The organism is Pseudomonas sp. MG-9, from assembly GCF_018729515.1.
GTDB classification, from domain to species: domain Bacteria; phylum Pseudomonadota; class Gammaproteobacteria; order Pseudomonadales; family Pseudomonadaceae; genus Aquipseudomonas; species Aquipseudomonas serboccidentalis.
This window is the reverse complement of the sequence record NZ_JAHHZH010000016.1, coordinates 1-48,259: the sequence shown is the minus strand read 5'-3', so window position 1 is coordinate 48,259 and position 48,259 is coordinate 1. Positions and strand designations below refer to the sequence as shown.

The 48,259-nt window shown below is 61.2% G+C and carries 46 protein-coding genes, 4 tRNA genes and 1 riboswitch; of the genes, 35 read left to right on the top strand and 15 right to left on the bottom strand.

What is annotated here, in order from left to right; translation table 11 throughout:
- Positions 1–178 precede the first annotated feature (178 nt).
- The 3 genes from KKQ10_RS28225 to purM are packed head-to-tail and all read right to left on the bottom strand — an operon-like array spanning position 179 to position 2,609.
- Entirely contained in the window at positions 179–892 is a 714-nt protein-coding gene (locus KKQ10_RS28225) for a DUF3108 domain-containing protein (protein WP_127651549.1), read from the bottom strand.
- Positions 893–900: 8 nt separating this feature from the next.
- Positions 901–1,551 carry a phosphoribosylglycinamide formyltransferase gene (gene purN / locus KKQ10_RS28220; RefSeq protein WP_215502976.1) on the bottom strand — a complete coding sequence of 217 codons (651 nt, stop codon included), beginning with the start codon at positions 1,549–1,551 and terminating at the stop codon, positions 901–903.
- A complete protein-coding gene (purM, locus tag KKQ10_RS28215; protein WP_003223039.1) occupies positions 1,551–2,609 on the bottom strand; it encodes a phosphoribosylformylglycinamidine cyclo-ligase in 1,059 nt (352 codons plus the stop codon). The genes purN and purM overlap by 1 nt, the downstream gene beginning before the upstream one ends.
- 375 nt (positions 2,610–2,984) lie before the next feature.
- Between purM and KKQ10_RS28210 the strand changes: the two genes are divergently transcribed.
- The 5 genes from KKQ10_RS28210 to KKQ10_RS28190 all read left to right on the top strand — a co-directional run bounded on the left by KKQ10_RS28210 (position 2,985) and on the right by KKQ10_RS28190 (position 7,675).
- Positions 2,985–4,043: a DUF2066 domain-containing protein gene (locus tag KKQ10_RS28210; RefSeq protein WP_215502975.1), complete on the top strand. Its 1,059-nt coding sequence runs from the start codon at positions 2,985–2,987 to the stop codon at positions 4,041–4,043.
- Between the two features lie 34 nt (positions 4,044–4,077).
- A complete protein-coding gene (locus tag KKQ10_RS28205) occupies positions 4,078–5,151 on the top strand; it encodes an AI-2E family transporter (protein ID WP_127651546.1) in 1,074 nt (357 codons plus the stop codon).
- A 219-nt stretch (positions 5,152–5,370) separates the two neighbouring features.
- Positions 5,371–6,075 carry a DnaA regulatory inactivator Hda gene (gene hda / locus KKQ10_RS28200; protein ID WP_127651545.1) on the top strand — a complete coding sequence of 235 codons (705 nt, stop codon included), beginning with the start codon at positions 5,371–5,373 and terminating at the stop codon, positions 6,073–6,075.
- A 225-nt stretch (positions 6,076–6,300) separates the two neighbouring features.
- Complete coding sequence (locus KKQ10_RS28195) at positions 6,301–6,918, top strand: C40 family peptidase (protein ID WP_127651544.1); 618 nt, start codon at positions 6,301–6,303, stop codon at positions 6,916–6,918.
- A gap of 220 nt (positions 6,919–7,138) precedes the next feature.
- Entirely contained in the window at positions 7,139–7,675 is a 537-nt protein-coding gene (locus KKQ10_RS28190) for a C40 family peptidase (protein ID WP_127651543.1), read from the top strand.
- Positions 7,676–7,808: 133 nt separating this feature from the next.
- Here KKQ10_RS28190 and KKQ10_RS28185 read toward each other — a convergent pair whose 3' ends face one another.
- Both KKQ10_RS28185 and KKQ10_RS28180 read right to left on the bottom strand, forming a co-directional pair.
- Positions 7,809–9,122: a PQQ-dependent sugar dehydrogenase gene (locus KKQ10_RS28185; RefSeq protein ID WP_215502974.1), complete on the bottom strand. Its 1,314-nt coding sequence runs from the start codon at positions 9,120–9,122 to the stop codon at positions 7,809–7,811.
- A gap of 64 nt (positions 9,123–9,186) precedes the next feature.
- Positions 9,187–9,771: a hypothetical protein gene (locus KKQ10_RS28180; protein ID WP_215502973.1), complete on the bottom strand. Its 585-nt coding sequence runs from the start codon at positions 9,769–9,771 to the stop codon at positions 9,187–9,189.
- A gap of 163 nt (positions 9,772–9,934) precedes the next feature.
- A riboswitch (cobalamin riboswitch) is annotated at positions 9,935–10,165 on the top strand.
- An 81-nt stretch (positions 10,166–10,246) separates the two neighbouring features.
- Here KKQ10_RS28180 and cobO point away from each other — a divergent pair.
- The 14 genes from cobO (at position 10,247) to KKQ10_RS28115 (ending at position 21,812) form a co-directional block, all read left to right on the top strand.
- Positions 10,247–10,858, top strand: coding sequence for a cob(I)yrinic acid a,c-diamide adenosyltransferase (gene cobO, locus KKQ10_RS28175; protein ID WP_003223053.1), 612 nt, complete (start codon positions 10,247–10,249; stop codon positions 10,856–10,858).
- The gene (locus KKQ10_RS28170; RefSeq protein WP_215502972.1) at positions 10,855–12,204 is read left to right on the top strand and encodes a cobyrinic acid a,c-diamide synthase CobB; all 1,350 of its coding nucleotides are present in this window, start codon (positions 10,855–10,857) and stop codon (positions 12,202–12,204) included. The genes cobO and KKQ10_RS28170 overlap by 4 nt, the downstream gene beginning before the upstream one ends.
- Positions 12,205–12,251: 47 nt before the next feature.
- Complete coding sequence (gene bluB / locus KKQ10_RS28165; protein WP_215502971.1) at positions 12,252–12,902, top strand: 5,6-dimethylbenzimidazole synthase; 651 nt, start codon at positions 12,252–12,254, stop codon at positions 12,900–12,902.
- A complete protein-coding gene (gene cbiB / locus KKQ10_RS28160; protein WP_127651538.1) occupies positions 12,899–13,807 on the top strand; it encodes an adenosylcobinamide-phosphate synthase CbiB in 909 nt (302 codons plus the stop codon). The genes bluB and cbiB overlap by 4 nt, the downstream gene beginning before the upstream one ends.
- The gene (cobD, locus tag KKQ10_RS28155; RefSeq protein WP_127651537.1) at positions 13,800–14,792 is read left to right on the top strand and encodes a threonine-phosphate decarboxylase CobD; all 993 of its coding nucleotides are present in this window, start codon (positions 13,800–13,802) and stop codon (positions 14,790–14,792) included. The genes cbiB and cobD overlap by 8 nt, the downstream gene beginning before the upstream one ends.
- A complete protein-coding gene (locus tag KKQ10_RS28150) occupies positions 14,789–16,240 on the top strand; it encodes a cobyric acid synthase (RefSeq protein WP_215502970.1) in 1,452 nt (483 codons plus the stop codon). Before cobD ends, KKQ10_RS28150 begins: the two co-directional genes overlap by 4 nt.
- Positions 16,241–16,356: 116 nt before the next feature.
- Positions 16,357–16,878 (top strand): bifunctional adenosylcobinamide kinase/adenosylcobinamide-phosphate guanylyltransferase, encoded by a 522-nt coding sequence (gene cobU / locus KKQ10_RS28145; RefSeq protein ID WP_215502969.1) that lies wholly within the window; start codon positions 16,357–16,359, stop codon positions 16,876–16,878.
- Positions 16,875–17,930: a nicotinate-nucleotide--dimethylbenzimidazole phosphoribosyltransferase gene (cobT, locus tag KKQ10_RS28140; protein ID WP_215502968.1), complete on the top strand. Its 1,056-nt coding sequence runs from the start codon at positions 16,875–16,877 to the stop codon at positions 17,928–17,930. Before cobU ends, cobT begins: the two co-directional genes overlap by 4 nt.
- Positions 17,927–18,502 carry an alpha-ribazole phosphatase family protein gene (gene cobC / locus KKQ10_RS28135; protein WP_215502967.1) on the top strand — a complete coding sequence of 192 codons (576 nt, stop codon included), beginning with the start codon at positions 17,927–17,929 and terminating at the stop codon, positions 18,500–18,502. Before cobT ends, cobC begins: the two co-directional genes overlap by 4 nt.
- Position 18,503: 1 nt before the next feature.
- Positions 18,504–19,235: an adenosylcobinamide-GDP ribazoletransferase gene (locus tag KKQ10_RS28130; protein ID WP_215502966.1), complete on the top strand. Its 732-nt coding sequence runs from the start codon at positions 18,504–18,506 to the stop codon at positions 19,233–19,235.
- 174 nt (positions 19,236–19,409) lie between these two features.
- The gene (locus KKQ10_RS28125) at positions 19,410–19,814 is read left to right on the top strand and encodes a MarR family winged helix-turn-helix transcriptional regulator (RefSeq protein ID WP_025111987.1); all 405 of its coding nucleotides are present in this window, start codon (positions 19,410–19,412) and stop codon (positions 19,812–19,814) included.
- A gap of 53 nt (positions 19,815–19,867) precedes the next feature.
- Positions 19,868–21,076: an MFS transporter gene (locus tag KKQ10_RS28120; protein ID WP_127651531.1), complete on the top strand. Its 1,209-nt coding sequence runs from the start codon at positions 19,868–19,870 to the stop codon at positions 21,074–21,076.
- Positions 21,073–21,198, top strand: coding sequence for a hypothetical protein (locus KKQ10_RS28595; RefSeq protein ID WP_274657630.1), 126 nt, complete (start codon positions 21,073–21,075; stop codon positions 21,196–21,198). The genes KKQ10_RS28120 and KKQ10_RS28595 overlap by 4 nt, the downstream gene beginning before the upstream one ends.
- A gap of 53 nt (positions 21,199–21,251) precedes the next feature.
- Positions 21,252–21,812: a glutathione peroxidase gene (locus KKQ10_RS28115; protein WP_215502965.1), complete on the top strand. Its 561-nt coding sequence runs from the start codon at positions 21,252–21,254 to the stop codon at positions 21,810–21,812.
- Between the two features lie 109 nt (positions 21,813–21,921).
- On the opposite strand, the gene KKQ10_RS28110 is transcribed toward KKQ10_RS28115, so the two are convergent.
- The 3 genes from KKQ10_RS28110 to KKQ10_RS28100 all read right to left on the bottom strand — a co-directional run bounded on the left by KKQ10_RS28110 (position 21,922) and on the right by KKQ10_RS28100 (position 24,320).
- Positions 21,922–23,193 (bottom strand): OmpP1/FadL family transporter, encoded by a 1,272-nt coding sequence (locus KKQ10_RS28110; RefSeq protein ID WP_215502964.1) that lies wholly within the window; start codon positions 23,191–23,193, stop codon positions 21,922–21,924.
- Between the two features lie 146 nt (positions 23,194–23,339).
- Positions 23,340–23,822, bottom strand: a complete 483-nt coding sequence (locus KKQ10_RS28105; protein WP_127652641.1) for a hypothetical protein — start codon at positions 23,820–23,822, stop codon at positions 23,340–23,342.
- A gap of 273 nt (positions 23,823–24,095) precedes the next feature.
- Positions 24,096–24,320, bottom strand: coding sequence for a hypothetical protein (locus KKQ10_RS28100; protein WP_108589715.1), 225 nt, complete (start codon positions 24,318–24,320; stop codon positions 24,096–24,098).
- Positions 24,321–25,330: 1,010 nt separating this feature from the next.
- Here KKQ10_RS28100 and KKQ10_RS28095 point away from each other — a divergent pair.
- Both KKQ10_RS28095 and KKQ10_RS28090 read left to right on the top strand, forming a co-directional pair.
- Positions 25,331–25,654 carry an SEL1-like repeat protein gene (locus KKQ10_RS28095; protein ID WP_215502963.1) on the top strand — a complete coding sequence of 108 codons (324 nt, stop codon included), beginning with the start codon at positions 25,331–25,333 and terminating at the stop codon, positions 25,652–25,654.
- A gap of 175 nt (positions 25,655–25,829) precedes the next feature.
- The gene (locus KKQ10_RS28090; RefSeq protein ID WP_215502977.1) at positions 25,830–27,194 is read left to right on the top strand and encodes a DNA recombination protein RmuC; all 1,365 of its coding nucleotides are present in this window, start codon (positions 25,830–25,832) and stop codon (positions 27,192–27,194) included.
- Positions 27,195–27,276: 82 nt separating this feature from the next.
- Here the strand turns inward: KKQ10_RS28090 and KKQ10_RS28085 are convergent, their stop codons facing one another.
- Both KKQ10_RS28085 and KKQ10_RS28080 read right to left on the bottom strand, forming a co-directional pair.
- The gene (locus KKQ10_RS28085; RefSeq protein ID WP_215502962.1) at positions 27,277–30,747 is read right to left on the bottom strand and encodes a hybrid sensor histidine kinase/response regulator; all 3,471 of its coding nucleotides are present in this window, start codon (positions 30,745–30,747) and stop codon (positions 27,277–27,279) included.
- Positions 30,748–31,005: 258 nt separating this feature from the next.
- Positions 31,006–31,548, bottom strand: a complete 543-nt coding sequence (locus KKQ10_RS28080; RefSeq protein ID WP_215502961.1) for a TetR/AcrR family transcriptional regulator — start codon at positions 31,546–31,548, stop codon at positions 31,006–31,008.
- 91 nt (positions 31,549–31,639) lie between these two features.
- Here KKQ10_RS28080 and KKQ10_RS28075 point away from each other — a divergent pair, with 91 nt between their 5' ends.
- From KKQ10_RS28075 to KKQ10_RS28060, 4 genes are all read left to right on the top strand, one after another.
- On the top strand, positions 31,640–32,827 hold the full coding sequence (locus KKQ10_RS28075) for an MFS transporter (protein WP_215502960.1): 1,188 nt from the start codon (positions 31,640–31,642) through the stop codon (positions 32,825–32,827).
- Between the two features lie 52 nt (positions 32,828–32,879).
- Positions 32,880–33,191: a cupin domain-containing protein gene (locus KKQ10_RS28070; protein ID WP_027614074.1), complete on the top strand. Its 312-nt coding sequence runs from the start codon at positions 32,880–32,882 to the stop codon at positions 33,189–33,191.
- Positions 33,192–33,296: 105 nt separating this feature from the next.
- Positions 33,297–34,448, top strand: coding sequence for a TDT family transporter (locus tag KKQ10_RS28065; protein ID WP_127652646.1), 1,152 nt, complete (start codon positions 33,297–33,299; stop codon positions 34,446–34,448).
- Positions 34,449–34,545: 97 nt separating this feature from the next.
- Positions 34,546–36,420 carry an MFS transporter gene (locus tag KKQ10_RS28060; RefSeq protein ID WP_215502959.1) on the top strand — a complete coding sequence of 625 codons (1,875 nt, stop codon included), beginning with the start codon at positions 34,546–34,548 and terminating at the stop codon, positions 36,418–36,420.
- A 97-nt stretch (positions 36,421–36,517) separates the two neighbouring features.
- On the opposite strand, the gene sugE is transcribed toward KKQ10_RS28060, so the two are convergent.
- From sugE to rdgC, 3 genes are all read right to left on the bottom strand, one after another.
- A complete protein-coding gene (sugE, locus tag KKQ10_RS28055) occupies positions 36,518–36,832 on the bottom strand; it encodes a quaternary ammonium compound efflux SMR transporter SugE (RefSeq protein ID WP_215502958.1) in 315 nt (104 codons plus the stop codon).
- A 129-nt stretch (positions 36,833–36,961) separates the two neighbouring features.
- The gene (locus KKQ10_RS28050; protein ID WP_215502957.1) at positions 36,962–37,927 is read right to left on the bottom strand and encodes a bile acid:sodium symporter family protein; all 966 of its coding nucleotides are present in this window, start codon (positions 37,925–37,927) and stop codon (positions 36,962–36,964) included.
- A 150-nt stretch (positions 37,928–38,077) separates the two neighbouring features.
- Positions 38,078–38,998 carry a recombination-associated protein RdgC gene (rdgC, locus tag KKQ10_RS28045; RefSeq protein ID WP_003223096.1) on the bottom strand — a complete coding sequence of 307 codons (921 nt, stop codon included), beginning with the start codon at positions 38,996–38,998 and terminating at the stop codon, positions 38,078–38,080.
- Between the two features lie 159 nt (positions 38,999–39,157).
- Here rdgC and KKQ10_RS28040 point away from each other — a divergent pair.
- The 4 genes from KKQ10_RS28040 (at position 39,158) to KKQ10_RS28025 (ending at position 39,700) form a co-directional block, all read left to right on the top strand.
- Positions 39,158–39,233, top strand: a tRNA-Val gene (locus tag KKQ10_RS28040).
- A gap of 19 nt (positions 39,234–39,252) precedes the next feature.
- Positions 39,253–39,329 (top strand) — tRNA-Asp (locus tag KKQ10_RS28035).
- Positions 39,330–39,528: 199 nt separating this feature from the next.
- Positions 39,529–39,604: transfer RNA gene (locus KKQ10_RS28030), tRNA-Val, on the top strand.
- 19 nt (positions 39,605–39,623) lie between these two features.
- Positions 39,624–39,700: transfer RNA gene (locus KKQ10_RS28025), tRNA-Asp, on the top strand.
- A gap of 210 nt (positions 39,701–39,910) precedes the next feature.
- On the opposite strand, the gene KKQ10_RS28020 is transcribed toward KKQ10_RS28025, so the two are convergent.
- Together KKQ10_RS28020 and KKQ10_RS28015 are read right to left on the bottom strand one after the other, a co-directional pair.
- Complete coding sequence (locus KKQ10_RS28020) at positions 39,911–41,047, bottom strand: catalase family protein (protein ID WP_215502956.1); 1,137 nt, start codon at positions 41,045–41,047, stop codon at positions 39,911–39,913.
- Between the two features lie 26 nt (positions 41,048–41,073).
- Positions 41,074–42,882 carry a di-heme-cytochrome C peroxidase gene (locus KKQ10_RS28015; RefSeq protein ID WP_215502955.1) on the bottom strand — a complete coding sequence of 603 codons (1,809 nt, stop codon included), beginning with the start codon at positions 42,880–42,882 and terminating at the stop codon, positions 41,074–41,076.
- A gap of 270 nt (positions 42,883–43,152) precedes the next feature.
- Here KKQ10_RS28015 and bamJ point away from each other — a divergent pair, with 270 nt between their 5' ends.
- From bamJ to KKQ10_RS27985, 6 genes are all read left to right on the top strand, one after another.
- Positions 43,153–43,869 (top strand): BamJ family beta-barrel-assembly machinery protein, encoded by a 717-nt coding sequence (gene bamJ / locus KKQ10_RS28010; RefSeq protein WP_127652611.1) that lies wholly within the window; start codon positions 43,153–43,155, stop codon positions 43,867–43,869.
- 295 nt (positions 43,870–44,164) lie between these two features.
- Entirely contained in the window at positions 44,165–44,620 is a 456-nt protein-coding gene (locus tag KKQ10_RS28005; RefSeq protein WP_127652610.1) for a YkvA family protein, read from the top strand.
- Positions 44,621–44,732: 112 nt separating this feature from the next.
- On the top strand, positions 44,733–45,074 hold the full coding sequence (locus KKQ10_RS28000; protein ID WP_127652609.1) for a helix-turn-helix domain-containing protein: 342 nt from the start codon (positions 44,733–44,735) through the stop codon (positions 45,072–45,074).
- Positions 45,071–45,442, top strand: a complete 372-nt coding sequence (locus KKQ10_RS27995; RefSeq protein WP_003223109.1) for a hypothetical protein — start codon at positions 45,071–45,073, stop codon at positions 45,440–45,442. The genes KKQ10_RS28000 and KKQ10_RS27995 overlap by 4 nt, the downstream gene beginning before the upstream one ends.
- Positions 45,443–45,850, top strand: a complete 408-nt coding sequence (locus KKQ10_RS27990; protein ID WP_215502954.1) for an SEL1-like repeat protein — start codon at positions 45,443–45,445, stop codon at positions 45,848–45,850.
- Positions 45,851–46,089: 239 nt separating this feature from the next.
- On the top strand, positions 46,090–48,259 hold a 2,170-nt coding region (locus tag KKQ10_RS27985), incomplete at its 3' end, for a DUF6531 domain-containing protein (RefSeq protein WP_252191796.1).

Genomic DNA, 48,259 nt, shown 5'->3' with positions numbered 1-48,259 from the left:
TCGACCTGGTCGACAACCGATAATTTAAAAGCCAGTGTGTAATCACGCTGACTGCGCTTCGTGCCCGTATCCATTGCACCTTCCTGAAAAGAAGTCAGAAGGTGTAAACCTTATTCAGGACGGGACATCAGGCACAAAAAAGCCCCGCATTGGCGGGGCTCTTCTTTGTAACGGCGAATCAGCTGCCTTTAACGGTTTTACCGTTGACCGTGCCGTCCTGGAGCATGATGTTGTACTCCTTGCCGTCGGTTTCAACCTGTTGCAGGCGGACCAGCAGGTAATCCCAGTCCTTGGCGAACCACAGGACAGTGATGCGCTTGCTTTGCGTCGGATCGCGCACACGCTCGACTTTGATCGCATCGATCTGGCCGGCCTTGGTGTCGACTTTCTCCGACCCCAGTACGCGGAAGTCATAAGTGTCGACTTCACCGTCATCGACCACCTGGTAGCTCATGGTCTTTTTGCCAGCGGCGACGTCATGCTGCAGCGCCAGTTGATAGGTGGACTTGTCGACCATGCCCCGGTTCAGCGGAACCTTGACCGGATCGCCGCGATCCGTGCCGGTGACCATTTTGCTGTTCCAGTCGAAGTCCAGATCAGCCTTTTTCGCCTTGCCCAGACCACCGCGTTCGAAGTGGTAGGACTGTGGCAGCAGGGTGTCTTTGTCCAGGGTCAGGGTGCTTTCTTCAGTCAGGCTGGCGATCATCATCGATGCCTTGAAGCTGAGTTTCCAGACGCCGTTGGCTTCCTTGGTCAGACTGCGTTCGGCGGTGCCGCTCATGGGCAACTGCTTCCAGTCGGCGGTGTAGCTGGCGGAGAACGGTTGAAGGTCTGCCGCCTGCGCGAAGGGCAGGGCGAGCAAGGCGCAAGCGAAGAGCAGGGCGCGACGCATAAAATCTCCTAGTGTCGAATCAAGTGGCCGCTGGCCGCGAGTAACTGGCCGTCCAGTAAAGCACCTTGTTCGCCGAGTGCCAGTCGGCCTTCGGCAAACCAGCGTACAGCCATCGGGTAGATCAGGTGTTCCTGGACATGAACTCGCTGCGCCAGACTGTGCGGCGTGTCGTGCAACTCTACCGGTATTACTGCCTGTACGACCAGTGGTCCACCATCGAGTTCCTCGGTGACGAAGTGCACGGAGCAGCCGTGTTCGGCGTCGCCGGCCTCCAGCGCGCGCTGATGAGTGTGTAGCCCTTTGTATTTGGGCAGCAGCGACGGGTGGATATTGAGCAGGCGACCCTGATAGTGACGCACGAAATCAGCGCTGAGAATGCGCATGAAGCCGGCCAGCACCACGAGTTTCGGTTGGAATTCGTCGATCAGTTCGATCAGGGCAGCATCGAAGGCCTCGCGACCTTCGAAGGCCTTGTGATCCAGCGAGCGGGTGGCAATACCCGCGTCACTGGCGCGTTGCAGGCCGTAGGCGTCGGCGCGGTTGGAAATCACCGCAGCGATGCGGACCGGGCTGTCGCCGGTCCGCGTGCTGTCGATCAGAGCCTGCAAGTTACTGCCGGTGCCGGACAACAGCACCACGACATCACAGGTATTAGGCATTAGTGAGCCTTGAGGTTTTTCAGCTCGACCTGTGCAGCGCCTTCGGCAGCGGCAGCGATCTGGCCGATGACCCAAGGCTGCTCGCCGGCGTCGCGCAGTGTGTTCAGGGCCACTTCGACGTGCTCCTGAGCCACGCAGATCACCATGCCCACGCCGCAGTTCAGCACGCGGTGCATCTCGGTCTCGTCGACGTTGCCTTTCTCTTGCAGCCAGTCGAAGACGGCCGGGCGAGTCCAGCTGGCGACGTCAACCACGGCCTGAGCGCCTTTTGGCAGAACGCGCGGGATGTTGTCGAGCAGGCCGCCACCGGTGATGTGGGCCATGGCTTTGACTGCGCCGGTGTCTTTGATCAGCTTGAGCAGCGGCTTCACGTAGATGCGGGTTGGGGCCATCAGCAGGTCGGTGAGCGGTTTGCCGTCGAGCTGGATGTTTTCGATGTCGGCGCCGGACACTTCGATAATCTTGCGGATCAGCGAGTAGCCGTTGGAGTGCGGGCCGGACGATGGCAGGGCGATCAGGGCGTCACCGGTGGCGACTTTCGAGCCGTCGATGATTTCAGCCTTTTCCACCACGCCGACGCAGAAACCGGCCAGGTCGTAGTCTTCGCCTTCGTACATGCCAGGCATCTCAGCGGTTTCACCGCCTACCAGCGAGCAACCGGACAGTTCGCAGCCGGCGCCGATGCCGGTTACAACCTGGGCAGCGGTGTCGACATTCAGTTTGCCGGTGGCGTAGTAGTCGAGGAAGAACAGTGGCTCTGCGCCGCAAACGACCAGGTCGTTGACGCACATGGCAACCAGGTCGATGCCGATGCTGTCGTGCTTGTTCAGGTTCAGCGCCAGGCGCAGCTTGGTGCCGACGCCGTCGGTGCCGGAAACCAGGACAGGCTGCTTGTAGCCGGCCGGGATTTCGCAGAGGGCGCCGAAACCGCCCAGGCCGCCCATGACTTCCGGGCGCGCAGTGCGCTTGGCGACGCTCTTGATGCGTTCGACCAATGCTTCACCGGCGTCGATGTCTACACCGGCGTCCTTGTAGCTCAGGGAGGGTTGCTTGCTCATGATCCAGGCCTTTAGGGGAGGGGATTCAGGGGTAACGACCGAGTTCAGCGGGAACGCCAAAACCGGTGGGGCGATAGCCTCACGCGAATTTCGGGGTGCCCGGCTGTTGCCGGTCTGCGAAGGCGCGCGATTTTATCAGGCTTGAGGGGCAGCGGCCATCCTCGCGCCGACGGGCAGGGGCATAATCGACTGAAATTTTTTGCAATTGTGCCGGGTGAGTGCCTGTATAAGGTGTGCCGATTAACCGTCTATCGTTATCACTGTGCAAAAACTTACCGCTACCGTGTGAATGTTTTGCGATGGCAGATTGTCACAAGCCTTGCTTAATCGGTTCACGCGGCCTGTTCCAGCCGCTCCTGTCGACGGGAATTTTCCATGCGTTTTTGTAAATTGTTGGTTGTGGGTTGTTTGTCTATGGTCAGCCTGGCGAGTCATGCCGAAAACCTCAAAGGTCTCTATCAAGTACGCCAGCCGGTCAGCAGCCAGGCACCGGAAGAGCGTGATCGTGCCACTCAGGCGGCACTGGATACGCTGGTGTTGCGTCTGACCGGCGACCCGAAGGCCCCGCAGAATCCGGGGCTGGCGGCGATTCGCAAGGATCCGCAACAGATCATCAGCCAGTTCGGATTCGATGCCGGGCCGCCGGAAGTGCTGAAAGTCGATTTCGACCCGGCCACCACCGAGCAGGCGCTGCGTCGCGCGGGGCTATCGGTGTGGGGGGCGAGCCGGCCGTCGATTCTGAGCTGGTGGCTGAACGATTCGACTGAAGGTTCGAGTCTGGTCGGTGACGGCCAGGGCGCTGCTGCACCGTTGCGTGTGGCGGCCCAGCATCGTGGCTTGCCATTGCGCTTGCCGCTGGCGGATCTGAGTGAGCAACTGGTGGCCACTGCGCCGGTACTGGATGGCACCGACCCTGCGCCGTTGCGCGGTGCTTCGGAGCGTTACGGCGCCGATGCCTTGCTGGCGGTGCATGCGCACGAAGAGGGCGGGCAGTGGCAGGCCAAATGGCATCTGTGGCTGGGCGAACAGAAAGAAGCCGGCAGCGTGCAAGGCGCCGATCAGGCCGCCGTCGCTGATGCGGTGATGCTGGCGGTGGCCGAGCGTCTGGCGCCAAGGTTTGTTGCCAAACCGGGTGCTTCGGGTCAACAGACACTGGAAGTGCGGGGCATGAATCTGGAGCATTACGCCGCGCTGTTGCGGTTACTCGAGCCGTTCGGTGTGCGTCTGCAAAGTGTCGATGGCGATCGCATCGTGTATCGGGTCAGCGGCAGTGCCGATCAGTTACGCGCGCAATTGTCGCTGGCGAAGTTGCAGGAGGTGCCGGCTGAAGTACCGGCGCCGGTGCCTGCGCCACAACCGGCCGTTGCCGGCGTGGCGCCTGTTGCAGCCCCGGCCCCAAGCCCTGTTGCACCGTCGTTGCGGTTTCGCTGGTAAGTCTTTCCTTATATAGAAGAAGCAGGAGTGGTACATGGCCGATACGCGGCGTTGGTTCTGGCTCGGTGGGGTAGTCCTGCTTTGCGCGTTTGTCTGGTTGCTGCATCCGATCCTCACGCCGTTTCTGGTGGCGTTGCTGCTGGCCTATCTGTTCGATCCGTTGGTGGATCGTCTGGAGCGGCTTGGCCTGTCGCGCACCTGGGGCGTGATTGCGGTGTTTGCCTTGTTTACGTTGATCGTCACCACGTTGTTGCTGGTGTTGGTGCCGATGCTCGCCAAGCAGTTGCTGCGCCTGTACGAACTGGCGCCACAGATGCTCGATTGGCTGCAGCACACGGCACTGCCGTGGGCGCAGTCGAAGTTGGGCTTGTCGGACGGCTTCTGGAAGTTCGACAAGGTCAAGGCTGCGATCAGCGAGCACATGGGCCAGACCACGGACATCGTCAGTGTGGTGCTGAGTCAGGCGACGGCTTCAAGCCTGGCGCTGATTGGCTGGCTGGCGAACCTGGTGCTGATTCCCGTGGTGAGCTTTTATCTACTGCGTGACTGGGACGTGATGATGGCGAAGATCCGCAGCCTGTTGCCGCGTGATCGTGAAGAAACCATCGTTTCGCTGGCCGGTGAATGCCATGAGGTGCTCGGTGCGTTCGTGCGCGGGCAACTGCTGGTCATGCTGGCACTGGGTGTGATCTACGCGGCGGGCCTGATGATCGTGGGTCTGGAGCTGGGGCTGTTGATCGGCCTGATTGCCGGTCTGGCGGCGATCGTGCCGTACATGGGCTTTGTGATCGGAATTGGCGCGGCACTGATTGCCGGGTTGTTCCAGTTCGGTGGCGATCTGTATCCGATGATCGGGATTGTCGCGGTGTTCATGGTGGGGCAGGCGCTGGAAGGCATGGTGCTGACACCACTGCTGGTGGGTGACCGGATCGGCCTGCACCCGGTGGCGGTGATTTTCGCGATTCTGGCCGGCGGCGAGCTGTTCGGGTTTACCGGAGTCTTACTGGCATTGCCGGTGGCGGCGGTGATCATGGTGCTGGTGCGCCATGTGCACGACTTGTACAAGGACTCCGACATTTACAGCGGGGTCGACGAACCCGAGTTGTAACGTCGTCGCGGGCGGCCCGGCATTGCGCCGGGTTGGCCCGTGTTTTGCGGTGGGTTTGTTCAGCGCCGCGTCAGAGAAACTGTCATAAAACCAGCGTGTTAACGCAAACCTTTGATTTTGCTTGGGGTCTGTCGCATTGTGCGCTCAGCTTCACGGGTATAAACTTCGCAAACTTTACACAGAGGCCACTAACGGTTCCTTGAGAACTGTTCAGTCAGCATGAAACCGATTCAGCTGCCCCTAGGTGTGCGTCTGCGTGACGACGCCACCTTCATCAACTACTACCCAGGCGCCAATGCCGCTGCACTCGGCTATGTCGAGCGCCTATGCGAAGCCGACGCCGGCTGGACCGAAAGCCTGATCTACCTGTGGGGCAAGCACGGCGTAGGGCGTACGCATCTGTTGCAGGCCGCTTGCCTGCGTTTTGAACAGATGGGCGAACCGGCGGTGTACCTGCCGCTGGCCGAGTTGATGGATCGCGGCATCGACATTCTCGACAACCTTGAACAGTACGAACTGGTCTGCCTGGATGACTTGCAGGTGATTGCCGGCAAGCCGGACTGGGAAGAGGCGATGTTTCATCTGTTCAACCGTCTGCGTGACAGCGGTCGGCGCTTGCTGATCGCCGCGTCTACTTCGCCACGGGAGCTGCCGGTCAAGCTGGCCGACCTTAAATCGCGCCTGACCCTGGCGCTGATCTTCCAGATGCGTCCGCTCTCCGATGAAGACAAACTGCGCGCTCTGCAATTGCGCGCTTCGCGTCGCGGTCTGCACCTGACCGACGAAGTCGGGCATTTTATTTTGACCCGCGGCACCCGCAGCATGAGTGCATTGTTCGACCTGCTCGAACAGCTGGATCAGGCCTCGCTGCAGGCGCAGCGCAAGCTGACAATTCCGTTCCTGAAAGAAACCCTCGGTTGGTAGTCAGCCCTTGAAATACGGGGCTTGCAGCCGCCTTTGACATATTTCAGGCGCCAGAAAATCCGCTTTTCCGCACAGTGTGCAGACCGCGTATCGATTCAAATGGGCTTAAGCGCTTAGATGTAAACGAGAAACCGGGAAGTCACAAAAAGATCGATTGAATTTGCAAATGAGGCCGATAGCGGGCATAGTCTCGGCTTCTTTACAACTTCAGCCACGGTCGTGCCCATGCTAAATCGCTTCGCACCCCTCGTGCCTCTCGCACTTGTCACCCTGTTGTTCGGTTGTGCTGCTCATTCTCCAGTTCAAGAGCAGCCTCAACAGGTTAAAAATTCTGCCACTGCCCAGTCTTCCGTTATTTATCAGGAAGAGCTGGCCACCGAAAAAGAACTCGCCGATTTCAACGGCAAGAAGCCTTACGAGCTTCCGGTTCTGGCCGACAGCATTCTCGAACGCGGCATGTCCCTGATCGGTACCCGTTACCGTTTCGGCGGTACCTCTGAGGCCGGTTTCGACTGCAGCGGTTTCATCGGTTACCTGTTCCGCGAAGAAGCCGGCATGAATCTGCCGCGCTCCACCCGCGAAATGATCAACGTGGATGCCCCTCTGGTCTCACGCGGCAACCTTGAGCCAGGTGATCTGCTGTTCTTCGCCACCAATGGTCGTCGCGGTCGTGTGAGTCACGCCGGGATCTACCTGGGTGACAACCAGTTCATTCACTCCAGCAGTCGTCGCAGCGGCGGTGTTCGCATCGACAGCCTGGGTGACAGCTACTGGAGCAAGACCTTCATCGAAGCCAAGCGCGCCCTCGCGATGGCCCCGACCATGGTCACTGCTCGCAAGTAATTCCCCGTTGTCGCCACGTCCGTGGCGACAAAAACGGCCCTCGGCAACGGAGTAGACCTAGACTTTACAAGGTGAAGTTAAAGTCTTACTTGAAGTTTGTCGTATAGCCGCTAGAATCCTGTATCTATATTGATGGCAAACCGCCTGCGTGCTCCGCAGGCGGTTTTGTTTTCTGTCCATCCGGCAGAGAAAGCCGCAGCCAGATCAGGATGTTCTGCTTATGACGATGTCGGCCCGCCTTGCTTTGATCTTCTTCGCAGCGCTGCTCAGCGCCTGCGCCAGTCGTACACCGCCGCCTGCGCCAGTGGTACGGGCCCCGGTGGTGTTCGGACCTTCTCAATCATTCTCGCCCGCGGCTGAAGACGTGTTGTTTCGCGCACTCGGCCTGGTCGGTACGCCTTATCGCTGGGGCGGCAACACGCCAGACTCGGGGTTTGATTGCAGTGGCCTGATCGGTTTCGTCTACCGCGATGCGGCGGGTATCAGCCTGCCGCGCTCGACTCGCGAGATGATCGTGATGCAGGCGCCGAATGTCGGCAAGGAAGGCTTGCAGACCGGTGACCTGATTTTCTTCGCCACCAATGGCGGCTCGCAGGTCAGTCATGCGGGGATCTATGTCGGTGAAGGGCGCTTCGTGCATGCGCCGGCAACTGGCGGCACGGTGAAGCTGGACAGCCTGTCGAAGGCTTATTGGCAGAAAGCGTATCTGAGTGCCAAGCGGGTACTGCAGCCGGAACATCTGGCGCATAACCCGTAATTCAAATTGCTCACAATCCAATGTAGGAGTGAGCCTGCTCGCGATGACAGTGTCACATTCAACATCAATGTTGATTGATCGACCGTCATCGCGAGCAGGCTCACTCCTACAGTTGTTTAGGGGCAGGCAAAAGTTACTTGGCGGACGAAACCCGCCACACCTTGTTCCCCACATCATCAGCCACCAGCAAGCCACCTTGCTGGTCGATCACCACGCCTACCGGGCGGCCCAGGGCGTTCTCGTCCTTGTCGAGGAAGCCGGTCAGCACATCCACCGGCGTTCCGTTCGGTTTGCCGGCGGCGAACGGTACGAAAATCACTTTATAGCCACTGTGCGGTTTGCGGTTCCATGAACCGTGCTGGCCGATGAACGCGCCTTCCTTGAATTGCGCCGGCAGGCTGTTGCCTTCGGCGAAAGTCAGGCCCAGCGAGGCGGTGTGCGGGCCTACGGCGTAGTCCGGCGCGATGGCCTTGGCCACCAGGTCGGGATTTTGTGGCTTCACACGCACATCCACGTGCTGGCCGTAATAGCTGAATGGCCAGCCATAGAAGCCGCCGTCCTTGACCGAGGTGATGTAGTCCGGCACCAGGTCGCTGCCGATTTCGTCACGCTCGTTGACCGCCGTCCATAGCGAGCCCGTGGTGGGTTCCCATGCCAGGCCGTTGGGGTTACGGATGCCTGAGGCGAAGATCCGGTGATTGCCGGTGGCCCGCTCCACTTCCCAGATCGCGGCGCGACCTTCCTCTTTATCCAGACCGTTTTCGCCGACGTTGCTGTTCGAGCCGACGGTGACATACAGCTTGCTGCCGTCCTTGCTGGCAATGACGTTCTTGGTCCAGTGATGGTTCAGCGTGCCGCCCGGCAGGTCGGTGACTTTGATCGGTTGTGTCTTGATCTCGGTAGCGCCTGGCTCGTAGTGGAAGCGCAGCAGGCGGTCGGTGTCGGCGACGTACAGGTCATTGCCGACCAAGGTCATGCCGAACGGCGAATTGAGATTCTGCAGAAACACTGTGCGGGTTTCGGCCACGCCGTCGTGATCGGCATCGCGCAGCAGGGTGATGCGATTCGGGCTCGGCACGCCCGCGCCGGCCTTGCTCATGACTTTCTTCGACACCCAGCCGCGAATGCCGCTGTTGTCGTCGGGTTTGGGCGGGGCGTTGGTCTCCGCCACCAGCACGTCACCGTTGGGCAGCACGTAGAGCCAGCGCGGATGGTCGAGGCCTTCGGCAAATGCGGTCACTTGCGTACCCGTTGCCGCAGTCGGTTTGCCGCCGGCGGGCCAACCGACCGCCGGGGCGATGTTAACCGTCGGGATCAGGGTTTTGTTCGGTTCAGGCAGCTTAGGCGACGGGCCGGTGCCGTCGGAAACCTGCAGGCTGGAGGATTCACCGCAGGCGGTGAGCCCTCCGGCGAGGGCGATGACGAAAGCGAGTTGGGTTTTGCGCATTACTGATCTCCCTATGAATGCATGCTCATCATAGAGGAGTTTGCGCCCCCGATGGTTCAACCGCTCAGCCACGGGCCTCTTTGAACAGCACGGCGATGCCGGGATGGTAGTTGCCGGCTTCGCTGCGCAACTTGCGGTAGGCGTAGGGGAAATACCAGGCGACAGCGCAGGTGTGTTCCTTTTGCAGGTCGTCGACCATGTCTTGCAGCTCTTCGGGGCTGGCGCTGTGCTGAGCCTTTTGCGGCGCGACGAACAGGCAGCCGAGCTTGAGATCGCTGGCAAAGCTGATGCGTTTGGCGTCACTGGTAATGTCCAGCAGGGCCTGGGTCAGGTTCAGGTTGCTGACCCGCGGCCAGCGCTGGGTAGCCTGAATATAGGCGCGGTCTTCGGCCCCGGCGAGGAACAGATCGGCGCGGGCATTGCGCTCGCCGTCCTCGTTCTGTTTGCGAGTAGCGGTGTCGCAAAGGGTCACCAGTTCGGCCATCCATGCCGCAGCGGAGAGCAATCCGAGATTGGCTTTCTCGTCATGCCAGTAAGGCGTGTCGTTGTCGCCGCGCACGGCGTTGTAGCGGTCGATACAGTCAAACCAGCGCTCAAGCACCGGGCGCAGGAATTCCAGGCGCGGGTTGCTGATGATCATGCCTTGCATCGTCATCATCCTTATTGTTGTGATGTGCTTTTCAATCAAAAGCATGGCTCTTTGATATCACTTGTTCCAGTGTGGCACAAGATTGGCGTCAGATAATTGATCGACGGCAGTTATTCGCCCGATGGCCCCCTCTTTAATTGACGCTCCACCCCCAACCCTCTAACCTTCGCGGCTTGTTTCAGGTGCTCTGTGACGTGTGTCGACAGAGTGAAACAGGGAAGCCGGTGAGGGTTGTCTTCAGGTGAAGAACGATCACGATCCCGGCGCTGCCCCCGCAACGGTAAATGAGTAAAAGCTGCGCCTTGAGCCACTGCCTCGCAAGAAGCGGGAAGGCGCGCAGCCAGGCGATTCGCTGCTCATGAGCCCGGAGACCGGCCTGATCCATCCAGCGGCATCACGGTGGGCGATGCCAGGCTTTTTGCCGTCTATTCTTGTGCCTGCCCGCCGTTATCCAGCCTCAACGGAGAGCTCCCCCATGACCGATTCCCCCGAGCGTGACGAACGCCATCTGGCGCGTATGCAGCGCAAAAAAGCCGTGATTGACGAACGCATTGCCAATTCGCCTGACGAGTGCGGCCTGGTGCTGGTGTTGACCGGCAATGGCAAAGGCAAAAGCAGCTCGGCGTTCGGCATGCTCGCCCGGGCCATGGGCCACGGCATGCAGTGCGGTGTGGTGCAGTTCATCAAGGGCCGCAACAGCACCGGCGAAGAACTGTTCTTTCGCCGCTTCCCGGAGCAAGTGCGTTTTCACGTGATGGGCGAGGGCTTCACCTGGGAAACCCAGGACCGCCAGCGTGACATCGCTGCTGCCGAAGCCGCGTGGGCAGTGTCCCGCGAACTGCTGCGCGATCCGTCGATCGGCCTGGTAGTGCTGGATGAACTGAACATCGCCCTCAAGCACGGCTACCTCGATCTGGACCAGGTGCTCAGTGACCTGCAGGCGCGTCCACCGATGCAGCATGTGATCGTCACCGGTCGTGCGGCCAAGCCGGAAATGATCGAAATGGGTGACACCGTCACCGAAATGGGCATGCTCAAACACGCCTTCCAGGCCGGCATCAAAGCGCAGAAAGGCGTCGAACTTTGAATCAACCACGTCACTGCCCGGCGGTGCTGATCGCCGCGCCGGCCTCCGGTCAGGGCAAGACCACCGTTACCGCGGCGCTGGCTCGTTTGCATCGCAATCAAGGGCGCAAGGTGCGCGTCTTCAAGTGCGGCCCGGACTTCCTCGACCCGATGATTCTCGAGCGCGCCAGCGGTGCGCCGGTGTATCAACTGGACATGTGGATGGTCGGCGAACAGGAAAGTCGGCGCCTGCTGTGGGAAGCCGCCGCCGAGGCGGATCTGATCCTGATCGAAGGCGTGATGGGCTTGTTCGACGGCACGCCGTCGAGCGCCGATCTGGCGCGTCATTTTGGTGTGCCGGTGCTGGGTGTGATCGACGGCACCGCCATGGCCCAGACCTTTGGCGCGTTGGCGTTGGGGCTGGCGCGCTATCAGCCGGACCTGCCATTCGCCGGCGTGCTGGCCAACCGCGTCGGCACCTTGCGCCATGCGCAATTGCTCGAAGGCAGCCTCACCGAAGGCTTGCGCTGGTACGGCGCGCTGTCCCGCGAAACCGGGATCGAGTTGCCGAGCCGGCACCTCGGTCTGGTGCAGGCCAGTGAACTCAATGATCTGGATCTGCGTCTCGACGCGGCCGCCGAAGCGCTGGCCAGCAGTTGCGAGGTCGCGCTGCCACCGGCCGTGGAATTTGCCGCGCCTGAAGTGATCAGTGCCGAACCGTTGCTCGAAGGTGTGCGCATTGCCGTCGCCCGCGATGAAGCCTTTGCTTTCACCTACGGCGCCAGCCTTGACCTGCTGCGGGCGATGGGCGCCGAGTTGAGTTTTTTCTCGCCGATCCGCGATAGACAATTGCCCGAGGCCGACAGTCTGTATCTGCCCGGCGGTTACCCGGAATTGCACCACGTCGCGTTGGCGCAAAACACCGCGATGCTCGACGCGATCCGTGCGCACCACGCGGCCGGCAAACCGCTGCTCGCCGAGTGTGGCGGCATGCTGTATCTGCTCGACTCGTTGACCGATGTCGAGGGCACCCGCGCCGAACTGGTCGGGCTGCTGCGCGGTGATGCGGTGATGCAAAAACGTCTGGCGGCACTGGCGCTGCAAGCAGTGGATCTGCCGGAAGGCGCGCTGCGCGGCCACACCTATCACCACTCCCTGACCACCACCGAACTGACGCCGATTGCCCGGGGCCTGAGCCCGAACGGCGGGCGCGGGGCGGAGGCGGTTTATCGTGAAGGGCGGATGACGGCTTCCTACGTGCATTTTTATTTTCCGTCGAATCCTGCGGCTATCGCAGCACTGTTTGCGCCAGACCGTGACGCCGCTTTCGCGAGCAAGCTCGCTCCCACAGGGGATCGCGTTTCTTGAGCAAGCACCCCGTCCAATGTGGGAGCGAGCGTGCTCGCGAAGAGGCCATGACAGACAACGCATTTACCGAGGCCGAGCGCCAAGCCGTCTACCGAGCCATCGCCGAACGCCGCGACATGCGTCACTTCACCGGTGGCACGGTCGAGCCGCAGCTGCTGCGCCGCCTGCTCGAAGCCGCGCATCAGGCACCCAGCGTCGGCCTGATGCAGCCCTGGCGTTTCATCCGTATCAGCGATCGCGCTCTGCGTGGGCAGATCCAGAACCTTGTCGAAGAAGAACGCGTCCGCACTGCCGAAGCCCTTGGCGAGCGCAGCGATGAGTTCATGAAACTCAAGGTTGAAGGCATCAACGACTGCGCCGAAGTGCTGGTTGCGGCGCTGATGGATGATCGCGAGAAACACATATTCGGCCGTCGCACATTGCCGGAAATGGACATGGCGTCGTTGTCTTGCGCGATCCAGAACCTGTGGCTGGCGTCCCGTGCCGAAGGACTGGGTATGGGCTGGGTGTCGCTGTTCGAGCCGCAGGCGCTAGCCGATCTGCTGCGACTGCCGGCCGGGGCCAAGCCGCTGGCGGTGTTGTGCCTGGGTCCGGTCAAGGAATTCTATCCGGCGCCGATGCTGGTGCTCGAAGGGTGGACGCAGGCGCGCCCGCTCAATGAGTTGCTGTATGAAAATTATTGGGGAGTGAGTCAATGAGTGTGGCGTTATTGAGTGTCGCTGCGGTCGCGCTGGATGCGCTGCTGGGTGAACCGAAACGCTGGCATCCGCTGGTGGCGTTCGGCAATTTTGCCGGGCGCATCGAGCGACGTTTCAATGCGGGCGGGCGCGGCTGGCGCAGTCATGGGGTTACCGCCTGGGTGATCGCGGTGCTGCCGCTGACCTTGCTCGCCACGGCGTTTTCCTGGGCGCCGTACGTGGGCTGGATCGTCGAGATTCTCGCGTTGTATTGCGCTCTCGGCATGCGCAGCCTTGGCGAACACGTCGAACCCGTGGCCAAAGCCCTGCGCAGCGATGATCTGGAAGAGGCGCGCCAGCGCGTCGGTTATCTGGTCAGCCGCCAGACCAGCGAACTGGACAGCACCGCCGTCGCCCGTGCCGCCACCGAATCGGTGCTGGAAAACGGCAGTGATGCGGTGTTCGCCGCGCTGTTCTGGTTTGTCGTGGCCGGTGCGCCGGGTGTGGTGCTCTATCGCTTGAGTAATACGCTCGATGCGATGTGGGGCTATCGCAACGAACGCTTCGAGCGCTTCGGCTGGTGCGCGGCAAAAATCGACGACGTACTCAATTACATTCCGGCACGGCTGGTGGCGCTGACCTACGCGCTGCTGGGCAACACCCGGCTCGCCTGGAAATGCTGGCGCACCCAGGCGCCGAAATGGGACAGCCCCAATGCAGGTCCAGTGATGGCTGCTGGCGCCGGGGCGTTGAATGTCGAGTTGGGCGGCCCGGCGATCTATCACGGCGAACTGCACGAGCGTCCGCAACTGGGCGAAGGTGCGCCGGCGGATGCCGAATCGATTGATCGCGGCTGGCAATTGGTCCAGCGCGGGGTATGGTTATGGCTGCTGATTCTCTGCGTGGGGGCTGAATTCTATGCTTGAGCACGGTGGCCGGCTGCGCAAGGCGGCACTCGAATACGGGATTGCCGAGGCCGACTGGCTCGACCTGTCCAGCGGCCTCGCGCCGTGGCCGTTTGCGGTCCCGGAGATTCCGTTGCGCGCCTGGGCGCGGTTGCCGGAAACCGACGACGGGCTGGAGCGGGCCGCGTGTGATTACTACGGTGCCTCCCAAGTGCTGCCGGTGGCCGGTTCGCAAATGGCGATCCAGTTGCTGCCGCGTCTGCGCCGCGCTGGCAAGGTCGGCGTGTTGTCGCCGTGTTATGCCGAGCACGCTGAAGCCTGGCGCCGCAGCGGTTACATCGTGCGCGAAGTGCTGGAGCAGGAAGTCGAGTTCTTTCTCGACAGCCTCGACGTGCTGGTGGTGGTCAATCCGAACAACCCTACGGGCCTGAGCCTGACGCCGGCGCGGCTGCTCGACTGGCACGCGCGGCTGGTCCAGCGTGGCGGCTGGCTGGTGGTCGATGAGGCGTTCATGGACAACACGCCGCACCTGAGTCTGGCGTCGCACACCCATCAAGTCGGCCTGGTCGTGTTGCGCTCGTTCGGCAAATTCTTCGGTCTGGCCGGCGTGCGGCTGGGCTTTGTGCTGGCCGAGCGCAAGCTGCTCAGGTTGCTCGCCGAACAGGTCGGGCCATGGGCGGTGAGCGGGCCGACGCGGGTGCTCGGGCAGGCCTGTCTGCAAGACACCGAGGCGCACACCCGCCAGCGCATTCGCAGCGAAGCGGCCAGCGAGCGTCTGGCGCTGCTGCTGGAACGCTACGGCTTCAAACCCCAGGGCGGCTGCGCACTGTTTCAGTGGCTGATCACCGAGCACGCGCCTGCGCTGCACGAATTCATGGCCCGACGGGGCATCCTCCTGCGCATCTTCACCCACAACAGCAGTCTGCGTTTCGGCTTGCCGGCCAACGCGGCTGAAGAAGCGCGCCTCGAACAGGCGCTGCAAGCCTTTGCCAAGGAATCGCAATGACCACCCTGATGGTGCAGGGCACCACTTCCGACGCCGGTAAAAGCACGCTGGTGACGGCGCTGTGCCGCTGGGCCACCCGTCAGGGCGTGGCGGTGGTGCCGTTCAAGCCGCAGAACATGGCGCTCAACAGCGCGGTGACTGCCGACGGCGGCGAGATCGGCCGGGCGCAAGCAGTGCAGGCGCAAGCGGCGAATCTTGAGCCGCACACCGACATGAACCCGGTGCTGCTCAAGCCCAACAGCGACACGGGCGCCCAAGTCATCATCCACGGCCGTGCGGTCACCAGCATGAACGCCGTGGCCTATCACGACTACAAAGCCATCGCCATGCAAGCGGTGCTGGCTTCGCACGAGCGACTCAGCGCGGCGTATCCGCTGGTGATGGTCGAAGGCGCAGGTTCGCCAGCGGAGATCAATCTGCGTGCCGGGGATATCGCCAACATGGGCTTTGCTGAAGCGGTGGATTGCCCGGTGCTGCTGATCGCCGACATCAATCGCGGCGGGGTGTTTGCGCATCTGGTCGGCACGCTGGAGCTGCTGTCGCCGAGTGAACAGGCGCGGGTCAAAGGCTTCGTCATCAATCGTTTTCGCGGCGACATCGCCTTGCTGCAGCCGGGCCTCGACTGGCTGGAACAGCGCACCGGCAAACCGGTGGTCGGCGTGTTGCCCTACGTGATGGATCTGCACCTGGAGGCCGAGGACGGCATCGACCAGCGCCAGACCGACAAGGCCGAGCAGGTGCTGAAAGTGGTGGTGCCGGTGCTGCCGCGCATCAGCAACCACACAGATTTCGATCCGCTGCGTCTGCATCCGCAGGTCGATCTGCAGTTCATCGGCCCGGGGCAGGCGATTCCTGCTGCCGACTTGATCATTCTGCCCGGCTCGAAAAGCGTGCGCAGCGATCTGGCGTATCTGCGCGGCAACGGCTGGGACGCGGCGATCAATCGTCACCTGCGTTACGGCGGCAAACTGCTGGGGATCTGTGGCGGTCTGCAGATGCTCGGCGAACAGGTGCATGACCCGCTGGGGCTGGAAGGCGCGCCGGGTTCGAGTGCCGGTCTGGGCTTGCTGGCGTTCGAAACGACGCTGGAAGCCGAGAAGCAATTGCGCAACGTGCGCGGGCGTCTGGCGCTGGAAGAGGCCGAGGTCAGTGGCTATGAAATCCATGCGGGCGTGACGGTGGGCCCGGCGCTGGAGAACGCGGCGGTGCATCTGGATGACGGCCGTTGCGATGGCGCACAAAGTTTCGACGGGCAAGTGTTCGGCACTTATCTGCACGGCCTGTTCGAATCGCCGCAAGCCAGTGCCGCGTTGCTGCGTTGGGCCGGGTTGAGCGATGTGCAGGAGGTGGACTACCACGGCTTGCGCGAGCGCGATATCGAGCGGCTGGCGGATCTGGTGGAGAAGCATCTGGATACCGGGCTATTGCGTCAGCTTTGTGGAATTTGAGGTGGGTTCATCGCGAGCAGGCTCACTCCTACAGTGGCTTATTCGCGATCTCCTGCAGGAGTGAGCCTGCTCGCGATGACTTAAGTCGGTACACCGCCAATTTGAAGGAATGAACCATGCTCCAACTGATCCTCGGCGGCGCCCGCTCCGGCAAAAGTCGCCTGGCGGAAAAACTCGCCAGCGACAGCCAACTGGCCGTCACCTACATCGCCACCAGCCAGCCGCTGGACGGCGAAATGAACGAGCGTGTCGCCCATCACCGCGCCCGTCGTCCGGCCGAATGGGCGCTGATCGAAGAACCGCTGGAGCTGGCCCGCGTCCTGCGTGAAAACGCCCGCGCCGAGCGTTGCCTGCTGGTGGATTGCCTGACGCTGTGGCTGACCAATCTGCTGATGCTTGACGACGCCGAGCGTCTCGCCGCTGAGCGCGAAGCCCTGCTGGATTGCCTGGCGTCATTGCCAGGGGACATCATTTTTGTCAGCAACGAGACCGGAATGGGTGTCGTGCCGCTGGGCGAATTGACTCGCCGCTACGTCGATGCAGCCGGTTGGCTGCATCAAGCTCTGGCTGAGCGCTGTCAGCGTGTCGTCCTGACTGTCGCCGGCTTGCCCCTGACCCTGAAAGGACCTGCGTTATGACTCAAGCGTGGTGGTTGAACCCGTGCAAACCCGTGAATGCCGAGATCGTTGAACAAGCCGCGGCGCGCCAGCAGCAACTGACCAAACCGGCCGGCTCCCTCGGTCGCCTCGAAACCGTGGCGGTGCAACTGGCCGGATTGCAGGGGCAGATCAAGCCGACGCTTGAGCAGGTCTGGATCGCGATTTTTGCCGGCGACCATGGCGTGGTTGCGGAAGGCGTTTCGGCGTTCCCGCAGGAAGTCACCGGGCAGATGCTGCTCAACTTCGTCAGCGGCGGCGCGGCGATCAGCGTGCTCGCGCGTCAGCTCGGTGCGCAGTTGGAAGTGGTGGATCTGGGTACCGTGACGCCGGCGTTGAACCTGCCCGGCGTGTTGCATCTGAATGTCGGCCCGGGCACGGCGAATTTCGCCAAAGGCGCGGCGATGACTCCGGCGCAGGGCGAACTCGCCTTGCAGGCCGGTCGTGACAGCGTGCTGCGGGCCAACGCGGTCGGCGCGCAGTTGTTCATCGGTGGCGAAATGGGCATCGGCAACACCACCGCTGCCAGTGCGCTGGCCTGTGCCTTGCTCGATTGCCCGGTGGTGCATCTGACCGGTCCCGGCACCGGCTTGAATGCCGAAGGCGTCAGCCACAAGGCGCAAGTGATCGAGCGCGCGCTGGCACTGCACGCGGCGCAGCGTGGCGATGCGCTGCAAACCCTGTTCAACCTCGGTGGTTTTGAAATCGCCGCCCTGGTCGGCGCGTATCTGGCGTGTGCCCAGGAAGGCGTTGCAGTGCTGGTCGACGGCTTTATCTGCACGGTCGCCGCGTTGGTGGCGGTGCGTCTGAATCCGGCCTGCCGCGAGTGGCTGCTGTTCGGTCATCGTGGCGCCGAGCCGGGCCATCGCCATGTGCTGGAAACCCTCAATGCCGAACCGTTGCTGGAACTCGGCTTGCGTCTGGGCGAGGGCAGCGGGGCTGCGTTGGCGGTGCCGCTGTTGCGTCTGGCCTGCGACCTGCACGGGCAGATGGCGACCTTCGCCGAAGCAGCGGTGGCGGACCGTCCGGCATGACCTTGCGCCTGGATCTGCTGCGTCACGGTGAGACTGAACTGGGCGGCGGTTTGCGCGGCAGCCTTGATGATGCGCTGACGCAAAACGGCTGGGCGCAGATGCGTGCGGCGGTGGTCGCGGGCGGGCCGTGGGATCGGCTGGTCAGTTCGCCGCTGCAGCGTTGTGCGCGGTTTGCCGCAGAACTGGGCGAGCAACTGAATCTGCCGGTGCAGCTGGACAAGGATCTGCAGGAACTGCATTTCGGCGCCTGGGAAGGGCAGAACGCTGCGGCGTTGATGGAGACCGACGCCGAGGCGCTGGGGCTGTTCTGGGCCGATCCGTATGCCTTTACGCCGCCGCAGGGTGAGCCGGTCAGCGATTTTGCTGCGCGCGTGCTGGGCGCGGTTGCGCGGCTGCATCAGACCTATGCCGGCGAGCGCGTGTTGCTGATCAGTCACGGCGGCGTGATGCGTTTGTTGCTGGCGCAGGCGCGTGGCTTGCCGCGCGAGCAGTTGCTCAATGTCGAAGTCGCGCATGCTTCGCGGTTTTCCCTGACGGTTGCAGCCGATGGCTCGCTCAAGGAAGGTCACTGACATGCTGCCGCTGTGGATCGCCCTGCAATTTCTCAGCAGCTTGCCGATTCGTTTGCCGGGGATGCCGGAGCCTGAACAGCTCGGGCGCTCGTTGCTGTTCTATCCGCTGGTGGGGTTGCTGTTCGGGGTGATTCTCTGGGCGCTGCACCTGGCGTTGGCCGGCGCGCCGTTGTTGCTGCATGCGGCGCTGCTGTTGACGGTGTGGGTGCTGCTCAGCGGCGCGCTGCACCTCGACGGACTGGCCGACAGCGCCGACGCCTGGCTCGGTGGCTTCGGTGATCGCGAGCGCACGCTGACGATCATGAAGGATCCACGCAGCGGGCCGATTGCGGTGGTGACGCTGGTGCTGGTGTTGTTGCTCAAGTTCACCGCGTTGCTGGCGCTGATCGAGCAAGGGCATGGGGTGACGCTGATCATCGTGCCGTTGCTGGGACGCGCGGCGCTGCTGGGGTTGTTTCTGACCACGCCGTATGTCCGCGCGGGAGGGTTGGGGCAGGCATTGGCTGATCATCTGCCGCGCAGAGCGGGTTGGTGGATGCTTGGGGTGAGTGTGCTGGCCTGTTTGCTGATCGCCGGGGTTGAAGCGATTGTTGCGCTGGTTGTCGCGTTCGTCGGGTTTGTCTGGCTGCGGCGGGTGATGATGCGGCGGTTGGGCGGGACGACGGGCGATACGGCGGGGGCGTTGCTGGAATTGCTGGAGATGGCGGTATTGGTGGGGCTGGTGCTGGTTTGATAGGTGTTTGGTGCCTGTTCTGGCCTCATCGCGAGCAGGCTCACTCCTACAGGGGAATGCGGTCACTTTGTAGGAGTGAGCCTGCTCGCGATAGTGGTCTGTCAGGCACCGGAAACACCCCTGAAAAAACACATGTAACTTGATTTAACACAGTCGCGGGTATATACACGCATCATGCTTCCTTCTCAGTGTTTGTGCACCAACCTGCGTCGCGCCGCTCGTGGCGTCAGCAGGCATTACGACGGCGCTCTCGACGGCTTCGGGATCAACGTTGCCCAGTATTCTTTGCTGTGCAATCTGCAGCGTCTGGATCAACCGAGCATTTCCGAACTGGCCGAAGCCATGGGCCTGGATCGCAGCACCCTGGGGCGCAATCTGCGGGTGCTGGAAGGCGAGGGCCTGGTGGCGCTGGCCGAGGGCGAAGACATGCGCAACCGCATCGTCAGGCTCACCGAGGCCGGCGTGCAGCGCCTGGCGGCGGCGCTGCCAGCCTGGGAAGCGGCGCAACAGCGATTGATCGATCGCCTGGGTGCCGAGAAGCGTGAAACCTTGCTGCGACTGTTGGACGAACTGGCCTGAGGGCCGGTTTTTCCGGATTCAAGCGGGTATATACCCGCGACTGGAGAATAACAATGACATCGATGTGGCGTACGTGCGGTTGGGTGTTGCTGGGAAGTGCGCTGATTCTGGCGTTGTCGTTGGGCGTGCGGCACGGCTTCGGTCTGTTCCTGTCGCCGATGAGCGCACAGTTCGGCTGGGGGCGTGAGGTGTTCGCCTTCGCCATTGCCTTGCAAAACCTGATCTGGGGTCTGGCGCAGCCGTTCACTGGCGCGCTGGCTGACCGCTTCGGTGCGGCGAAAGTGGTGCTGGTCGGCGGGGTGCTCTACGCCTTGGGCCTGGTGTTCATGGGCCTGTCCGATTCGGCGCTGACCTTGTCGTTGAGCGCAGGTCTGTTGATCGGTATCGGCCTGTCCGGCACCTCGTTCTCGGTGATTCTCGGCGTGGTCGGTCGGGCGGTGCCGCCGGAAAAACGCAGCATGGGCATGGGGATCGCCAGCGCCGCCGGCTCGTTCGGCCAGTTCGCCATGCTGCCGGGTACCTTGGGTTTGATCGGCTGGCTCGGCTGGTCGGCAGCGCTGTTGGTGCTTGGCCTGCTGGTGGCGCTGATCGTGCCGCTGGTGAGCATGCTCAAGGACAAGCCGCTGCCGGTGCTGGGCCATGAACAGACCCTGACTGAAGCGCTGCGCGAAGCCTGTTCGCATTCCGGCTTCTGGCTGCTGGCGTTCGGCTTTTTCGTCTGCGGATTTCAAGTGGTGTTCATTGGTGTGCATCTCCCGGCCTATCTGGTCGATCAGCATCTGCCGGCCACGGTCGGCACCACGGTGCTGGCACTGATCGGGCTGTTCAACATCTTCGGGACTTACACCGCTGGCTGGCTTGGCGGGCGCATGTCCAAGCCGCGTCTGCTGACGGCGTTGTACCTGCTGCGGGCGGTGGTGATCGTGCTGTTCCTGTGGCTGCCGGTGACGACCACGTCGGCCTACCTGTTCGGCATGGCGATGGGCTTCCTGTGGCTGTCGACGGTGCCGTTGACCAACGGTACGGTGGCGACCTTGTTTGGTGTGCGCAATCTGTCCATGCTCGGCGGGATCGTGTTCCTGTTCCATCAGCTCGGCTCGTTTCTCGGCGGCTGGTTGGGCGGGGTGGTGTATGACCGTACCGGGAGTTATGACTTGATCTGGCAAGTGGCGGTTCTCTTGAGCCTGCTGGCGGCCGCGCTGAACTGGCCGGTGCGTGAGCGTCCGGTGGCGCGTCTGCAACCTGGTATGAGCGCCGCATGAAACGTTCCTGGCCGCGATTCGCCTTCGCGGCACTCGGCGCCGCGTTACTGGCGCTGGTGTGGTGGGGCTGGCATCAGGGCGGCTTGGCACTGATGCAGCTGGGCATGGGCGCTTGCCTGTAGGCTTTGATGGCGAGTAACGTCGGGGCCTGATGAACTGCTCAAGGATGCCCGACATGCTCATGCGCTGGTGTGCTGTACCCGCATTGCTGATGGCGTTGACCGGACTGGCCCAGGCCGCTGATTGTCCGGAGGCGCTGCAAGGTTCGCTGCCCAAGCTGCGCGCCAAGGAATCCATCGATCTCTGCCAGCGCTACGCCGGCAAACCGCTGGTGGTGGTCAATACCGCCAGTTTCTGTGGCTTCGCCCCGCAATTCGAGGGGCTTGAAGCGCTCAATCAGCGCTACAAGGCGCAAGGTCTGGAAATGCTCGGCGTGCCGTCCAATGACTTCAAACAGGAGTCCAAGGACAGCGCCGAAACCGCCAAGGTCTGCTACGCCAACTACGGCGTGACGTTCACCATGACCGAGCCGCAGAAAGTCCGGGGCGATGACGCGACTCACCTGTTCAAGGTGCTGGCGGAACAGAGCAGCGCGCCGAAGTGGAACTTCTACAAGTACGTGATCGACCGGCAAGGCAAGGTAATCGCGAACTTCTCCAGCCTGACCAAACCGGATGATCCGGCGTTTATCGCGGCGATCGAGAAGGCTATCGCCTCCAAACCACTGCAACCATGATCCTGTAGGCGCTGCGGAACGGGTTTGCCGTTCAGCCACAAAAAAGCCCCGCCTCTGCACAGAGAACGGGGCTTTTTTGTGGGCGAGGGATCAGCCTCGCCGTGCAGCATCAGAAGCGATAGGTCGCGCCGACACCGAAACCGTTTGCCGAGTTTTCATACTTGGCGTCGTAGGTCTGGCCACGATCGTTTTGATTGTGGACTTTGACCGACTCTTCCTTCAGGTACGAGTAAGCCACATCGATGGTCAGGTCTTCGGTCGGGCTCCAGCCGGCACCGATGCTGAAGATGGTCCGGTCGCCGGTCGGGATGCGTGGCGAACGGTCGACGTTGTTGGTCGGTGACTGGTCGAAGGTCAGACCGGTGCGCAGTACCCATTCCTTGTTCAACTGGTACGAAGTACCCACGGCGTAAGCCCAGGAATCGTGCCAGTTCTGGTCTTCGGTGATCTCGCCGAACTGACCCGCCAGCAGCGGCTGCACGCCGGAGTTCTTGACGGTGATCTTTTCCAGCTGGCTCCAGCGGGTCCAGGTGCTACCGGCATAGACGTTCCAGCGATCGTTGATCGCTTGAGTGACGGAGAAGTCCACGGATTCAGGCGTGGTGATCTTCAGCGAAGCGTCGTATTTCTGCTGGGCGCCCAGGCCGACTGCGCCGAGCACGCCGTAGTTGACCTTGGTATTGCCTTCGAGCTTGTAGTCGACTTTCGAGTGGTAGGTCAGACCCAGACGAGTGGTGTCGGTGGCCTGTACCAGCACGCCGATGTTGTAGCCCAGCGCGGTGTCGTCACCCTTGATCTTGACCTTGCCGTCCGGGGCGGCCTGGGTGATCGAGAGGTTGGATTCCAGCGTGCCGTCGATACGGTTGATGGTTGGACCGAAACCTATCGACACCACGTCGTTGAATTTGTAGCTGACCGTTGGCTGGAAGGTGATGACTTGTACTTCGGACTTGCTGCCGAAGTAGCGGCCGGCAAAGCCTTTTTCGTAGTCGGTAATCAGGCCGAACGGCACGTATACGCCGAGGCCGAATGCCCAATGCTCATCGATCGGTTTGACGTAGAAGCCCATAGGTACGGAGGTGAAGGGCACCATGTCGCCTTTGTTGCTGCCGCCGTTAGGGCTGGAGCTGGCGTCGCTGATATCGGTCTTGGCATCGAGGAATGCAACGCCGCCAGTGACTTGTTCACGCGTGATGCGCGACATGCCGGCGGGGTTGCCATAAACAGTGCTTGCGTCGTCGGCAGAAGAAGATCGTCCAGCGTAACCCGTGCCCATCCCGCTGATGCTGTGTTCGTTGATGGCAAAGCCAGCGGCGAAGATCTGGGTGGATGCCATGGTAACGGCGAGGCTAAGGGTGGTTTTGAGCATGACTTTTTTCATTATTAGAACTCCTGGTGATCACCGGGGCGAAAATTACCAACATTTTCGTTCCAGCGCTATAGCCCCTATGCCTTGAGTTAGAGCGGTTTTGTAGGACAATCCGACCAGAATCGCGGCCGGTTGGGCGATCTTTTAAATGCGGTGGGTCAGCACGCAACCTGATTCATGGGTGAAACACATGTTTGCCAGGCGTACGTGAAGTCGCGCAGACGCCCCTGAGGCTGGAAGGTCTGACGCCAGATTCGCGCCATGCCCAGCAGGTCATCCGGGTCGGGGAGGGTGGGGTGTTGTTCTTCGACCAGCAGCCAGGCGATGGCAGTGGCGTAACGCAGGTTGACGGTCAATTCAAGGTGCGGACCGCTGAGAAAAGCATGCTGGCTGGCAAGGCCGCGAACCAGGCTGGCCCGCTCCGGATCGAGTGCCAGATAGTGGTCCCAAAGGGCCTGGTGGCGATGCTCGGCGATCCGGTAGAGGCCGTGGCCACGGCGGTCATGCAGGGCGGAGCCGAGGGCGGACTGGCTGGCGGCGATGCCCAGCAACAGGGATTCGGCCGTTGCGCAGTGACGTCCCAGATAAATCAGTGTGGGACGGATCACGTAGCGACACAGTTCGCTGGCAGCGATACCCATAATGCCCTCGATTCTTGTAATGGGCGGCGAAACCTGAAGGGGCCTTGGCAGCGGTGGATCGACTCAGGCTCGCCGGAAGCGGATCAAGCCGCTTGAGTTGAAGTGTAGTGTCATATTCGCGACGTAAAGGCCTGTTTTTAAAATATTTCCGGCGGCGAGCCAAAAACGTTATATCCGTTGGTGCTTAGGCGCGCAGGGCTAAAAGCGAAACATCGGGCAATAAAAAGCCCCGCATTTTGTGCGGGGCTTTTGCTTTTGCAGCCTTTTCGGCTTTCAGGCAACCAGGGCCTGACGTGTACGGTCGATCACGGCCTGCAGCGGTTCTGCGCTGGAGTATTGATCGGGGTATAGGCGCTCGCTGTGGCGGGCGATCCCGTGTTCATTGACCACGGTGAAGCTGAAGCAGCCTTTGCGAGCGGCCATGATCAGGCAGTTCATCGGAGCAAAAGCATTGGTTAGGGTGCGAATGGCATCCTGAGTCTGGATTTGAGTAGACATAGTTATTAGGTGTTCCTACAAATGACACGGATAAGAACCGTGCAACGTTAAAACGTTCCAGTAACGTCGACCACCATTGGTCGTACGAAGAACCCGACTGGAACAAAGCAGCCAGTTTGAAGCGCTATTAAGTTGGCGCGCTTGGGCTGGCAGGTAGGTACTTAGGAGGACAGGCAACACATCGAGGGCAGAGGTTCTGGGCCCGGGGTGAAGATCCTGATCAATTTGCAGGTTGGTTCGGTCAGAGTAAGTGCTCTTCGCAACACCCTTTGCATTCATTCAAAGGCAGTGCTGGCGCAAGATTTACCTGGAAACCATCGAGGGGTCGTTCCCGCTTTTTTCGGTGAAGGGCTTCTGGGAAGAAGATTGACCGTGGGGATGTGTTCGACCGGAATTGACTTTCAGCTTGGTACTAACGCCGCGGATACTAACGGATCGTTCTGGGCATTGCAAACCCTGTGGCAAAAAAGATTACGACCGGTAGCGCAAGCATGGGGTGGCAGCACTGGCCTCTTCGCGAGCAGGCTCATTCCTACAGGGGATCATGGCCAACCGTGGGAGCGAGCTTGCTCGCGAAGGAACCATCCGTCGCCACAAAAGCGTGCAGCCATCGCCATCGCCAACCCGCTTATCCCCAGCCTGAGGACTGAAACGACCCGAAAGAGCGCATCGATATAACCGGGTAACAGGTACTTGTGCACATTAGTTGCGCAAGCTGTAACCACGCTGTCATACCGATCCTGACTCGCATGACTGCCTGTATCAAAAGTTTAAGTCAATGAAAAACATCGCTTTTTTTTGTTGGTGAAAAAATCGTCAGTTTGACCGCGAGCCCCATTCCATAAGGCTTTGCGGAGGTTCGAGAGCGGTTGTCCACTGAGTTATCCACAGCTTCTGTGGATTGTCCCTAGCGCTTGCTCTAGGACGGGCGTGCCGGGTTTTTTTTCGACTTTACCTGTACGAAAAAGAGAGTAGAGTGGCGCGCCTTCCGATCTGCCCCGCAGTGTTTTATGAAGTTTCGCTCAGTATCAGACTCTGTTACCTCCGAACACCCTCGTGTTACCTCTCCCAAGCGATTTTCCGTACGTGTGGCCGAGTGGCTGCTCGACAGTCCGCGTCTGGGCGATAGCCGCAATGCCAAGCACCTGGCGGGGCATCTGCTCAAGCAACCGGCACGCGAAGGCGTGGTCGCGGCGCAAAGCCGTCTCGGTCAGTTGATGTGCCGTGAGTGCGGCAATGCCCGGGATCGGCGTATCGGTCAGGACCTGCTGCGTCAGGCTGCCCGGGCCGGTGATCGACGTGCGCAACAGGAACTCGGTCTGCTCGAAGACTGAGCTGTCCAACGCCCCGCACCTTGGTTAACCTTCAGGCTTTATCGAATCGGCAGGAGTGGCTATGGCTATGGACTTGACCAGCGTGTTGCTCGGTCTGGCGGGCGCGGGGTTGCCGCTGCTGGCGCTGGCCTGGCAACTGCAGCGCCGGGCGAGCAACGGACAAGCCGAGGTCGCCTTGCTCGAAGAGCGACTGGCCATGGCGCAACTGGCGCAGGACGGGCTCAACGCGCAGCTGGACGCCAGCCGCGATGAGGCGGTCGATCTCGCTCAGGCCAACGCCGCCAAGCAGGCTGAACTGGCCGCCTTGCGCCGGGAAGTCGAGCTGCTGCAGATCGAGCGCGATGATGCTCGGGATGCGTCCCACGCCTGGAACATCGAGCGCGCCAACAAGGAAGCCGAACTGCGGCGTCTCGATGCCCAGGCCGCCTCGCTAAATGCCGAACTGCGCGAACAACAGGAAAGCCACCAACAACGCCTCAACGACCTGCAAGGTTCGCGCGATGAGCTGCGGGCACAGTTCGCCGAGCTGGCCGGCAAGATTTTCGATGAGCGCGAGCAGCGCTTCGCCGAGACCAGCCAGCAGCGCCTGGGGCAGTTGCTCGACCCGTTGAAAGAACGTATCCAGTCCTTCGAAAAGCGCGTGGAAGAAAGCTATCAGGCCGAAGCCCGCGAGCGCTTCTCGCTGGCCAAGGAACTGGAGCGTCTGCAGCAACTGAACCTGCGTCTGAGCGACGAAGCGACCAACCTGACCCGCGCCCTGAAAGGCCAGAAGACCCAAGGCAATTGGGGTGAGCTGATTCTTGAGCGGGTGCTGGAGCACGCAGGGCTTGAGAAGGGCCGTGAGTACCAGACTCAGGTCAACCTCAAGGGCCCGGACGGCGAGCGCTTCCAGCCGGACGTGGTCATTTACCTGCCGGGCGACAAGCAGGTGGTGGTCGACTCCAAAGTCAGTCTCACCGCTTATCAGCAGTACGTCGCTGCTGAAGACGACAGCATCGGCCAGATCGCAATCAAGCAGCACGTGCTGTCGCTGCGCAGTCACGTCAAAGGCCTCGCCGGCAAGGACTACAAACGCCTGGAAGGCTTGCACAGCCTCGATTTCGTCTTGCTGTTCGTGCCGATCGAGGCGGCATTTTCCGCCGCGCTGCAAGCCGAGCCGACGCTGTTTCAGGAAGCGTTCGACCGCAACATCGTAATCGTCAGCCCGACCACCTTGCTGGCGACGTTGCGGGTGATCGACAGCCTGTGGAAGCAGGAGCGGCAAAGCCAGAACGCCCGGGAAATCGCCGAGCGTGCCGGCTGGCTGTACGACAAGTTCGTGCTGTTTATTCAGGATCTGGACGAGGTCGGCAATCGCCTGCAACAGCTGGACAAGGCCTACAGCTCGGCGCGCAACAAACTCACGGAAGGACGCGGGAATCTGGTCAGCCGTAGCGAACAGCTCAAGCTGCTCGGGGCGCGGGCGAGCAAGAGTCTGCCGGCGGACTTGCTGGAGCGGGCGATGACGGATGTCGATGGGCTGGTCGAACTGCCAGAGTGAAGATCAAAAGATCGCAGCCTGCGGCAGCTCCTACATTGGAATCGTAATCATCCTGTAGGAGCTGCCGCAGGCTGCGATCTTTTCAGAGCGGCACATACCGACTCAACAACGCCCGCAACGCCGCCGGTTTCACTGGTTTGGCCAGATAATCCAGCCCCGCCGCGTGCACCTGTGCCACGGTTTCCGGGCGACCATCGGCACTGATCACCACCCCCGGCACGGGCTCTCCCAGCGTGGTGCGCAGCCACGCCATCAGCTCCGTTCCGGTATCGCCATGGTCGAGGTGATAGTCGACCAATGCCAGTTGCGGCCGCATGCCATCGTTCAGCAACGCCGCGCATTCCTCGCGATTGCGCGCCGTCCACACCTGACAGCCCCAACGGGTCAGCAGGCTGTTCATGCCAATCAGAATGCTGTCTTCATTGTCGATGCACAGCACCTGTGCGCCGCTGAGCAGCTTGCCGTTCAACTCGACGGCAGCATTCGCCGGCACCGATTGCGCTCGGGCCAGCGGCACGCTGACACTGAACACGCTGCCACGCCCTGGCCATGAGCGTACACGCAGCGTATGGCCCAGCACCCGGCACAAACCATCGGCAATCGCCAGGCCCAGCCCGAGGCCTTTTTCGGCGCGGGTCTGATGGCTGTCGAGGCGCTTGAACTCCTCGAAAATCACCTGTTGCTTGTCTTCCGGAATGCCCGGCCCGCGATCCCACACTTCCAGGCACAGTTCGCCGCCGCGTCGCCGCACGCCCAGCAGCACCGGCCCCTTGGCGTAGCGGAAGGCGTTGGTGAGGAAGTTCTGCAGAATCCGTCGCAGCAATTTGATGTCGCTGTCGATGCGCAATTGGCTGCCACGCACGCGGAAGGTCAGGCCTTGCTCCTGGGCCAGCGCCTTGAATTCGGCGCCGAGCGTATCGAACAGCTCGTTGAGCGCAAACGGCTTGCGATCCGGGTTGATCTTGCCGTTTTCCAGGCGGGAAATATCCAGCAAGTCGCTGATCAGGTCTTCCGCCGAGCGCAGCGAACTGTCGAGGTGTTGCACCAATTGCTGCGCCTCTCTGCTCAAGCCGTCGTCCTGATGGGACAGGGCGGCGGAGAACAGGCGTGCGGCGTTCAGCGGCTGCATCAGGTCATGGCTGACCGCCGCGAGAAAGCGGGTTTTCGACTGGTTGGCAGCCTCGGCATTGCCCTTGGCTTCGGTCAGCGCGACGTTGAGCTGCGACAGTTCCTGGGTACGCTCGCTGACGCGCTGCTCCAGCCCTTCGTTGGCCTCGGTCAGCGCCTGCTCGGCTTCGCGGAACGCGGTGATGTCGGTGAAACTCATGACAAACCCGCCGCCGGGCATCGGGTTGCCAATCAGCTCGATCACCCGGCCGTTGGGGAACAAGCGTTCCGAGGTGTGCGCGCGGCCCTGACGCATCCAGTGCAGGCGCCGGGCAACGTGGACTTCCGCCTCACCGGGGCCGCACAAGCCACGTTCGGCGTTGTAGCGAATGATGTCGGCAATCGGCCGGCCGACACTGATCAAGCCGTCCGGGTAGTTGAACAACTCCAGATAACGGCGGTTCCAGGCCACCAGTTTCAGCGACTGGTCGACCACGCTGATGCCCTGGGTGATGTTCTCGATTGCGCCTTGCAGCAGGGCGCGGTTGAACTGCAGGACTTCGGAGGCTTCGTCGGCGATACGTACCACGTCCTCGAGCTGCATTTCCCGACCTTCAATCGCAGCTTTGACCACCGCGCGCGTCGAAGAAGCACCGAGCACACCGGCCAGCAAGCGTTCGGTGTGGGCGATCCATTCGCCGTCGGCGTTCTGGTTCGGGTTGAAACCCTTGCCCTGACGGTAGGCAAAACGAATGAAGCTCTGCCGCGCACGTTCTTCACCGACAAACCGCGCCGCCAGTTGCAGCAAATCATCAATCTGCACCGCGAGCATCGAGCGTGCATTCGGGCGGGCGCTGATTTCCTGACCAATGAAGCGCCCGGCCTGCCAGTGTTCCGAGACCCGCGTGCGCGACAGCACCGAGACCCAGGCGAAGAGGGTGAAGTTGCCCGCCAGCGACAGCACCACACCTTGGGTCAGCGGGGTGATCGGCAGGTTCAGCGGGTTGCTGTGCAGCCACGCCAGCCCGGGGAAAGTGCTCAGCGACCAGCCCAGGCTGTGGGCGGCAATCGGCAGGACCAGTGTGTAGAACCAGAGGAACGTACCGGCGGCCAGGCCCGCGAAAACGCCACGGCGGTTGGCCTGTTTCCAATACAGCGCGCCGAGCATCGCCGGGGCCAGTTGGGTGACGGCGGCGAAGGCGATCTGGCCGATGGTCGCCAGGCTCGCCGTGGAGCCGAGCAAGCGGTAGCTGACGTAGGCCAGCAGCAGAATCAGCACAATGCTCAGGCGGCGCACCGAGAGCATCCACTGGCGGAACACTTCGAACGGGCGCTCGGCGTTGTTGCGTCGCAGCAGCCACGGCAACAGCATGTCGTTGGAGACCATGGTCGACAGCGCCACACTGGCGACGATCACCATGCCGGTGGCCGCCGATGCACCGCCGATAAACGCCAGCAGCGCCAAGGCCGGATGGGCCTGGGCCAGCGGCAGGCTGATCACGAACGAGTCGGGCAGCACGTGACTGGGCAGCATCATCTGCCCGGCGAGGGCGATCGGCACCACGAACAGCGCGGCCAGCGCCAGATAGGCCGGGAACACCCACTTGGCCAGACGCAGGTCCTGCGGGTCGATGTTCTCCACCACCGTGACGTGAAACTGCCGTGGCAGGCAGATGATCGCCATCATCGCCACCCCGGTCTGCACCACCATCGATGGCCAGTTGATGGTTTCTTTCCAGTATTCCTCAAGCCGTGGCGCGAGCATCGCTTGATTGAACAGGTCGTCAAAACCGTCGTACAGCCCGTAGGTCACGAACGCGCCGACAGCGAGAAAGGCGAACAGCTTGACCAGCGATTCGAACGCGATTGCCAGGACCATGCCCCGGTGGTGCTCGGTGGCGTCGAGGTTGCGCGTACCGAAGACGATGGTGAACAGCGCCAGCACCAGCGACACGATCAGCGCGGTGTCCTGGGCGCGGGTGCCCATGGCGTCGGCACCGGCGCCGATCAGCAGGTTCACGCCGAGGACGATGCCTTTGAGTTGCAGGGCGATGTAGGGCAGGACGCCGACCAGACAGATCAACGCGACCACCACCGCCAGCGATTGCGATTTGCCGTAGCGCGCGGCGATGAAGTCGGCAATCGAGGTGATGTTCTCCTGTTTGCTGATCATCACCATTTTCTGCAGGACCCACGGCGCGCCCAGCAGCAACAGGATCGGCCCGAGGTAGATCGGCAGGAATGACCACAGTTGTTCGGCGGCCTGGCCGACTGCGCCGAAGAACGTCCAGCTGGTGCAATAAACGGCCAGCGACAGGCTGTACACCCACGCGCGCATCCGCGGCGGCAACGGTGTGCTGCGACGGTCGCCGTAGAAGGCGATGGCGAACATGATGGCCATATAGGCCAGGGCGACGGCGGCGATCAGCCCGGTGGACAACGACATGCAACACTCCCGACAGAAGACTCCCCGGCAGTCCTGCCCGGGCGGACAGTCTCGCATGAGTGCGGCGGTTAGTCAGTGTCGACCAAGGTCGCGGCGTGGCGGGGTGTCGCAGTGATGAAATCGGGTGGTTTTTGCGGGACGTTGCCGAATACAAAAACCTGTAGGAGCTGTCGAGTGAAACGAGGCTGCGATCTTTTGATCTTTGCAATCAAGATCAAAAGATCGCAGCGTGCCGCAGCTCCTACATGGGGGGCGGCGTCAGTCCTGTTGCAGCGCGATATCAATCAACCGATGCAGCTCTTCAACCTCCAGCGCCGCCGCCGAAAACAGAATCCGGAACACCACCGGCGCCACCACCAGATTGATCAACCGATCAACGCTCGGCGCCGCTTCATCCGAGTGGCGGTCAATGATGGTCTGCAACTGCGCGCCGAGGATCGTCACGCAATACCCCGGCGTGGCGCTGGCCTGCACGTCGCGCATCATGTGGCGCCCGGGTTCGGAGCTCATCTCGTCGAGATACTGTTCGGCCCAGGCGCGGATGTCACCGCGCAGGTCACCGGTCACGGCCGGTTCGCTGTCCGGGCGCATACGGGCGAGGGCGACGTCCGCCAGCAACGCCGCCAGATCACCCCAGCGTCGATAAATCGTCGACGGCGTCACCCCGGCGCGTGCGGCGATTTGCGGCACGGTCACGGTGGAGCGCTCCTGTTCTTGCAGAAGTGCGCGGACTGCCGAATGAATCGACTCTTGCACCCGGGCACTGCGGCCGCCGGGGCGTAAACCTTCTTTAATAGCCATGCGTCAGACCTTAACACAAAGAATTTGCTTTAAGCCAAAGCCAAGCGCACACTCCGCAAAAGCAAAAAATTAGCTTTTGCGGAGTGTGCCCATGACCAGCCTTGCTTCCAACCGTGGCAGCCTGATTTTTCTGGCGATCACCTTACTGAGTTTTCTCGCCGCTTCTACAGCGCCGACCCCGCTCTATCACCTGTATCAGGATCAACTGCACTTTTCGGCAGCGGTGCTGACCCTGATTTTCGGCGTGTATGCCCTGAGTCTGCTGGCAGCCCTGTTGACGGTCGGATCGCTGTCCGACCATCTTGGGCGTAAACCGGTGATTTTTACCGCGGTGCTGCTCAATGCGCTGGCGATGCTGCTGTTTATCAGCGCCGACAGTGTTGCCTGGCTGATCAGCGCGCGGGTGCTGCAAGGTTTCGCCACCGGCATGGCCACCGCGGTTTTGAGTGCGACGCTGCTCGACACCGACCGCCAGCAAGGGCCATTGATCAACAGTGTTGCACCGTTGCTCGGCATGGCGCTGGGCAGCATGGGTTGCGGTTTGCTGGCCGAGTTCGCCCCGGCGCCGTTGCAACTGACTTACTGGCTGCTGCTCGCGCTGTTTGCGTTGCAGGCGGTGTACGTCTGGCGCCTGCCCGAAAGCGTCACCTCGCAGGCCGGAGCCTGGGCTTCGTTGCGGCCGACCCTGCATGTGCCGGTCCAGGCGCGTTCGACCCTGTGGCGCGTGCTGCCGTTGAACACCGCGACCTGGGCCCTTGGCGGCTTTTACGCCTCGCTGGCGCCGTCGCTGGTGCGCACCGCCACGGGTTCGACGTCGAATCTGATCGGCGGTGCGACCGTTTCGGCGTTGACCGTGACGGGCGCGCTGATGATCTTCACCTTGCGCAATCGTCCCGCCAGCAAGGCCCTGCAAATCGGTGCCAGTCTGCTGCCCGCCGGGTTGCTGCTGATTCTGCTCGGCGTGCACAGCGCCAGTCTGCCGCTGTTTTTCCTCGGCACCCTGGTCGCCGGTTGTGGCTTTGGCTCGGGTTTTTTGGGCGCGGTGCGCAGCCTGGTGCCGTTGGCTTTGCCCCATGAACGAGCCGGGTTGATGTCGGCGTATTACGCGCTGAGTTATCTGGCGTTCTGTCTGCCGGCGTTGTTGGCCGGGCATTTGACCCGCACGTTTGGCTTGCTGGCGACCACCGATGGTTACGGTGTCGCGTTGATCGTGCTGGCCGTCGGCGCGCTGTTGCTCAGTCTGCGTTCACCCGCGGCCAAGGTTTGCCGCGCGCCATAAGCACGCGGTTTGGGTTAGCCTTGGCCGGCCCTGTATTTTCACGGATCGACACATGAAGATTATCCGCAGCAAGTCGTTCACCGCCGAGCGTGCCTGGGGCGCGCTGGACATCGCCAACATGAACGGCATCACCACGCGCCTGCACTGGACCGACCAGCCGTATAAATGGCACGTCAACGATGGCGAGGAAGTGTTCGTGGTGCTCGACGGTCAGGTGCAGATGCGCTATCGCGAACAGGGGGAGGAAAAGCAGGTGCTGCTGGAGGTCGGCGACATCTTCTATGCCTCGGTCGGCACCGAACACGTGGCGCATCCACAAGGGGCGGCGCGGATTCTGGTGATCGAGAGCGAAGGCAGTGTCTGACTGCTTATCTGTAAAGTAGATAACAGATAGAGAAATTACCCGTTATATAGATATTCGATTCGGTTCTACCATGGACTCAACCTCACCTGAGGACAGGAGTTCATGATGACTTGCCCCAACAGCACCAAACCCGGCATCAAGCCGTTCAGCCAGCTTCAGCATCCGCGTGAAGTGATCCGTCAATTCACCCCGAACTGGTTCGCCGCGACCATGGGCACTGGCGTGCTGGCGCTGGCGCTGGCGCAACTGCCGGTGGCGATTCCCGGGCTGCACGCGGTGGCCGAAGGGTTGTGGCTGTTCAACATTCTGTTGTTCACCTTGTTTACATTCGCTTATGCCGCGCGCTGGGTGCTGTTCTTCGATGAGGCGCGGCGGATCTTCGGCCATTCCACTGTGTCGATGTTCTTCGGCACCATTCCCATGGGCCTGGCGACCATCATCAACGGCTTCCTGCTGTTCGGCCTGCCACGCTGGGGCGAGGGCGTGATCCATCTCGCGCAAGTGTTGTGGTGGCTCGATGTGGCGATGTCACTGGCCTGCGGCGTGTTGATCCCCTACATGATGTTTACCCGCCAGGAACACAGCATCGACCAGATGACCGCCGTCTGGCTGTTGCCAGTAGTCGCGGCAGAAGTGGCGGCGGCCAGCGGTGGTTTGCTCGCGCCGCATCTGGCCGATGCTCACGCGCAACTGGTGGTGCTGGCCACCAGCTACGTGCTCTGGGCATTTTCCCTGCCCGTGGCGTTCAGCATCCTGACCATCCTGTTGCTGCGCATGGCCTTGCACAAACTGCCTCACGAAAACATGGCCGCTTCGAGCTGGCTGGCTCTCGGCCCGATCGGCACCGGCGCGTTGGGCATGTTGCTGCTGGGCAGCGATGCGCCGGCAATCTTCGCCGCCAACGGTCTGCCGGGCATCGGTGAAATCGCTGCGGGCCTTGGGCTGGTCGCCGGCATCACCCTGTGGGGCTTCGGCTTGTGGTGGATGTTGATGGCACTGCTGATCACCGCTCGCTACCTGCGTGACGGCATCCCGTTCAACCTCGGCTGGTGGGGGTTCACCTTCCCGCTGGGCGTGTATTCGCTGGCGACCCTCAAGCTCGCCAGCACGCTGAACCTCGGGTTTTTCAGTGTGGTGGGCTGCGTGCTGGTGACCTTGCTGGCGGTGATGTGGCTGATCGTCGGTAAACGCACCGTGCAAGGCGCGTGGCGCGGTGAGCTGTTTGTTTCGCCGTGTATTGCAGGATTGAAGAAATAACCTGAAAAGTTTAGGTAATGTGTGGCCTGGATCGTGGATCGGGATTCCAATATTCAGATCCAGGCCATTCTCTACCGACCTCAGGGAAACACGGAAGATGAGTCACCCCTCACAGTTCAACCTGCTTCGCACCCGGCGCTTCCTGCCGTTTTTCATCACGCAGTCGCTGGGCGCCTTCAACGACAACGTGTTCAAGCAGTCGCTGATTCTCGCCATTCTCTATCGGCTGACCATCGAGGGTGACCGTTCGATCTGGGTCAACCTGTGTGCGCTGCTGTTTATCCTGCCGTTCTTTCTGTTTTCGGCGCTGGCCGGGCAGTTCGGGGAAAAATTCGCCAAGGACGCGCTGATCCGTCTGATCAAACTCGCAGAAATCGCGATCATGGCCGTAGGATCGATCGGGTTTCTCTTCGATCACCTGTCGTTGATGCTGGTGGCGCTGTTCGCCATGGGCACCCACTCGGCGCTGTTCGGGCCGGTGAAGTACTCGATCCTGCCGCAAGCGTTGCGCGAGGATGAGCTGGTCGGCGGTAACGGTCTGGTGGAGATGGGCACCTTCCTGGCGATCCTCGCCGGGACCATCGGCGCCGGGGTCATCATGTCCTCGACCCATTACGCGCCACTGGTGTCGACTGCGATTGTCGGCATTGCCGTGCTGGGTTATCTCGCCAGTCGCAGCATTCCGCGCGCTGCTGCCGCGTCGCCGGAAATGCGCCTGAACTGGAACATCTTCAGCCAGTCCTGGGCCACCCTCAAACTCGGTCTGGGCCAGACGCCCGCGGTGTCGCGCTCGATTGTCGGCAACTCGTGGTTCTGGTTTGTCGGGGCGATTTACCTGACGCAGATCCCGGCATACGCCAAGGAATGGATGCACGGTGATGAAACCGTGGTCACCCTGATTCTCACCGTGTTCTCGGTCGGCATTGCGCTGGGCTCGATGCTTTGCGAGAAGCTTTCCGGGCGCAAGGTGGAGATCGGTCTGGTGCCGTTTGGCTCGTTCGGTCTGACCGTGTTCGGCCTGTTGCTCTGGTGGCACTCCGGCGGTATCCCGGAAAGTGTCGTCGGCCACAGCTGGATTGAAGTGTTGGGCTTCGTGCATACCTGGGCGGTGTTGGTCGACATTCTCGGCCTCGGCATTTTTGGCGGCTTCTATATTGTGCCGCTGTACGCCTTGATCCAGTCGCGCACCGCCGAAAACGAGCGGGCGCGAGTGATTGCCGCCAACAACATACTCAACGCACTGTTCATGGTGGTGTCGGCGATCGTTTCGATTGTGCTGCTGAGTGTGGTCAAGCTGTCGATTCCGCAGTTGTTCCTGGTGGTCTCGCTGCTGAACATCGGCGTCAACGCTTACATCTTCAAGATCGTCCCCGAGTTCAGCATGCGTTTCATGATCTGGCTGCTCAGCCATTCCATGTACCGCGTCGAGCATCGCAACCTCGACACAATCCCGGACGAGGGCGCGGCGTTGCTGGTGTGCAACCATGTGTCGTTCGTCGATGCGCTGCTGATTGGCGGCGCGGTGCGTCGGCCGATTCGCTTTGTCATGTACTACAAGATCTACAACTTGCCGGTGTTGAACTTTATCTTCCGCACGGCGGGGACGATTCCGATTGCCGGGCGCAACGAAGACATCCAGATCTACGAAAGGGCCTTCACCCGGATTGCCCAGTATCTGAAGGACGGTGAGCTGGTGTGCATCTTCCCGGAAGGCAAGCTGACCACCGACGGCGAGATCAATGAGTTCAAGGGTGGGCTGACGCGGATTCTCGAGGAGACACCGGTGCCGGTGATTCCGCTGGCACTGCAAGGGTTGTGGGGGAGTTTCTTCAGTCGCGATCCGAACAAGGGCCTGTTCAAGCGGTTGTGGTCGCGGGTGACATTGGTGGCGGGTTCGGCGGTAGCGGTTGAAGCGGCGGAGCCGGCGAAGTTGCAGGGCTTGGTGGGCGAATTGCGCGGCGGCGTTCGATAGTTGCCAACTGATCTGGCCTCATCGCGAGCAGGCTCACACCTACATTTGAAATGCGTCCCTGTGTAGGAGTGAGCCTGCTCGCGATAGCGGTAGAGGCTTAGGTGCTAATTTTAAGGCCAATCAAACCAGTGATGATCAATGCCACACTGGCCAGCCGGATCAACGCCATCGACTCGCCAAACAGAATGATCCCGGCAATCACCGTGCCCACGGCACCGACCCCGGTCCAGATCGCGTAGGCCGTGCCCAGCGGCAATTCCTTCATTGCCAAACCCAGCAGGCCAAGGCTGATGGCCATGGCCGCAACGGTCAATACGGTGGGGAGGGGGCGGGTGAAGCCGTCGGTGTATTTCAGGCCGACGGCCCAGCCGACTTCGAACAGGCCGGCGAAAAACAGAATGATCCAGGACATGAGAGACCTCCATCGATTGACGGGGTCGTCCCCAGATTAAGTACTCGATCGAGCCGCAGGGTCGTCCCCGCGTAGTGTGGTTGCCGGCAAGATGTTGCCCAACATCAACCCGAGGATCAAGTTTCGAAATCAGTCGGCAGGCTGTTGCGCCAGCGCCTCACGGTCTTCTTTCTCGCTCATGCGTCGGAAGTAGGTCGAAAGCAACGCCCCGGAAATGTTGTGCCAGACGCTGAACAACGCGCTCGGCACCGCCGCCAACGGCGAGAAGTGCGCGCTGGCCAGCGCCGCGCCCAATCCCGAATTCTGCATGCCGACTTCCAGTGCCAGCGACTTGCGCTGTGCCAACGGCAACTTGAACAGGCGCCCGGTGAAGTAACCCAGCAAGTAGCCGAAGCTGTTGTGCAGCATCACCACCGCCATGATCAGCAGCCCGGACTCGGCGATCTTCGCCTGACTGGCGGCCACCACGGCGGTAACGATGATCACGATGCTGACCACCGACACCAGCGGCAACACCTCCACCGCGTGGCGCACCTTGTCGCCGAGCAACCGTTGCGCAACCACGCCGAGCACGATTGGCAGCAATACCACTTGCAGGATCGACCAGAACAACTCCATGAACGACACCGGCAACCACGCCGAAGCCAGCAGCCAGATCAGCGCCGGGGTCAGCAGCGGAGCGAGCAGGGTGGTCACGGCAGCAATCGCCACCGACAGCGCCAGATCACCGCGGGCCAGCCAGGTCATCACGTTGGAAGACGTGCCGCTTGGGCAGCAACCGACCAGAATCACCCCGACGGCGATTTCCGGCGGCAGGTGAAAGATCTGGCAGAGCAACCACGCCACGCCGGGCATGATCACGAAATGCGCAACCACGCCCAGCGCCACACGCCACGGATGGCGGGCAACGGCAGCGAAGTCGTCGAGTTTGAGGGTCAGGCCCATGCCGAACATCACCAGGCCCAGCAACGGCACGATGGCGCCTTTGAGTCCCAGGAACCATGCCGGCTGCAGGAACGCGATCACGGCGAATATCAGAACCCAGTAAGCGAAGGTGTTGCCGACAAAGCGGCTGAGTGCAGCCAGTGCGCGCATGGCTTGTTCCTTGTTATTAATAATGAACACTACAAAACAACTGTAGGAGTGAGCCTGCTCGCGATAGCGGTTGTTCAGTCAATATTTGCGTTGAATGTCAGTTCCTCATCGCGAGCAGGCTCACTCCTACATTTTGTACATCACAGGTATTTAGATCCCCTGCGGCGTCTCTTCGCCACCCAGCGCTTCAACCAGCGCCGGCAGGAAGTCGCCGAAAGTCAGCATCATCAGGGTGAAGCTGGCGTCCAGTTGACCGAGGGCTTCGTCGCCACCGTCCTGTTCGGCCTGATCCTGCAGCAGGTCTTCGAACTTCAGGCGTTTGACGGTCATCTTGTCATCGAGCATGAACGACAGCTTGTCCTGCCAGGCCAGCGACAGCTGAGTCACGACTTTGCCGGTGCTCAGGTGCAGCTGGATTTCTTCGCTGGTCAGATCCTGACGCTTGCAACGCACGATGCCGCCGTCTTCGTGGGTGTCGCGCAGCTCGCACTCGTCCAGAACAAAGAAGTCCGGGGCGGCTTGCTGGGTGGTGACCCACTCGGTCATCACGGCGGTCGGTGCGGTTTTCACGGTCAGCGGGCGGACGGGCAGGGTGCCGAGCACTTCACGCATTGTGGAAAGCAGGTCTTCGGCGCGTTTCGGGCTGGCCGAGTTGACCAGGATCAGGCCCTGTTTCGGCGCGATGGCGGCGAAGGTCGACGAGCGGCGGATAAAGGCGCGCGGCAGGAAAGCCTGGATGATTTCATCCTTGATCTGATCGCGTTCCTTTTTATAGACCTTGCGCATCTGCTCGGCTTCGATCTCTTCGACCTTTTCCTTGACCGCGTCGCGCACGACGCTGCCCGGCAGAATACGTTCTTCTTTACGGGCAGCGATCAGCAGGAAATCACCGCTGACGTGCACCAGTGGAGCATCTTCGCCCTTGCCGAACGGCGCGACGAAACCGTAGGTGGTCAACTCCTGGCTTGCACATGGACGCGCCAGTTTGGTGGCCAGTGCAGTTTCCAGCGCCTCGGCATCGACAGGCAGGTCTTGGGTCAGGCGATAGATCAGCAGGTTTTTGAACCACATGGGGTGAGTCTCTCCTTTATACAAAGGGGGGCATTATTGTCTTCGCCGGGTCATAGGCCAACCCTTCTCTAAGCCTTTGGAAGGCCTGAGAAAATTAATTAAAAAAGTGCTTGCCAGAGGTTGGGTCGCTCCGTAGAATGCGCGCCACACCGAAGCGAAGGGTGATTAGCTCAGCTGGGAGAGCGTCTGCCTTACAAGCAGAATGTCGGCGGTTCGATCCCGTCATCACCCACCATTCGTTTCAAGTGTTTAGCGCAGCGGTAGTTCAGTCGGTTAGAATACCGGCCTGTCACGCCGGGGGTCGCGGGTTCGAGTCCCGTCCGCTGCGCCATATTCGGTAACCTGGACCACTGAACGCCAGGTCACCACGGAAAAACCCGCTGAAGCGGGTTTTTTTCTGTCTCAAGTTTGTACCTTGTTCCAATGGGTTTGTGTCGTTTCACCGGTTTTCGGATTTTTTTGAAAAAAACTTCAATTAAATCAACACATTACGAAAACTTGTGGCATAATGCGCCCCGTAACGAAGCGAAGGGTGATTAGCTCAGCTGGGAGAGCGTCTGCCTTACAAGCAGAATGTCGGCGGTTCGATCCCGTCATCACCCACCATTCGTTTCAAGCGTTTCGCGCAGCGGTAGTTCAGTCGGTTAGAATACCGGCCTGTCACGCCGGGGGTCGCGGGTTCGAGTCCCGTCCGCTGCGCCATATTCGGTAACCTGGACCACTGAACGCCAGGTCACCACAGAAAGCCCGCCTAGTGCGGGCTTTTTGCTGTCTGCGATTTAAGAAAATTGCTCGATTCTGCGCGGAATCCGTGTAGGAGCTGCGGCACGCTGCGAGCTTTTGATCTGGCTTTTAGAGATCAAAAGATCGCAGCCTCGTTTCACTCGACAGCTCCTACAGGGGTTGTGATTCTCACTGCTCGGCATTGCGACTGTGCCGATAGTCACTCACCGCCTCATACACCGCTTTGCGCAAGCGGTTGATCCCGCCAATCGGCCGATGCGCCTCGATACCAAACCACGGGTTGAACGACAGGTTGTCGCACGCCAGATTCAGCGCCGGCGTGTCGAAGTCCTGGGCAGGCAGGGTAATGCGCGCCACGGTTTCGAACGGTGAGTCCTGCTCGCGCCATTCGATGCTGGTGTCCTCGATCGGCATGGACTTGTTCGCGTCCTGGCGCTGAATCTGCAACACGAAACACGCAGGCACGCGATCCGTCGACAGTTGCTGGTTCAAGGCGTTGCGCAGGAAGTTCGGCAAATCGTGGTTTTGCGGGGGCGGGGTATACGCCGGGCAGTTATCCAGATCCGGCGCGACCCGAAACTTCGCATTGGCCTCACCGAACTTGTAGGGCGATACCGAAAAGTACGTGGCCCCGGTCGGGCTGTCCGGCGCTGGCGCCAGCGTCGCCAGGGCAATCGCCAAGTGACGGATCTGCCAGGTGCGCGGATCCCAGCCGGGGAAAAACGCCATGATCTTTTTGCCGTCAGCCTGAGCCGCCACATTCTGACGATACTCGGCGACATCGCTGACAAAGAAATTCGGGTGGCTGAACATCACAAAGTCTTGCTCGCGCCGATCCTGACGGTCGCCGAGCAACGGTTTGCCGGGAACATCGAGCAGCTTGATCGCCATGCCCCGCGCGTCACGGATGCTGTCGAACTGCGGGTAGGCGTTGCCATTGGACAGGCGAATCATCGCCTGCCAGGTCTTGCCCGGCTGGCTGAAAACGCCCTGGCGCAGCGATGGCGTCAGTTCCGGCAACACCGTCACCTCGGCTTTTACGCAACCATGCGCCTTGGCATGCGCATCGCGCAGGTAGCGTGTGCCTTCGCGGTGTTGATCGACGATGCGTATGGCGGTCTGGATCACGTCCTGGGTCATGGCCGCTTCACCGGCGGGAATCTGTTCCTGCGCCGACACCGGGCCGCGGTGTTGCCAGGCGAACCATGCGCTCGCGATGACCCAGCCAAGCAGGCCGATCACCAGCAATGCCAACAGGGTTTTGCCCAGCAGTCGTCCCAGCCACAGCCAGATACGGGCGAGCATGGACGGTCTTTTGTATGAGTTGATCATCATGGCAATTGCGCCTCCAATGGCCCGCCGAGGACTTTCAGGTACTCCAGCAATGCCCAGCGTTCTTCCGGTTGCAGCAGTCGGCCGATGACGCCCTTACCACGCTCGCCGGCGCGAAATTCGTGGCCGCTGTTGTGGTTGCCGGTGATCCGCGTGTCGAACAGAAAGCCATTGGTGAAGGCCTCGGTGCGATATCCCAGATGGTGAGGGTCGTATTCGAATGAACCCTTGTAGAACGTGGGCGCGCGCTCATCCTGCGGCGACAGCAATTGATATATGCTCGGCACCGAACCGTTGTGCAGAAACGGCGCAGTAGCCCAAACGCCAGCCAATGGCCTGGCCTTGTAAGCGACTTTTTCGCGCACGCCGATCGGCAGGCCGAAGCCGTCCAGCCCGGGTTTCTCCTGCGCTGTGACTCCGGCCTCGCGATAGGCGCGGTTTTCAACGAATGCAGTGACGTAGGCCAGGCCTTTAGCCACCGATAGCTGGCTCAGATCCAGTGGTTCCGTGGGCGTCGGATGCAACTTCACGTCCATCTGCTCAAGTTCTTTGAGATTCCATTGCAGCGGCGTCAGGTCGAAACGGTGGCTGGCAATGTTGATGGCGGCGTTCGGATCAGTGCCGATCACGTCCACCGGCAGCATGTGCAAATGCTGCACCCAGCGCTGGCCTTCCTGAGTCTTGCGCGGCATGTGGCAACTGGCGCAGTTCTCGGCAAACAGTGCGCGGCCCTTGGCGGCCAGCGGTTTATCGACAGCGCCGAGCACGTCCTCCGGCCAGGCGGGCGGTTGCAGGCGTTGCAGGGTTTCTTCGATGGTGTGCAGATCGCGCACGCGCACACTGGAGGCATAACGCGCATCGCCCTGCAGCGGCTGACCGTTGCTGTCGAAGAAATTCAGCGTGGCGCCGACGCCCAGCGCCTCTCCGATGTTGCGCGCCATTGGTTGCTGCGCCGAGCCGTTCCATTGCACCCAGTCGAAGGTCCACATGTCCCACAGTTGCGGGTAGTCCACCGGGGCATTGGCCACGCGGTAGTTGGCGGGGGAGATGGCGTCACCGAAGGTGGCGTTGGCGATGCGGCCGAAGGCATCGGTGCGCCCGGGGCCTTCTTCGGTCGGGTAGAGGCCGCGGTGGGTGTCGTTCCAGGCGACTTTCAGGAAAGTGTTCAGTGAAACCTTGAAGTCCTTGCGCAGTTGTTCGTGGCGCGCCTCGTAGTCATTGCCCAGCACCTGTCGGGCGAACCGTTCGAATTTCCAGGGGTTGTAGTAAGTCGAGGTCAGACTGGCGACCAATGCCTGTCCGAAACTGCCACCGCGCAGTGTAGGAACGCTGGAGGGCAACACATGTTGCGCCGAACCACCGTCAATCCGCACGGCCTGACCCTTGAAGCGCAATTCGCCGGTGTGGCAGGCGGCGCAGGTGATGTCGAGATAGTGCTCGGTGCCGCCGGGATTCTGATGGCGGGCGAAGCCGACCGGCAGATTGCCGGGATTGTTCGCTGTGGCTTGTTGTTGCGGATCGACCAGAAAACCGAAGCGTGCGAGGTATTCCGGGGACGCAAAGCGCTGCTGCGAGAAGGGCAGCTCCAGCGCCTGGAACCACTCATAGCGCAGGCCTTTGACCTGCGTGCCCTGGGGGGTGAAGTAGTAGGTCTGGCGTTCTTCCTCACTCCACTGGTTCAGGTAATGCACCTGCTGGGCGGGGGTGTAGAACGGCAGTTTCGGGTTGGCGACGTAATACAGAACCACGGCGAGAGCCAGGCCCAGCAGTACGATGATCAGCGTTAGCACACGGAATAAGAGGCGCAAGTTAAACATCCTTGTCGAGTTGTTGTGTTGTTATGCCTCAGCTGTTGCAGGTGTAGCAAGTGGCCATTACGCCAACGGTCGCGGGAAATCTCCTCAGCCCATGTCAGGCCAAGATGACAGAAGCTTCATCGTCGCTTTTCCCGAATGCGTTTTAATCCCTGAACTTATCGGATGTTTCCTGCTCTCATGCCGGTAGCCATTGGTCGTGGCGGCCTGATAAGCTCGCGGCTTTACTCGATTGCCCTTTCGGCGCATGAACAAGGAAATAGCATGAAACAGCATCGGTTGGCGGCGGCGGTAGCCCTGGTTAGCCTGGTCCTCGCGGGTTGTGATTCGCAGACCAGCGTAGAGCTGAAAACCCCGGCGCAAAAAGCTTCCTACGGTATCGGCCTGAACATGGGCAAGAGTCTTGCTCAGGAAGGCATGGATGATCTGGACTCCAAAGCGGTAGCCCAGGGCATCGAAGATGCCGTTGGCAAGAAAGAACAGAAGCTGAAAGACGACGAACTGGTCGAAGCCTTCGCCGCGCTGCAAAAGCGTGCTGAAGAGCGTATGGCCAAGATGAGCGAAGAGTCGGCAGCCGCCGGCAAGAAATTCCTCGAAGAAAATGGCAAGAAGCCGGGTGTCACCACCACGGCTTCCGGCCTGCAGTACGAAGTGGTCAAGAAGGCCGACGGCCCACAGCCCAAGCCGACCGACGTAGTGACCGTTCACTACACCGGCAAGCTGACCAACGGCACCGTATTCGACAGCTCCGTCGAGCGCGGCAGCCCGATCGATCTGCCTGTCAGCGGCGTGATCCCGGGTTGGGTCGAAGGTCTGCAACTGATGCACGTTGGCGAGAAGTACAAACTGTACATCCCTAGCGATCTGGCCTACGGCGCACAATCGCCAAGCCCGGCAATCCCGGCCAACTCGGTTCTGGTTTTCGACCTGGAATTGCTGGCCATCAAGGATCCGAGCAAAGAAGACGCCGCCGCCAAGTAAACCGGCAACGGCTTCGACAACAACGCCTCGCAATTGCGGGGCGTTGTTGCATCTGGAGGATGGCAGGGGTAAACAGAGCGAACGGATGCCACTGGCAGCAGTCCTAGAGATTGAGACCGCCAGCGCTAGACGCCCTGAGCCGCCAAGTCAATGAAATATTGGGGTTTTTTATGTGAGTAAAAAACGCCCGATCTGAGCGCAGCCCTTATAAAACGGGGCTCTCAGCGCTGAAATGCAGCTCTGTTCACAAGGTTATCCACAATTTGTGTGGATAACATTTCAACGGGAGAAATAGATGAAAGCACCGTGGAATTTCACCCGATTTCTACCCTTGGCCGGACGCCTGCTGGCCCGCGGTCGCCTGCCGACCCTGCTGTTTGCCGTCGCCAGCAAAGGTGCCGCACAAGGCAATCGTCTGGGCAAGCTCAAGGATGATCTGCGTTTGCTCCAGGCGCTGTGCCTGGCCTACTGGCGCGGTGAATACCGGGCCATCAGCCCGAAAGCGTTGATTTCGGTGGTGGCGGGGTTGATGTATTTCCTCAGCCCGGTGGATGCGATCCCGGATTTCATTCCGGTGTTCGGCATGCTCGATGACATCGCCGTCCTCGCCTGGCTGATGAAAACCCTCGACGATGAACTCAGCGCCTTCCGGCAGTGGCGCAACCGCCAGCAGCCGGAAAAGCTGGCGGTGGTCGAGCGTCTGCCCGATACTCCGGAACAACTTCAGCTTCAGGGCCCGAAAAAGCCCTGATTCATTCCTGCCTGCATACAGATAGATACCCCCCGCGACCTTGGCCGCTGTTAGGATTACACTTCTAGGGAAAGTGCCGACTCGCTAAGTGTTGTTGTCCTACGGGGTAGTCATGGATATTCAGATAATTGCACGCGATGGCGAACCCGAATATGCGGTTCTGCCATGGCCTCAGTATCAGGCTCTACTGAAAGCAGCAGGCATCAACGAAACACCGTCGCAGCAGGCCCCGGCGCCGCTCGCGGCAACACCGGATCCGATTCTTCCAGGTCTGGATCAATTACGCAGTTTGCGCGAAGGGAAGGGCATCGCCATTGAGGCGCTGGCCCGCACGGTAGGCATCAGCCCGTCTTATCTGGCCATGATCGAAAGTGGCGAGCGTCAACCTGACGCCGCGATTCGCCGCAGCCTGGCCTGGGAACTGACGGTGCCCGGTTGGAGGGATGAATCGTGAGCGTACGCATCAGTCGGCAACATTGGGATGGATTGCTCGGAGAATTGGACCAGGCGCGCAGGCAGCGCCATCTACTGACCTATCGGGCGTTGCTCGAACGTTTGCAGTTGCCGACGCCGGCGATGCAAACCCTGACTGCGGCACTGGAACATCTGGCCGCGCTGGACGCCAAGGCTGAACAACCGTTGCGCAGTTCGCTGGTGATCAGCCAGGGCGCGAGCCGCCTGCCACGTACCGGTTTTTTTGAATGCGTCGAACGTCTGGGGCGTTTCTCCGGGCCATCCGATGGTGTCGCGGCAGCCTCCTGGCACGCATCGGAAGTGGTCAGGGTCTTCGAATACGAGTACCCGGAATCGGCGGAGGCCTGAGTGTTCTTACGACTCAAGGCGCAGGTCAGTTACTGGCTGGCTCGCCGGTTGTTTCACTGGTCGTGGTTTGTCCGTCAGCCAAAAGGCTGGCGCTGGCTCGAAGGGCAGTTTGCGCGCATGGCCAATCTTGGCGATGTCGGCGCGCAGAGCTTTTACGGACACATCCTGACGTTTCGTGGCGTTGGCCTGGGCGCCCGCGAAGAGGGTGTGCGGTTGTTGCGTCTGGCGGCACTCGCTGGTGATGGCAAGGCGGCCTATCAGGTCGGTGTGATCTGCCTGGCCGGTACTGCGAGCAAGGCGCCGGATCCGGCAGAGGCGGCGCGCTGGTGGACCCTGGCCGCCAAGGCCGGCCACCCGTTGGCCGAGCTTAAGCTCAAGGAGTTGAGCGCTCGGGACTCAACGCAGTAAATCCATATGTGTCGGCCCGATAAACGTGGCGCGAGGGAAACCTCGCGCCACGTTTTGCGTTTAAATCCGTACGATTTGTAGTTATGGGGCTTTTGAGGACTAGTCCTACAGTAAACGCCTACTCGCCTGACTTCTTTCCTGATTGATCCCCCGCAAAGTCCCCGCGCCTAATTTTTGCGCGAGGGAACGTTCATGTTTGACCCGGTTTTTCATTCCACCCCGCACGGTGGCGTGTGCTGATGGACGCCGTCAGCCGTATCGAGCAGGAACTCGACAGTTTCCCCGACACCCTCAGCCTCTATCGCCAGCAACTTGAGCATTGGTTGAGCCGCGCGGCTGATCAGGTCAGCCACGCGGCGGATCTGCCGTCACTAATGGGCATGGAGCGGATCATCCGCTTCGGTGATCGCCTCACCGCGGTCAGCACGGGCGACAGTGAGTTTTCCTCCAGCGTCGTGCAGTGCCCGGAAAGCGGGGTGCTGGCGATCGAGAGCAAATTCGAGTCGGTGTACGACATTCCGCTGGGCGGCATCGTGGTGGATGTGGTGGCGGTGGGTGACGGAAAGATCACCCCTGTCACGCTGGATGCGCAGGGTAAAGGCTCATTCACGGGCGATGCGGGCCAGTTCTACCGGGTAATGGTCCGCGGTGAGGTCACGCCGCAACAGATCGACGATCTGTTCAAGGCTTATACCGGGCTGACCGGTGAACTCGATGGCTGGCTGCGTAGCGAGTGGCAAGGGTTCAAGCCGCAATGGTCGCAGTCGCAGTCGGTGGCGACGGCGGCGGGCAACGGCATGCTCGCCGGGAGTTGGGCAGCGATCGAGGGGGTGTGGGACAGCATCGGGCTGCTGTCGGAGATTCTGCAGGACCCCGGCAAGTTTGCCGAGCGGTTGGGGAGTGCAGCGGATGATCTGATCGAGCTGGCGCAAACCGCTCCACAGGTGATGGAGAAGCTGCAACTGCTGGTCAGCGACGAGGCGGCGCTGTGTTTGCTGCTGCGCACCGCGAGCTTGTGGCTGGAGATGTTGCCACCGAGCGAATTGGCCGGGAAAACTGCAGAAGCGGCGTCGATGATCATCGTGCAACTGTTGATCGATGTGCTGATCGGCATCGTCCTGACGTTCGTGGGGGCCGGTGCCGGGATTGCCTATCTGACCCTGCGTCTGGCGGATCGCGCAGCCCAATTACTGTCGATTGTTAAACGATTGGTGAAGGCGATGTTTGGCATCGTCAGCACGTTTATCGAATACGTCGACCGCTACAAAAACGTCGCCGCGCGGGGCATTGTCGCCGGGGTGAAAAAGGGCCGCATGCAATTGCGCTGGGATGCGAAGCGCAACGCCGCACTGAAGAAAAACGAACCCCACGACGACTCACCCGATCAAGCAAAAAACCCCAACGGCGACAGCGCCGATTGCGTGCCGTTGACCTGCACCAACGGCTGCCCGGTGTCGATGGTCACCGGTGAAGAACTGCTGACCCTGACCGATGGTTCGCTCGACGGGGTGCTGCCGTTCGAGTTCACCCGCCTGTATCGCACCAGCGCCGTTGAGATCGATGTCGGGCTGGGGTTTGGCTGGAGCCATTCACTGGCCCATCGGCTGGTCTTCGATGGCGATGCGGTGGTCTGGGTCGACCACGAGAACCGCCGCACGCGGTTTCCCATGCCCAGTGTCCAGCGGCCGGCGATTCACAACAGTTTGTCGCGGGCGGCGATTTTTCTTGGGGATGAACCGGAGGAATTGATCCTGGCGCTGGCGGGGAGCGCGGCGCGGTTTTATCACTTTCGTGCCGGGCGGCTGACGGCGATCAGTGATGCATATGGCAATCGCCTGCGGGTTGCTCGTGATCATCAGGAGCGCATTGTTCGCTTGGACAATGGTGCGGGTCGGTCGCTGGGGTTGCGTTACGAGCGGGCGCATCTGGTTGCCGTTGACTATCAGGTTTGGCGCGAAAGCGACTGGCACACCGAACAGACCCTCGTCAGCTACCGCTACGACGCCCGCCAGCGCCTGCTCGAAGCGACCAATGCCGTCGGTGACAGCGAGCATTACGACTACGACGAGCAGCACGTCATCCTGCAGCGGCAACTGACCGGTGGCGCGAGTTTCTTCTGGGAGTGGGAGCGCGCCGGCAAAGCCGCGCGTTGCGTGCGGCACTGGGCGTCGTTCTCGCAGATGGACAGCCGTTACGTCTGGGCCGACGACGGCAGCGTGGCGGTGCACTACGTCGACGGTAGCGAAGAAACCTACGTCCACGACGATCGTGCGCGGCTGGTGCGCAAGGTCGAGGCCGATGGTGGTGAGTTCCTCAAGGCCTATGACGATGCCGGACGGCTGATCGCCGAGCAGGATCCGCTGGGGGCGGTCACCGAATACCGCTACGACGAAGTCGGACGGCTGATCG

Bases quoted from the DNA above. Each gene is read 5' to 3' on its own strand.
- KKQ10_RS28225 (WP_127651549.1), bottom strand. From the start codon at position 892: ATGCGTCGCGCCCTGCTCTTCGCTTGCGCCTTGCTCGCCCTGCCCTTC.
- purN (WP_215502976.1), bottom strand. From the start codon at position 1,551: ATGCCTAATACCTGTGATGTCGTGGTGCTGTTGTCCGGCACCGGCAGT.
- purM (WP_003223039.1), bottom strand. From the start codon at position 2,609: ATGAGCAAGCAACCCTCCCTGAGCTACAAGGACGCCGGTGTAGACATC.
- KKQ10_RS28210 (WP_215502975.1), top strand. From the start codon at position 2,985: ATGCGTTTTTGTAAATTGTTGGTTGTGGGTTGTTTGTCTATGGTCAGC.
- KKQ10_RS28205 (WP_127651546.1), top strand. From the start codon at position 4,078: ATGGCCGATACGCGGCGTTGGTTCTGGCTCGGTGGGGTAGTCCTGCTT.
- hda (WP_127651545.1), top strand. From the start codon at position 5,371: ATGAAACCGATTCAGCTGCCCCTAGGTGTGCGTCTGCGTGACGACGCC.
- KKQ10_RS28195 (WP_127651544.1), top strand. From the start codon at position 6,301: ATGCTAAATCGCTTCGCACCCCTCGTGCCTCTCGCACTTGTCACCCTG.
- KKQ10_RS28190 (WP_127651543.1), top strand. From the start codon at position 7,139: ATGACGATGTCGGCCCGCCTTGCTTTGATCTTCTTCGCAGCGCTGCTC.
- KKQ10_RS28185 (WP_215502974.1), bottom strand. From the start codon at position 9,122: ATGCGCAAAACCCAACTCGCTTTCGTCATCGCCCTCGCCGGAGGGCTC.
- KKQ10_RS28180 (WP_215502973.1), bottom strand. From the start codon at position 9,771: ATGCAAGGCATGATCATCAGCAACCCGCGCCTGGAATTCCTGCGCCCG.
- cobO (WP_003223053.1), top strand. From the start codon at position 10,247: ATGACCGATTCCCCCGAGCGTGACGAACGCCATCTGGCGCGTATGCAG.
- bluB (WP_215502971.1), top strand. From the start codon at position 12,252: ATGACAGACAACGCATTTACCGAGGCCGAGCGCCAAGCCGTCTACCGA.
- cbiB (WP_127651538.1), top strand. From the start codon at position 12,899: ATGAGTGTGGCGTTATTGAGTGTCGCTGCGGTCGCGCTGGATGCGCTG.
- cobD (WP_127651537.1), top strand. From the start codon at position 13,800: ATGCTTGAGCACGGTGGCCGGCTGCGCAAGGCGGCACTCGAATACGGG.
- KKQ10_RS28150 (WP_215502970.1), top strand. From the start codon at position 14,789: ATGACCACCCTGATGGTGCAGGGCACCACTTCCGACGCCGGTAAAAGC.
- cobU (WP_215502969.1), top strand. From the start codon at position 16,357: ATGCTCCAACTGATCCTCGGCGGCGCCCGCTCCGGCAAAAGTCGCCTG.
- cobT (WP_215502968.1), top strand. From the start codon at position 16,875: ATGACTCAAGCGTGGTGGTTGAACCCGTGCAAACCCGTGAATGCCGAG.
- cobC (WP_215502967.1), top strand. From the start codon at position 17,927: ATGACCTTGCGCCTGGATCTGCTGCGTCACGGTGAGACTGAACTGGGC.
- KKQ10_RS28130 (WP_215502966.1), top strand. From the start codon at position 18,504: ATGCTGCCGCTGTGGATCGCCCTGCAATTTCTCAGCAGCTTGCCGATT.
- KKQ10_RS28125 (WP_025111987.1), top strand. From the start codon at position 19,410: ATGCTTCCTTCTCAGTGTTTGTGCACCAACCTGCGTCGCGCCGCTCGT.
- KKQ10_RS28120 (WP_127651531.1), top strand. From the start codon at position 19,868: ATGACATCGATGTGGCGTACGTGCGGTTGGGTGTTGCTGGGAAGTGCG.
- KKQ10_RS28595 (WP_274657630.1), top strand. From the start codon at position 21,073: ATGAAACGTTCCTGGCCGCGATTCGCCTTCGCGGCACTCGGCGCCGCG.
- KKQ10_RS28115 (WP_215502965.1), top strand. From the start codon at position 21,252: ATGCTCATGCGCTGGTGTGCTGTACCCGCATTGCTGATGGCGTTGACC.
- KKQ10_RS28110 (WP_215502964.1), bottom strand. From the start codon at position 23,193: ATGAAAAAAGTCATGCTCAAAACCACCCTTAGCCTCGCCGTTACCATG.
- KKQ10_RS28105 (WP_127652641.1), bottom strand. From the start codon at position 23,822: ATGGGTATCGCTGCCAGCGAACTGTGTCGCTACGTGATCCGTCCCACA.
- KKQ10_RS28100 (WP_108589715.1), bottom strand. From the start codon at position 24,320: ATGTCTACTCAAATCCAGACTCAGGATGCCATTCGCACCCTAACCAAT.
- KKQ10_RS28095 (WP_215502963.1), top strand. From the start codon at position 25,331: ATGAAGTTTCGCTCAGTATCAGACTCTGTTACCTCCGAACACCCTCGT.
- KKQ10_RS28085 (WP_215502962.1), bottom strand. From the start codon at position 30,747: ATGTCGTTGTCCACCGGGCTGATCGCCGCCGTCGCCCTGGCCTATATG.
- KKQ10_RS28080 (WP_215502961.1), bottom strand. From the start codon at position 31,548: ATGGCTATTAAAGAAGGTTTACGCCCCGGCGGCCGCAGTGCCCGGGTG.
- KKQ10_RS28075 (WP_215502960.1), top strand. From the start codon at position 31,640: ATGACCAGCCTTGCTTCCAACCGTGGCAGCCTGATTTTTCTGGCGATC.
- KKQ10_RS28070 (WP_027614074.1), top strand. From the start codon at position 32,880: ATGAAGATTATCCGCAGCAAGTCGTTCACCGCCGAGCGTGCCTGGGGC.
- KKQ10_RS28065 (WP_127652646.1), top strand. From the start codon at position 33,297: ATGACTTGCCCCAACAGCACCAAACCCGGCATCAAGCCGTTCAGCCAG.
- KKQ10_RS28060 (WP_215502959.1), top strand. From the start codon at position 34,546: ATGAGTCACCCCTCACAGTTCAACCTGCTTCGCACCCGGCGCTTCCTG.
- sugE (WP_215502958.1), bottom strand. From the start codon at position 36,832: ATGTCCTGGATCATTCTGTTTTTCGCCGGCCTGTTCGAAGTCGGCTGG.
- KKQ10_RS28050 (WP_215502957.1), bottom strand. From the start codon at position 37,927: ATGCGCGCACTGGCTGCACTCAGCCGCTTTGTCGGCAACACCTTCGCT.
- rdgC (WP_003223096.1), bottom strand. From the start codon at position 38,998: ATGTGGTTCAAAAACCTGCTGATCTATCGCCTGACCCAAGACCTGCCT.
- KKQ10_RS28020 (WP_215502956.1), bottom strand. From the start codon at position 41,047: ATGCTCGCCCGTATCTGGCTGTGGCTGGGACGACTGCTGGGCAAAACC.
- bamJ (WP_127652611.1), top strand. From the start codon at position 43,153: ATGAAACAGCATCGGTTGGCGGCGGCGGTAGCCCTGGTTAGCCTGGTC.
- KKQ10_RS28005 (WP_127652610.1), top strand. From the start codon at position 44,165: ATGAAAGCACCGTGGAATTTCACCCGATTTCTACCCTTGGCCGGACGC.
- KKQ10_RS28000 (WP_127652609.1), top strand. From the start codon at position 44,733: ATGGATATTCAGATAATTGCACGCGATGGCGAACCCGAATATGCGGTT.